The 56958-nt window shown below is 58.3% G+C and carries 51 protein-coding genes and 2 pseudogenes (2 of these 53 only partly in view); 27 read left to right on the top strand and 26 right to left on the bottom strand.

What is annotated here, in order from left to right:
* Positions 1 to 947, top strand: the 3' portion of a protein-coding gene (locus C2H86_RS26595) for a GlxA family transcriptional regulator (protein ID WP_159410621.1). Its footprint begins 88 nt before the window's first position; 947 of the gene's 1035 nt are visible here — the last part of the coding sequence; its start codon lies beyond the left edge, outside the window; it ends in the stop codon at positions 945 to 947.
* A gap of 521 nt (positions 948 to 1468) precedes the next feature.
* On the top strand, positions 1469 to 1840 hold the full coding sequence (locus C2H86_RS26590) for a hypothetical protein (protein WP_159410620.1): 372 nt from the start codon (positions 1469 to 1471) through the stop codon (positions 1838 to 1840).
* Between the two features lie 45 nt (positions 1841 to 1885).
* Here the strand turns inward: C2H86_RS26590 and C2H86_RS26585 are convergent, their stop codons facing one another.
* Both C2H86_RS26585 and C2H86_RS26580 read right to left on the bottom strand, forming a co-directional pair.
* Positions 1886 to 3073, bottom strand: coding sequence for an MFS transporter (locus C2H86_RS26585; protein ID WP_205524576.1), 1188 nt, complete (start codon positions 3071 to 3073; stop codon positions 1886 to 1888).
* A 362-nt stretch (positions 3074 to 3435) separates the two neighbouring features.
* Positions 3436 to 4809 carry an APC family permease gene (locus tag C2H86_RS26580; protein WP_159410619.1) on the bottom strand — a complete coding sequence of 458 codons (1374 nt, stop codon included), beginning with the start codon at positions 4807 to 4809 and terminating at the stop codon, positions 3436 to 3438.
* Between the two features lie 267 nt (positions 4810 to 5076).
* Here C2H86_RS26580 and C2H86_RS26575 point away from each other — a divergent pair, with 267 nt between their 5' ends.
* On the top strand, positions 5077 to 6570 hold the full coding sequence (locus C2H86_RS26575; RefSeq protein WP_159410618.1) for an aldehyde dehydrogenase: 1494 nt from the start codon (positions 5077 to 5079) through the stop codon (positions 6568 to 6570).
* Positions 6571 to 6869: 299 nt separating this feature from the next.
* Here the strand turns inward: C2H86_RS26575 and C2H86_RS26570 are convergent, their stop codons facing one another.
* From C2H86_RS26570 to C2H86_RS26560, 3 genes are read right to left on the bottom strand one after another with little or no spacing between them, the layout of a single operon-like run.
* A complete protein-coding gene (locus tag C2H86_RS26570; RefSeq protein WP_159410617.1) occupies positions 6870 to 8435 on the bottom strand; it encodes a DHA2 family efflux MFS transporter permease subunit in 1566 nt (521 codons plus the stop codon).
* Complete coding sequence (locus tag C2H86_RS26565; protein WP_159410616.1) at positions 8432 to 9568, bottom strand: HlyD family secretion protein; 1137 nt, start codon at positions 9566 to 9568, stop codon at positions 8432 to 8434. The genes C2H86_RS26570 and C2H86_RS26565 overlap by 4 nt, the downstream gene beginning before the upstream one ends.
* Positions 9569 to 9607: 39 nt before the next feature.
* Positions 9608 to 10399, bottom strand: coding sequence for an SDR family NAD(P)-dependent oxidoreductase (locus C2H86_RS26560; RefSeq protein ID WP_159410615.1), 792 nt, complete (start codon positions 10397 to 10399; stop codon positions 9608 to 9610).
* 117 nt (positions 10400 to 10516) lie between these two features.
* Between C2H86_RS26560 and C2H86_RS26555 the strand changes: the two genes are divergently transcribed.
* Together C2H86_RS26555 and C2H86_RS26550 are read left to right on the top strand one after the other, a co-directional pair.
* Positions 10517 to 11458, top strand: coding sequence for a GlxA family transcriptional regulator (locus C2H86_RS26555; protein ID WP_159410614.1), 942 nt, complete (start codon positions 10517 to 10519; stop codon positions 11456 to 11458).
* A 47-nt stretch (positions 11459 to 11505) separates the two neighbouring features.
* The gene (locus C2H86_RS26550) at positions 11506 to 12783 is read left to right on the top strand and encodes a flavohemoglobin expression-modulating QEGLA motif protein (RefSeq protein WP_159410613.1); all 1278 of its coding nucleotides are present in this window, start codon (positions 11506 to 11508) and stop codon (positions 12781 to 12783) included.
* On the opposite strand, the gene C2H86_RS26545 is transcribed toward C2H86_RS26550, so the two are convergent.
* On the bottom strand, positions 12784 to 15324 hold the full coding sequence (locus C2H86_RS26545) for an HWE histidine kinase domain-containing protein (RefSeq protein ID WP_159410612.1): 2541 nt from the start codon (positions 15322 to 15324) through the stop codon (positions 12784 to 12786).
* A 63-nt stretch (positions 15325 to 15387) separates the two neighbouring features.
* The gene (locus C2H86_RS26540) at positions 15388 to 16311 is read right to left on the bottom strand and encodes a LysR family transcriptional regulator (protein WP_159410611.1); all 924 of its coding nucleotides are present in this window, start codon (positions 16309 to 16311) and stop codon (positions 15388 to 15390) included.
* A 104-nt stretch (positions 16312 to 16415) separates the two neighbouring features.
* Between C2H86_RS26540 and C2H86_RS26535 the strand changes: the two genes are divergently transcribed.
* The 6 genes and pseudogenes from C2H86_RS26535 to C2H86_RS28505 form a co-directional block, all read left to right on the top strand.
* Complete coding sequence (locus tag C2H86_RS26535; protein WP_159410610.1) at positions 16416 to 17168, top strand: SDR family NAD(P)-dependent oxidoreductase; 753 nt, start codon at positions 16416 to 16418, stop codon at positions 17166 to 17168.
* Between the two features lie 144 nt (positions 17169 to 17312).
* Entirely contained in the window at positions 17313 to 17936 is a 624-nt protein-coding gene (locus tag C2H86_RS26530; RefSeq protein WP_159410609.1) for a dTMP kinase, read from the top strand.
* A 16-nt stretch (positions 17937 to 17952) separates the two neighbouring features.
* The gene (locus C2H86_RS26525; protein ID WP_159410608.1) at positions 17953 to 19479 is read left to right on the top strand and encodes an FAD-dependent monooxygenase; all 1527 of its coding nucleotides are present in this window, start codon (positions 17953 to 17955) and stop codon (positions 19477 to 19479) included.
* A gap of 497 nt (positions 19480 to 19976) precedes the next feature.
* Entirely contained in the window at positions 19977 to 21602 is a 1626-nt protein-coding gene (locus tag C2H86_RS26520) for a mechanosensitive ion channel family protein (RefSeq protein WP_159410607.1), read from the top strand.
* The gene (locus C2H86_RS26515) at positions 21599 to 21760 is read left to right on the top strand and encodes a hypothetical protein (protein ID WP_159410606.1); all 162 of its coding nucleotides are present in this window, start codon (positions 21599 to 21601) and stop codon (positions 21758 to 21760) included. Before C2H86_RS26520 ends, C2H86_RS26515 begins: the two co-directional genes overlap by 4 nt.
* Positions 21702 to 21943, top strand: a pseudogene (locus C2H86_RS28505) (hypothetical protein); the annotation flags it as partial. The gene C2H86_RS26515 and the pseudogene C2H86_RS28505, both read left to right, overlap by 59 nt.
* A gap of 171 nt (positions 21944 to 22114) precedes the next feature.
* Here the strand turns inward: C2H86_RS28505 and C2H86_RS28850 are convergent.
* The 3 genes from C2H86_RS28850 to C2H86_RS26500 form a co-directional block, all read right to left on the bottom strand.
* Positions 22115 to 22522, bottom strand: a complete 408-nt coding sequence (locus tag C2H86_RS28850; protein ID WP_205524575.1) for a hypothetical protein — start codon at positions 22520 to 22522, stop codon at positions 22115 to 22117.
* Positions 22523 to 22761: 239 nt separating this feature from the next.
* Positions 22762 to 22986 (bottom strand): hypothetical protein, encoded by a 225-nt coding sequence (locus tag C2H86_RS26505; protein ID WP_159410605.1) that lies wholly within the window; start codon positions 22984 to 22986, stop codon positions 22762 to 22764.
* A gap of 932 nt (positions 22987 to 23918) precedes the next feature.
* A protein-coding gene (locus C2H86_RS26500; RefSeq protein ID WP_159410076.1) for an IS5 family transposase occupies positions 23919 to 24775 on the bottom strand; the annotation gives its coding sequence in 2 pieces (ribosomal slippage) (positions 23919 to 24431 and positions 24434 to 24775; 855 coding nt in all).
* A gap of 20 nt (positions 24776 to 24795) precedes the next feature.
* Between C2H86_RS26500 and C2H86_RS26495 the strand changes: the two genes are divergently transcribed.
* The 8 genes and pseudogenes from C2H86_RS26495 (at position 24796) to C2H86_RS26460 (ending at position 31655) form a co-directional block, all read left to right on the top strand.
* The gene (locus C2H86_RS26495; RefSeq protein WP_346266741.1) at positions 24796 to 25827 is read left to right on the top strand and encodes an alpha/beta hydrolase; all 1032 of its coding nucleotides are present in this window, start codon (positions 24796 to 24798) and stop codon (positions 25825 to 25827) included.
* 235 nt (positions 25828 to 26062) lie between these two features.
* Positions 26063 to 26227, top strand: a pseudogene (locus C2H86_RS26490) (IS5/IS1182 family transposase); the annotation flags it as partial.
* Between the two features lie 903 nt (positions 26228 to 27130).
* Positions 27131 to 27496, top strand: coding sequence for a histone-like nucleoid-structuring protein, MvaT/MvaU family (locus tag C2H86_RS26485; RefSeq protein ID WP_159410603.1), 366 nt, complete (start codon positions 27131 to 27133; stop codon positions 27494 to 27496).
* Between the two features lie 281 nt (positions 27497 to 27777).
* Positions 27778 to 28152 carry an IS66-like element accessory protein TnpA gene (gene tnpA / locus C2H86_RS28845; protein WP_159410602.1) on the top strand — a complete coding sequence of 125 codons (375 nt, stop codon included), beginning with the start codon at positions 27778 to 27780 and terminating at the stop codon, positions 28150 to 28152.
* Positions 28149 to 28493 (top strand): IS66 family insertion sequence element accessory protein TnpB, encoded by a 345-nt coding sequence (tnpB, locus tag C2H86_RS26475; protein WP_159410601.1) that lies wholly within the window; start codon positions 28149 to 28151, stop codon positions 28491 to 28493. Before tnpA ends, tnpB begins: the two co-directional genes overlap by 4 nt.
* Before the next feature lie 35 nt (positions 28494 to 28528).
* A complete protein-coding gene (gene tnpC / locus C2H86_RS26470; RefSeq protein ID WP_159410600.1) occupies positions 28529 to 30034 on the top strand; it encodes an IS66 family transposase in 1506 nt (501 codons plus the stop codon).
* 3 nt (positions 30035 to 30037) lie between these two features.
* Positions 30038 to 30616, top strand: coding sequence for a plasmid pRiA4b ORF-3 family protein (locus C2H86_RS26465; RefSeq protein ID WP_159410599.1), 579 nt, complete (start codon positions 30038 to 30040; stop codon positions 30614 to 30616).
* A 241-nt stretch (positions 30617 to 30857) separates the two neighbouring features.
* Positions 30858 to 31655: a hypothetical protein gene (locus tag C2H86_RS26460; RefSeq protein ID WP_159410598.1), complete on the top strand. Its 798-nt coding sequence runs from the start codon at positions 30858 to 30860 to the stop codon at positions 31653 to 31655.
* A gap of 539 nt (positions 31656 to 32194) precedes the next feature.
* On the opposite strand, the gene C2H86_RS26455 is transcribed toward C2H86_RS26460, so the two are convergent.
* The 6 genes from C2H86_RS26455 to C2H86_RS26430 all read right to left on the bottom strand — a co-directional run bounded on the left by C2H86_RS26455 (position 32195) and on the right by C2H86_RS26430 (position 36947).
* The gene (locus C2H86_RS26455; RefSeq protein ID WP_159410597.1) at positions 32195 to 32938 is read right to left on the bottom strand and encodes a hypothetical protein; all 744 of its coding nucleotides are present in this window, start codon (positions 32936 to 32938) and stop codon (positions 32195 to 32197) included.
* A gap of 252 nt (positions 32939 to 33190) precedes the next feature.
* A complete protein-coding gene (locus C2H86_RS26450) occupies positions 33191 to 33352 on the bottom strand; it encodes a hypothetical protein (protein WP_159410596.1) in 162 nt (53 codons plus the stop codon).
* A 300-nt stretch (positions 33353 to 33652) separates the two neighbouring features.
* Positions 33653 to 34660: a zinc-binding alcohol dehydrogenase family protein gene (locus C2H86_RS26445; protein WP_159410595.1), complete on the bottom strand. Its 1008-nt coding sequence runs from the start codon at positions 34658 to 34660 to the stop codon at positions 33653 to 33655.
* A 145-nt stretch (positions 34661 to 34805) separates the two neighbouring features.
* The gene (locus C2H86_RS26440) at positions 34806 to 35324 is read right to left on the bottom strand and encodes a carboxymuconolactone decarboxylase family protein (protein WP_159410594.1); all 519 of its coding nucleotides are present in this window, start codon (positions 35322 to 35324) and stop codon (positions 34806 to 34808) included.
* A 38-nt stretch (positions 35325 to 35362) separates the two neighbouring features.
* Positions 35363 to 36127, bottom strand: coding sequence for an SDR family oxidoreductase (locus C2H86_RS26435; RefSeq protein WP_159410593.1), 765 nt, complete (start codon positions 36125 to 36127; stop codon positions 35363 to 35365).
* 22 nt (positions 36128 to 36149) lie between these two features.
* Complete coding sequence (locus tag C2H86_RS26430; protein WP_159410592.1) at positions 36150 to 36947, bottom strand: SDR family NAD(P)-dependent oxidoreductase; 798 nt, start codon at positions 36945 to 36947, stop codon at positions 36150 to 36152.
* A 106-nt stretch (positions 36948 to 37053) separates the two neighbouring features.
* Between C2H86_RS26430 and C2H86_RS26425 the strand changes: the two genes are divergently transcribed.
* Positions 37054 to 38004: a GlxA family transcriptional regulator gene (locus tag C2H86_RS26425; protein ID WP_159410591.1), complete on the top strand. Its 951-nt coding sequence runs from the start codon at positions 37054 to 37056 to the stop codon at positions 38002 to 38004.
* A gap of 21 nt (positions 38005 to 38025) precedes the next feature.
* On the opposite strand, the gene C2H86_RS28490 is transcribed toward C2H86_RS26425, so the two are convergent.
* The 7 genes from C2H86_RS28490 to C2H86_RS26390 form a co-directional block, all read right to left on the bottom strand.
* The gene (locus C2H86_RS28490; protein WP_346266759.1) at positions 38026 to 38487 is read right to left on the bottom strand and encodes an HAD family hydrolase; all 462 of its coding nucleotides are present in this window, start codon (positions 38485 to 38487) and stop codon (positions 38026 to 38028) included.
* Between the two features lie 310 nt (positions 38488 to 38797).
* On the bottom strand, positions 38798 to 39118 hold the full coding sequence (locus tag C2H86_RS26415; protein WP_240349651.1) for an HNH endonuclease: 321 nt from the start codon (positions 39116 to 39118) through the stop codon (positions 38798 to 38800).
* Complete coding sequence (locus tag C2H86_RS26410) at positions 39045 to 39842, bottom strand: hypothetical protein (protein ID WP_159410590.1); 798 nt, start codon at positions 39840 to 39842, stop codon at positions 39045 to 39047. Before C2H86_RS26410 ends, C2H86_RS26415 begins: the two co-directional genes overlap by 74 nt.
* A 1142-nt stretch (positions 39843 to 40984) precedes the next feature.
* Positions 40985 to 41299, bottom strand: a complete 315-nt coding sequence (locus tag C2H86_RS26405) for a hypothetical protein (RefSeq protein ID WP_159410589.1) — start codon at positions 41297 to 41299, stop codon at positions 40985 to 40987.
* The gene (locus C2H86_RS26400; protein WP_159410588.1) at positions 41296 to 41592 is read right to left on the bottom strand and encodes a hypothetical protein; all 297 of its coding nucleotides are present in this window, start codon (positions 41590 to 41592) and stop codon (positions 41296 to 41298) included. Before C2H86_RS26400 ends, C2H86_RS26405 begins: the two co-directional genes overlap by 4 nt.
* 642 nt (positions 41593 to 42234) lie before the next feature.
* Complete coding sequence (locus C2H86_RS26395; RefSeq protein WP_159410587.1) at positions 42235 to 43323, bottom strand: hypothetical protein; 1089 nt, start codon at positions 43321 to 43323, stop codon at positions 42235 to 42237.
* 457 nt (positions 43324 to 43780) lie between these two features.
* Positions 43781 to 43993 (bottom strand): DUF2513 domain-containing protein, encoded by a 213-nt coding sequence (locus C2H86_RS26390; RefSeq protein ID WP_159410586.1) that lies wholly within the window; start codon positions 43991 to 43993, stop codon positions 43781 to 43783.
* Positions 43994 to 44379: 386 nt separating this feature from the next.
* Between C2H86_RS26390 and C2H86_RS26385 the strand changes: the two genes are divergently transcribed.
* The 6 genes from C2H86_RS26385 to C2H86_RS26360 all read left to right on the top strand — a co-directional run bounded on the left by C2H86_RS26385 (position 44380) and on the right by C2H86_RS26360 (position 53200).
* Positions 44380 to 45159: a Hachiman antiphage defense system protein HamA gene (locus C2H86_RS26385; protein ID WP_159410585.1), complete on the top strand. Its 780-nt coding sequence runs from the start codon at positions 44380 to 44382 to the stop codon at positions 45157 to 45159.
* Complete coding sequence (locus C2H86_RS26380) at positions 45143 to 48661, top strand: DEAD/DEAH box helicase (protein ID WP_159410584.1); 3519 nt, start codon at positions 45143 to 45145, stop codon at positions 48659 to 48661. Before C2H86_RS26385 ends, C2H86_RS26380 begins: the two co-directional genes overlap by 17 nt.
* A 253-nt stretch (positions 48662 to 48914) precedes the next feature.
* Positions 48915 to 50105, top strand: coding sequence for a hypothetical protein (locus C2H86_RS26375; RefSeq protein ID WP_159410583.1), 1191 nt, complete (start codon positions 48915 to 48917; stop codon positions 50103 to 50105).
* Complete coding sequence (locus C2H86_RS26370; RefSeq protein ID WP_159410582.1) at positions 50102 to 50563, top strand: three component ABC system middle component; 462 nt, start codon at positions 50102 to 50104, stop codon at positions 50561 to 50563. Before C2H86_RS26375 ends, C2H86_RS26370 begins: the two co-directional genes overlap by 4 nt.
* Positions 50560 to 52608: a DUF3732 domain-containing protein gene (locus C2H86_RS26365; protein WP_159410581.1), complete on the top strand. Its 2049-nt coding sequence runs from the start codon at positions 50560 to 50562 to the stop codon at positions 52606 to 52608. Before C2H86_RS26370 ends, C2H86_RS26365 begins: the two co-directional genes overlap by 4 nt.
* 223 nt (positions 52609 to 52831) lie before the next feature.
* A complete protein-coding gene (locus tag C2H86_RS26360) occupies positions 52832 to 53200 on the top strand; it encodes a histone-like nucleoid-structuring protein, MvaT/MvaU family (protein WP_159410580.1) in 369 nt (122 codons plus the stop codon).
* A 132-nt stretch (positions 53201 to 53332) separates the two neighbouring features.
* Here C2H86_RS26360 and C2H86_RS26355 read toward each other — a convergent pair whose 3' ends face one another.
* Positions 53333 to 54025, bottom strand: coding sequence for an ImmA/IrrE family metallo-endopeptidase (locus C2H86_RS26355; RefSeq protein ID WP_159410579.1), 693 nt, complete (start codon positions 54023 to 54025; stop codon positions 53333 to 53335).
* 273 nt (positions 54026 to 54298) lie between these two features.
* On the opposite strand from C2H86_RS26355, the gene C2H86_RS26350 reads away from it, so the two are divergent.
* The gene (locus C2H86_RS26350) at positions 54299 to 55249 is read left to right on the top strand and encodes a hypothetical protein (RefSeq protein ID WP_159410578.1); all 951 of its coding nucleotides are present in this window, start codon (positions 54299 to 54301) and stop codon (positions 55247 to 55249) included.
* Positions 55250 to 55377: 128 nt separating this feature from the next.
* On the opposite strand, the gene C2H86_RS26345 is transcribed toward C2H86_RS26350, so the two are convergent.
* Complete coding sequence (locus tag C2H86_RS26345) at positions 55378 to 56487, bottom strand: hypothetical protein (protein ID WP_159410577.1); 1110 nt, start codon at positions 56485 to 56487, stop codon at positions 55378 to 55380.
* Positions 56488 to 56580: 93 nt separating this feature from the next.
* Positions 56581 to 56958: the 3' portion of a UvrD-helicase domain-containing protein gene (locus tag C2H86_RS26340; protein ID WP_159410576.1), read on the bottom strand. Its footprint extends 1611 nt past the window's final position; 378 of the gene's 1989 nt are visible here — the last part of the coding sequence; the start codon falls outside the window, past its right edge — the gene reads right to left on this strand; the stop codon is at positions 56581 to 56583.

The raw sequence follows: 56958 nt of genomic DNA, 5'->3' as shown, positions 1-56958 counted from the left end.
GACGGGTCGGCTTCGTGCTGCTGGAGCAGTTCTCGATGATGACGCTGACCAGCGCCATGGACACCCTGGCTGCCGCCAACCAGGTCAGCGTCAAGCCGCTGTTCGAGTTCGTGATGATCGGTGACAGCGCGCAGGTGCGCAGCGACTCGGGCATCGTCATTGCCGTCGACCAGACCCTCGCCGACCTGGAGGCGCGCAGCCTGGACTTTCTGTTCGTCTGTGGTGGTTTTCGCGTGCCGCTCAAGCGCAACCCGCGCCTGCGCGGCAAGCTGCGCGAAGCCGACAGCCACGGCTGCCTGCTGGGTGGCTTGTGGAATGGTGCCTATTTCATCGCCGAGGCGGGCCTGCTCGACGACCATGACTGCGCCTGCCATGTGGAGGGGCGGGCGCTGATGGGCGAGCTGTTCCCGGGGGTGCGCATCAGCCGTGCCGGCCACGTGCTGGACCGCCGGCGCCTGAGCTGCGCCGGTGCCAGCAGTGCGCTGGAGATGATGCTGGAACTGCTGGCCGGCCGTTATGGCAAGAGCTTGCTCGACGGCGTGGAGCAGATCGTCGCCGCCGACAAGCCCGCACCGGCGCTGCCCAGGGTGGCGCCGCCGTTTCGGGTCGGCTTGCCGCAGAACCTCAACGAAGCCATCGAGCTGATGAGCAGCAACATCGAAGAGCCGATTGCCATCGACGAGATCGCCCGGCATGTGAAACTGTCGCGCCGCCAGCTGGAGCGCTCGTTCCGCCAGCATGTGCAATCGACGCCGCTGACCTTCTACCTGGAGCTGCGCCTGGGGCATGCGCGGCAGTTGCTGCAGCACACCGACAAGCCGATGTCGGAAATTGCCGTTGCCAGCGGCTTCACCAGCTTCTCGTACTTCTATCGGCGCTTTCACAATTTCTTCGCCATGCCGCCGCGCAAGTACCGGGCGATGAGCCGGGACTGGGCGGTACATTGACCAGGCGCCTATCCTGTTGGCAGTGGACGACCATCAGGAGCAGGCATGAATCGAAACGAGCTGCGCAAGGCGCAATGGTAATCGTGAGATCAGGGGCTGGGTAGGGTTGATTCTGGGGGTGTTCGCCTTGGCCTTTCTGGCGCCTAGGAGATCGAGCGCCGCCCGCGCGGCGCATCGCGAGCTGCGCTCGCTCCTACGTTTGTTTCCGGCCAGTTATTCCTGTGGGATTTGCGCGCGAACGCCTTGGCGCATGCCTCGATATTGCGTCGTACCAACAAGGCGGTCGCGCGCGTCTGCCCCAGGCGTTACTGGCCAAAAACAAACGTAGGAGCGAGCGCAGCTCGCGATGCGCCGCGCGGGCGGCGCTCGATTCATGCCACGCTGAAAATCTCAAGGCAGGCCCTAGGCAACCACCACAAACCCCAGGGAAAATTTATTTTCCCGGCAATGCCACTTTTTCGCCATCACGACACTCCCACCCTTACGAGCTATCTCTTTCGGATGGTGGGAGTGCCAGAAAAATGCCGCTGACGTTTACGCCACAACAGCAGTTGAGAACTTGCGCGATGCAGGTGCTGTGCCCGCGGGCGGGCGAATTGTTCGCACGGATGAATGAAGCCCTGTCGGAAAACCCGGCGGCTTGCGAGCGTGAAGCGCTCTCGGAGACGCTGTTGGCGCGCATCGAAGACATGGTGGCCAACAAACCCCAGGCGATGGCTTTCTTTGCCTATCAGTTGCATGCCTGGAGCAACGAGGGCTACCTGCCGCCGCACAGCGTCACGGCGTTATATATGGTGGGCAAGGCATTGCACGGCAGTGCGGGGGAGGAGGTGGAGCTCGCGCCGTCGACCAGGGTTTCGCTGGAGCGCTTGCTGGGCGTTGCCCAGCGCTAGCACCGACCCCGTCGCGGGAAGCCCGCGAAGAGGCCGGTGAGGCAGTCAGTGCCCGCCTTTCATTCGGCGCGCCACCAAGTAGATCAGCAACCCCGCCAGTGCCGTTGCAGCACCGATGTAGCCGGTACTGGTCCAGCCCAGGCCGGCGCTGATGGCCATTCCACCGAACCACGGCCCTAGGGCGTTGGCGAGGTTGAAGGCAGCATGGTTGGACGCAGCCGCCAGGCTTGGCGCCTCGTGGGCGATATCCATCAGGCGGATCTGCAGCGGCGCGGCCAGGGCGATCATGGTGCCGACGAGGCCGATCCCCAACAGCACCGACCACAGCGCATGGGCGGCGAAGCTGAAGAACAGCAACACGGCCGCCGACCACACCAGGACGATGCCCACGGCACGGAACTGCAGGCGGTCGAAAAGCTTGCCACCGGCGATGTTGCCGATGATGCCGCCAGCGCCGAACGCGGCCAGGCCGAAGGGGATCCACTCCGGCGCCACTTGGGTCACCTGCAGCATGGTCGGCGCCAGGTAACTGAACACACAGAACATCCCGGCAAAGCCGATCGCGGCAATGCCAAGCGCCATCCACACCTGGGGCAGGGTAAAGGCTTGCAGTTCCTTGCGCGGGTCGCTGCGCGGCTCGTCATGAGGCTGCGGTACATAACGCCAGACCAGCGCAATGGTGCACAGGGCGATGGCGCCGACCAGGATGAACGCCGAACGCCAGCCAAAGAACTGGCCGAGGAAGGTTGCCACCGGGTTGCCCAGCAGCATCGCCAGGGTCAGGCCCATCATCACCCGCGCCACGGCGCCGGCACGCTGGTTGCTCGGCACCATGCTCGACGCTACAACCGCGGCGATGCCGAAGTAGGCACCATGGGGCAGGCCGCTGATGAAGCGGAAGGCGACCATGCTGGTGAACGACGGGGCAAAGGCGGTGGCCAGGTTGCCGATGGCATACAGCGCCATCAGCAACAGCAGCATGTGCTTGCGCAGCAGCTTGGCACCGAGGATGGCCAGGGTCGGCGCGCCGACCACCACGCCCAGCGCGTAGGCGCTGATGGCATGGCCGACTTGCGGCTCGCTCAATTGCAGGTTGGTGGCGATATCGGGCATCAGGCCCATGATGGCGAACTCGCCGGTGCCGATGGCGAAGCTGCCGAGCGCCATGGCAGCTTCCATCTTGCCGACGCCGCCCTTGGATGCGGCGAGCGGCGGTAATTCCTGAACAGACATTATGGTCCCTTGTGAAACATACTGAAACGTTTAACGAGGGATCATACCAGTTGGGGGATTGGTTGGGTGCGATGGGTAGGACGATAACCTTGTAGCGCCTGTGAGATCGAGCGCCGCCCGCGCGGCGCATCGCGAGCTGCGCTCGCTCCTACGTTTGTTGTTGGCCAGTAACGCCTGTGACAGGCGCGCGCGACCGCCTTGATGGTAAGACGCGGTATATAGACAGGCACCAAGGGATTCGCGCGCAAACCCCACAGGAATAATTGGCCCGAAGCAAACGTAGGAGCGAGCGCAGCTCGCGATGCGCCGCGCGGGCGGCGCTCGATCGCACAGGCGCCAAAAAACTCAAGGCGTGCACCCGATCACTCGGCCATCTGCAGTTCCGGCAACTTCACCCGGAAGGCCTTGGTCAGCCCGAGCAGGCAGAGGAACCCCACGCCCATCCAGCACAGGCCAATGGTGAAGGACATGCTCGACAGGCTGGTCCACAGCCAGATCGTGCTGAGGAACCCGAGTGCCGGAATGGCGCCGTACAGCAGGCAGTTGCGCATCCCTCGCAACTGCTGGTCCACCAGGTAGTGCTTGACCACCGCCAGGTTCACCGCCGAGAAGGCGAACAGGGCGCCGAAGCTGATCATGTTGGCCACGGTATCCAGGGTGATGAACAGCGCCACCAACGACAGCAGGCTGACCAGCATGATCGCCGTCGCCGGCACGCGCTTCTTCGTCACCAGCTGGCCAAACACCCGGGGCAGGGCGCCATCGCGGCCCATGGCGAACAGCACCCGCGACACGCTGGCCTGGGACACCATCGCCGAAGCGAAGCAGCCGGCCACATAGGTGGCGGTGAAGGCTGTCACCAGCATTTCGCCGCCGACCCGGCGCATCACGTCCACCGACGCCGAATCCGGGTCGGCGAAGCTGGCCCAGTCGGGGAAGACCATCTGCGCGCAGTACGACACCACCAGGAACAGCAGGCCACCGATTACCGATACCGCCATGATTGCCTGGGGAATGCGCTTGGTCGGGTTGCTGGTTTCTTCGGCCATGGTCGACACCGCGTCAAAACCGAGGAACGACAGGCACAGCACCGCCGCGCCGGTCATGATCAACGGCACGCTGAAGCCTTCGTGGTGGAACGGCGCCAGCAGCGAGACCGGCGCGGCCTGGCCACTCACATGGCGTACCGACAACGCGACGAACACCACGATGAACACCAGCTGTGCCACCACCAGGATCCAGTTGACCCGGGTGATCGACTCGATGCCGATCAGGTTGAGAAAGGTCACCAGGGCAATCGACCCGGCGACCCACACCCAGGCATGGATGGCCGGGAAATACTCGGACATGTAGATGCCGATCAGCAGGTAGCTGAGCAGCGGCAGGAAGATGTAGTCGAGCAGCAAGGTCCAGCCGGCGATAAAGCCGAAGTGGCTGCCGAAGGCCTTGCGCGTGTAGGTGTAGACCGAACCGGAGTAGGGATGGGCCTGGACCATGCGGCCGTAGCTGTAGGCGGTCAGCAGCATGGCGGCGAGGGTGAGGATGTAGGCGATGGGCAGGTGGCCCTTGGTCATCTGGGTGACCAGCCCGTAGGTGGTGAAGACGGCGAGCGGGACCATGTAGGCAAGGCCGAACAGCACCAGCGCAGTCATGCCCATGGATTTGCGGAATCGGCCGCAGGTGTTGCTGGGCGACACAGGATGCTGGGGTTGGGCTGTATTTGTTGTTGTATGCATTTGCTAACTCCTGAAATGGGATGCAGGAAGCCGCAGCAGGCGAGCGGGCTCGCTACTGGTGAGGAAGTCTGATCAGAGGTGTGGCTCAGGTGGGGCGGCTCGAATGCTCCCACACTCGGGCAGGCCTCGAAATCACCCTTTCGGGGGAGCAGTTTTTTCCTCTGCAAGGGGCAGAAAAAAGCTGGTTTCGCCGGGCCCGCGGCTGCGCCAAGAATGTTGGCCAGACCCATAACAAGCGGACCGCACGGACGGTCGTCAGGAGTGTGTATGTACGATCTCGGATACTGGCAACAGCGCGCGGCAGGCCTGAGCTTGCCAGACAAGGCCCTGATCGGTGGCCGCCAGCTCGGGGCCGCCAGCGGTGCAACGTTCGACGCCATCAATCCGGCAACCAATCAGGTCCTCGCCCGTGTCGCTGCTTGTGACCAGGCCGAAGTCGACCTCGCCGTCAGCACCGCGCGCAAGGCCTTCGAGCAAGGGCCGTGGCCGCGCATGGCACCCGTGGAGCGCAAGAAGGTGCTGCTGCGCCTGGCCGAGCTGATCATGGCCCACCGAGAAGAGCTGGCGCTGCTGGACTCGCTGAACATGGGCAAGCCGGTCATGGACGCCTACAACATCGACGTGCCGGGTTCGGCCCACGTCTTTGCCTGGTATGGCGAGGCGCTCGACAAGCTCTACGATCAAGTGGCGCCGACCGCGGCGAATGCCTTGGCCACCATCACCCGCGAAGCGCTGGGAGTGGTCGCGGCGGTGGTGCCGTGGAACTTCCCGCTCGACATGGCAGCCTGGAAGCTGGCCCCGGCGCTTGCGGCGGGCAACAGCGTGGTCCTCAAGCCCGCCGAGCAATCGCCGTTCTCGGCCCTGCGCCTGGCCGAGCTGGCGCTGGAAGCTGGCTTGCCGGAAGGGGTGCTCAACGTGGTCCCGGGCCTTGGCGAAACGGCGGGCCGTGCCCTGGGCCTGCACCCTGATGTGGACTGCCTGGTGTTCACCGGCTCAACCCAGGTGGGCAAGTACTTCATGCAGTACTCGGCGCAGTCCAACCTCAAGCAGGTGTGGCTGGAATGTGGCGGCAAGAGCCCGAACCTGGTGTTCGCCGACTGCCAGGACCTGGACCTGGCCGCCGAGAAGGCTGCCTTTGGCATCTTCTTCAACCAGGGTGAGGTGTGCTCGGCCAACTCGCGGCTGTATGTGCAGCGCTCGATCCACGATGAGTTCATCGAGCGCCTGCAGGCCAAGGCCCGCCAGTGGCTGCCAGGCAACCCGCTGGACCCGGCCAGCCGTGCCGGCGCCATCGTCGATGCCGAGCAGACCACGCGCATTGCCCGGGCCATCGGCCAGGCCCGCGAGGAGGGCGCACGCCTGGTCTGTGGCGGGCAACGCCTGACCATCGGTGGCTCGGACAATTTCATTGAACCGACCATCTTTGCCGGCGTCGACAACCGCATGAGCCTGGCCCGTGACGAGGTGTTCGGCCCGGTGTTGGCGGTCAGTGCGTTCGATACCGAGGAAGAGGCTATTCGCTTGGCCAATGACAGCATCTACGGCCTGGCGGCGTCGGTGTGGAGCGATGACCTGAACCGGGCGCACCGGGTTGCCCGTGCGCTCAAGGCGGGTACGGTGTCGGTGAACACGGTCGATGCGCTGGATGTGACGGTGCCGTTTGGCGGTGGCAAGCAGTCCGGGTTCGGTCGAGACTTGTCGTTGCATTCGTTTGACAAGTACTCGCAGTTGAAGACTACCTGGTATCAGCTGCGCGGCTGACAGGGGCCTGGCGCAAGATTTTCAGCGCCTGTGAGATCGAGCGCCGCCCGCGCGGCGCATCGCGAGCTTTGCTCGCTCCTACGTTTGTTTTTGGCCAGTTATGCCTGTGACAGGCGCGAGCGACCGCCTGGTTTGTACGACGCGATATCGCGCCATGCGCCAAGACGTTCGCGCGTAAATCCGACAGGATTAATTGGCCCGAAACAAACGTAGGAGCGAGCAAAGCTCGCGATGCGCCGCGCGGGCGGCGCTCGGTCTCATAGGCGCTACACCTTTAAAGACAGGCGCATGTGGCCATCTCAATGGCCATCGGCCGATGGTTGCCGCGGTGGCTGGACCTTGCGCATCAACGGCACCAGCAGCGTGGCGACCACGAAGCACACCATGATCACCAGGAAAGCATCGGCGTAGGTCATCGTCTGCGCTTCGCGCCAGGTCAATGCCCACAGCTGGTGCAGCGCAATCTGGCCAGCGTCCAGACTGTTCTGGCCCAGTGTCTGGGCGCTGTCGCTCCACTGTTCGAGCCTGCTATTCAAGGTTTCGTTGCGCACGTTCAGGTGCTCGGCCAAGCGCAGAAAGTGCAGGTTTGTCCGGTCATTGAGTATCGTGGCGCAGGCCGCGATGCCCAATGCGCCGCCCAGGTTGCGCATCAGGTTGAACAAGCCCGACGCAAGCTTAAGCCGTGCCGGCGACAGCGCACCCAGGGTCAGCGTGACCGTCGGCGGCACGGCCATCTGCTGGGCGAAGCCGCGAATGGCCTGGGGCAGCAGCAGCTCCCTGGCGCCCCAGTCATGGGTAATGGGCGAAAAGTCCCACATCGAGATGCCGAACAGCGCCAGGCCGAACATCAGGATCCAGCGCAAGTCCACCCGGTTGGCGAGAAAGGCGTACACCGGGATGGCCATGAGCTGGAACACGCCGGTGGAAAACACCGCCAGGCCGATATCCAGGGCACCGTAACCGCGCACACGGCCCAGGAACAATGGCGTCAGGTAGATCGTGGCGAATATCCCGATGCCGGTGATGAAGGAAAACAGGCAGCCCAGGGCAAAGTTGCGGTCGCGCAGGGCATGCAGGTCAACGATGGGCTGCGCGGCCTTCAGGCTGCGCCAGACGAACAGTACGCCGCACAGGCCTGCCAGCCAGGCCGTGGTGGCTATGGTGCGGTCGCTGAACCAGTTCCAGCGCGGGCCTTCTTCCAGGGTGTACTCCAGGCAACCCAGAAACACCGCCATCAAGGCCATTCCCAGGTAGTCGGCGCCTTTGAGCAACCCCAGGTCGGGCTGATCGACCTTGACCAGCATCGGTACGGCGAGGGTAACGAAAATGCCAGGCACCAGGTTGATGTAGAACAGCCAGTGCCAGGATGAAACATCGGTGATCCAGCCGCCGACCGCAGGCCCCAAGGTGGGCGCGAGCGAGGCGATGGCCCCGATCACCGAGGCGGCAATTACCCGTTGTGGGCCGCTGAAGTAGATGAACGCGGTGGTGAACACCAGCGGAATCATCGAACCACCCAAAAAGCCTTGCAGTGCGCGGAAAGCGATCATGCTCTGGATGTTCCAGGCCACCGCACACAACAGGCTGGTCAGGGTGAAGCCGGCGGCCGAGGCGGCGAACAACCAGCGCGTGCTCATCACCCGCGACAGCCAGCCGGAGAGCGGGATCACGATGATCTCGGCAATCAGGTAGGCCGTTTGTACCCAGGCAGTGTCATCTGCGCCTGCGGAAAGCCCACCGCCGATGTCCTTGAGCGAGGCCGAGACAATCTGGATATCGATCAAGGCAATGAACATGCCCACGCACATGCAGGCGAAGGCTGCGACCTTCTGGCGTGGGGTTAGGACCGGCAATTCGCTGCTCATTGCCGGTTTGCCGCTGCAAGGTCAGGCTGCGCCGCGCGCGGGGCTTTGGTGTTGATTTCGGCATACACCGAAAGGCCAGGGCGCAGGGCGCCGAAGTCAGCGTCGTCATCCGCCAGACGCACACGCACCGGCACGCGTTGCACGATCTTGGTGAAATTGCCGGTGGCATTCTCGGGCGGCAACACACTGAACTGCGCGCCGGTGGCCGGCGCGATGCTCTCGACGCGGCCGTGAAAGGTACGGCCTGGCAGGATATCGGCGGTGATGCTCACGACCTGGCCCACTTGCATGCGTGCCAGCTGGTCTTCCTTGAAGTTGGCGTCAACCCACAGCCCGTGGGCCGGTACCACCGAAATCAGTTGGCTACCGGCTGCGGCATAGGCGCCGACCTTGGCCCGGCGATTGCCGACATAGCCATCGACAGGTGCGCGCAGTTCGGTGTAGCCGACATTGAGCCGAGCCTGTTCCCGGTCCGCTTCGGCCTGGGCCAGGGCGGCACGGGTCTGCTGGCGCTGGGTGTCGATCACGGCCAGCTGCTGGCGTGCGGCCAGCAGGCCAGCTTGGGCGTGGACGCGGTCGGCCTGTGCGGTTTTCCAGGCGGTGTCGACGCGCTGGGCGCTTTGCACCGACACGGCCTGGCTTTGCACCAGGTTCTGATAGCGCACCCGGTCGTCCATGGCCCGTTGCGCCTCGGCGCTGCGGGCGTCGATCTGTGCTTTGGCCTGGCTGATGAGCGCCTGTTGCAGCAGTTCGACCGCGTCGAGATTGGCCAGCCGCGCATGCTGCGCCGCCACGGCGCCGTCAGCCTTTGCCAGGGCGGCGTTGTAGTCGCGCACGTCGATCCGCGCCAGCAGGTCTCCTGCCTTGACGAACTGGTTGTCGACCACCGCGACCTCGCTGATGTAGCCGGGGACCTTGGCGCTGATCACCGTCACCTCGGCGCCTACATAGGCATCGTCGGTGTCTTCGATGAATCGGCCGCTTGCCCACCAATGGTTCGCGTAAGCCGTGCCGGCGATGATCGCCAGAGCCAGGGCGCCCAGGCGCAGGACGGTGGCGCGGCCAATAGGTTTGCGGGGCGTGGTGTCGCTGTCAAGGCGCGTGCCGGGTTTGATGTCGACCTGAGCGTTCATGACGGTCAGTCCTCTGCTGGGCTTCGGAGAAACAGAGCCTCACGCCCTGTAGCGGGGCGCTGGCATGCGCAACGACAGCTGCGGCAACAGTTTCTGCCGTGCGGCCTCATAGGCGTCCAGGTCGGCGATATCCGGCAGCGCCGGCAGGGTGGCGAACTCGCCAAGGTCGAGGCCGACTAGCGCCGCATCGACCATGTCTTCCGCGGACATCACGATCTCGCCAGGCAGTTGTTCGACAGGTTTGCCAGAGGTGGCCCAGAAGTCGGTGGCCGTTGCCCCGGGCAGCACCACCTGGACCTGAACGCCGAGGTCCTTGAGTTCGCTGCGCAGCGACTGGCTGAAGGCGTAGACATAGGCCTTCGATGCGCCGTAGACGCCGTTGAGGACTTCCGGGGCGATGGCCACGACCGAGGCGATGTTGATCAACGTTCCACCGCCACGTGCCACCAGGCCCGGAATGGCGGCATAGGTCAGGCGGGTGAGCGCCTGCACGTTGAGTGCGAGCAAGTCATCCAGGGTGTCGATGTCGGACTCGAGCAGCGGCTGGATGGCCCCCATGCCCGCGTTGTTGACCAGCATCGTGATGCTGGCATCGGTGCGCAGGATATCTTCGACGCGCGACAGGCCGGCCGGGCTGCCAAGGTCTGCCACCACCACCTCGATGGAGCGCCCGGTGGCGTCGGTGAGGCGTTTGGCCAGTGCGTTGAGCGGGGCTTCGCTGCGGGCGACCAGGATCAGGTCGTAACCGCGATGGCTGAGCCGATCGGCATAGATCGCCCCGATGCCGGAAGATGCGCCCGTGATGAGTGCGGTACCCATTTGTTTGATCATGACTGTCTCCAGGGTTGCCCGTGCACGGCTTGTGCGCCGGTCTGGAGGACATGTTATGACCTTGTGGGCATGCCTCAAATGTCATATAAGACACCTTTTAGGACATGAGGCTCAGCCATGCACACGCTCGGTTTTGTCGTGCTTCCAGGCTTCCAGCTGATGGGGCTGACCGCGATCACGGCCTTCGAGATCGCCAACCTGACCCTGGGCAAGCCCGTGTATGAAGTGACCCTGCTGTCGGAAGACGGGGGGCTGGTGATGTCTTCGGCAGGTTTTCGCATCGAGACCCGCGCATTTGCCAGCGACCAGGTGTTCGATACCGTGATGTTCGGCTCCGGCACGTCGGTGATGCCGGTCACGCCCGGCCTTGCCAGCTTCGTGCGTGCATCGATGACATCTGCTCGCCGCGTTGCTGCGCCATGTGTCGGCGCCTTCGTCCTCGCCGAAAGCGGTGTGCTCGACGGCCGGCGGGCAACCACCCACTGGCTGTTTGCCAAGCGACTGCAGGACCGCTACCCCAAGGTCAAGGTCGAACCGGACCGGATCTACATCATCGACGGCCCGGTGTGGACCTCGGCAGGCATGACGGCAAGCATCGACCTGGCGCTGGCCATGATCGAGAAGGACCACGGGCTGGAAATCGCCCGCATCGTCGCGCGCAAGCTGGTGGTCTACCACCGCCGGGCCGGTGGGCAGTCGCAGTTTTCCGTGTTGCTGGACCTCGAGCCCAAGTCCGATCGCATTCAGAAGGCCCTGGATTACGCCCGGCGCAACTTGACCCGCGCCTTGAGCGTGGAGGAGCTGGCCGAGGTCTCGCACCTGAGCCCCCGGCAGTTCAGCCGCGCCTTCACCGCCGAGACCGGCCAGTCGCCGGCCAAGGCCGTGGAGCATCTGCGGGTGGAGGCGGCGCGGATGCTGCTCGAAGACAGTGCGCACCCCATCGAAGTCGTCGCCAGGGAGGCAGGCTTCGCCGACCGGGAGCGGATGAGGCGGGCGTTCCTGCGGACGATCGGCCAGACGCCGCAGATGATTCGGCGCAGCGGAACGGCAGTGGTGTAAACGGGCTACGCTGTTCAGATGCCGCCGGGTATCTGGAGGAAACTGCCATGGGTACCGCCTCTCTGTCCGAGCTCGATGCTGCGTTACCCGGCCTGACCCGCAAGATCCGCGTGCTCGATGCCCTGGCCTGGCCGGATGGCATCGAACAGGTATTCCTCAGCCAGTGGCATGCCGGCAACGCCCAGTTGCCCAAGGTGCAATTGCAACCGCGCGAGCACGGCGCCGACATCGCCGCGCTGGAGGCTTTTATCGGGCAGTGCGATCAGGGCCATCCGGCCGGGCGCTTCCTGGCGATGACCGCCCGCAGTTACGCCACCGCCGGGCGCATGCTGGGGGTCATCGGCACCTCCGAATTCACCCGCTGTTCCGCAGCGCTGTACCGGCGTCCGGACTTCCTTTACCCGAGGCAGAACCTGACCATGCTCGACGCGGCCGGTTTCTTCCTCAAGACCACCGATGCCCTGTTGGGCAGCGAGCAGATTCCGCCCAGCGAGGCTGACATTCCGGCTGAGGATTTCGCTGCCTGGATGCAGCCGGAAATAGACCGCTTCTTTGGTGCGAGGCGTATCAGGATCGTGCTGGACCCGAACCTCGCTTCCAAGGCCATCGCCGGTACCAGTCGCATTCGCCTGCGTGCCGGGGCCCTGTTCAGCGAGCTGGACAAGCAGCAACTGCTGCAGCACGAGGCCTTCGTGCATGTCGCCACCGCGCAGAACGGTGCCAGCCAGCCAAACCTCAAATGCCTGGGGCTCGGTGCGCCGCGCACCACCCAGACCCAGGAGGGCATTGCCACGCTGGCCGAGTTGTTCACCGGCAGCATGGACATCAACCGCCTGCGCCGTGTTGCCCTGCGCGCGCTGGCGGTCCAGCAGGCACTGGATGGCGCCGACTTCATTCAGGTGTTCGAAGGGTTCGTGAACGCCGGGCAGTCACCGCAAGAGTCGTTCCGCTCGACTCAGCGGATTTTCCGCGGTGCCGACCTGCGCGGCGGCTCGGCCTTCACCAAGGATGCCGCCTACCTGACCGGCCTGCTGGGTGTGCATACCTTGCTGCGCGTGGCGATCCGTGACAACCGCCCGGAACTGGTCGGCCACCTGTTCGCCGGGCGCCTGACCCTGGCCGATACCGTGCGCCTTGCACCGTTGTTCGAGGCCGGCTGGCTGCAGCAGCCGACCTACATCCCGGGCTGGGCCTGCGACATGCGCCGGCTTGCCGCCAACCTGGCGTTCTCCGCTTTCATCGCCCAGATCAGGCTGGATGTGCTCGACCTGCCGATGTTCATGGCCTTTGCCGACGAGCACGAAGCGGATGCCAGCGCCCAGTGATCACGGCTCCAGCAGTTTCTGCAGGCTGGCCAGAATGGCATTGGCATCGTAGGGCTTGCGTATCACCGCCACCTGCTGCAGATGCTGCGGAATGCTGACACCGTCGCCATAACCGGTGGCAAACAGGAACGGGATGCCGCGCCGCACCAGTTCATCGGCCACGCAGATCGACGTGCCGGTGCCCAGGTTGATGTCCAGAATCGCGGCATCCGGTGCCCGGTTGGTGAGTAGCCTCATCGCTTCATCCACGGAGCCAGCGGTGATGACATTGGTGATCCGGGCATCGTTGAGTATCTGCTCCAGGCCCACGGCAATGACCAGTTGGTCCTCCAGAATCAGCACACAGGCGTCCGTGCGCGCAGCCAGCACCGCGCGGGGTTGCGCCACGGGTGTGGCTGGGCGCAGGGCTTCCGGCTCAGCGGCCACCGAGAGGTGCCTGGCCGGGATTCGGAAAAAGCCCCGAAGCCCCTCAGGCAGGTATTCGACGTGGCTGGTACCGCCCAGGTCGAACGGTATGCTGCGGTCGATCAGCACCGTACCGAAACCACTGCGGCTCGGCGGGCGAACCATCGGGCCGTTACTCTCGCGCCAGGTGATGTCGCAGGCATTGCCTGCGTCGAGCGCCCAGCTGATACAGAGCCTGCCGCCAGCCCTGGACAGCGCGCCGTACTTGGCCGCGTTGGTCGCAAGTTCGTGCAGCACCAGGGCCATCACCGAATAGGCGCGGGCATCGAGGATCACATTGGGCCCGCTCAGCTCGATGGCTTCAGCCGACGTGCGATAGGGCGACAGCTCGGCTTCGAGCAACGTGACCAGGCGCCCGCCGCCGTCACCGCGCACGACCTGGTCGTGGGCCAGGGACAGCGCGTGGATGCGGCCTTTGAGCGTGGCCACGTAGTCCTTGAGGGTCTGGCTCTCGGACGTCGGGTGGGCCACCAGCGCGCCGATCAGCGACAGAATGTTCTTGACCCGGTGATTGAGCTCTTCATTGAGGATGCGCTGGCGGACTTCAGCCTTCGAGCGTTCGTTGGCCAGCAGCTCGCTGTTGTGCAAGGCCACTTCGACGATGGCTTTGCGAATGGCCTCGCCAAACTGCCGGTCCTGCTCGCTCCAGGGCAGTGACTGCTGATGCACCGTCTCTTTCCAGATCGCGAAGCTCTTGCGCGGCGTCAAACGGTCGCCCAGCGCGCCACTCTCGTAGGTCTTGTTCGGGTCGCCGGCCCAGTCCAGCGTCTCGACCACCTCCTTGCGGAACAGCATGAGGTAATCCCTTGGCTGCTGCGACATGGGGATGATCAGCACGCCGGAGACTTCGGTGAAGTAGTCCTGGGCCACGGGGTGAGCCATGGATAGCCGGTTGGACGCCCAGGTCTTGCCTTCGCTGACCCCCTGGGCAAGGCCCAGCAGGTCGGCAATGGCGGCCTTGGGGGGTGTCAGGCCGATCGAACTCCAGCGCCCCTGCATCGACATGCCGATGCCGTCGCACGGGATCAGCGACTGGAATTGGCCCAGGCGCGAGTGGAAGAACGCCTCGATGTCGGGCGCATGGTTGGCATCGCGCTGCAGCGAGTCCAGTGCCTTGTGGACGTTGACGGCCGCTTCGAGGTTCTGCCGGGTACGCAGCGTCTCGATGTGCAGCGAGAAGAACTCGCCGAACATTTCCGCCGCCACCCGTTGGCCCATGGCCAGGGTGCGCGGTGCGTAATGGTGGCAGGCGATCAGCCCCCAGAGTGCGCCATTGACGATCACCGAGATCGACATCGAGGCACCCACGCCCATGTTGGTCAGATATTCGCAGTGGATCGGCGAAACGCTGCGCAGGTGCGCGTAGGAGAGGTCAAGGGGCTCGCCGGACAGGTCCAGCACCGGGTCGATGGCGACCGTCTTGAACGTGGCATCGGAGATGATCCGGATCGGGTTGCGCAGATACAGGGCACGGGCCTGCTGGGGGATGTCGGAGGCCGGAAAGTACTGGCCAAGGAAGCTTTCCAGGTCGCCACGTTTGGCTTCCGCCACGACTTTGCCGGCGCCGTCGGTACCCAGCTGGTAGATCATCACGCGGTCATACCCGAGCACTGCCCGCACGAAACGGGCGGCGTCGCGGAACAGCTTGTGGGTCTGGTCGACTTCGCGCAGTTGGGCGATCAGCGTGCGTGCGAGTTCGATGGGCTCGGCAATGCTGGCGCCGGCGGGCTCGAACTCGATGATCGCAGTGCCTTTGAACACATGGGCCGAGACATCGAACGCCTGGCCTGAAGGCAGCTGCACGTTGAAGGTCTGCGATGGCCGCGTGCCTTCGCGGGTGCGGGCAAGCGAGTTGCGCAGGGTGTGGGCCACTTCTTCGCCCAGCACGGCGTGCAATTTCTGACCATTGATTGCGCCCGTCACCCCAAGCATCTGCGGCAAGTTCAGCGAATGACGCAGCACGACCGTCGCTGACGCATCGCAGGCGAGCAAGCAGCCGTGGGGTTGAATGCTGCCTGGAACCTGGATCGGCTCACGATCACAGTTGGTCAGGTTTACTTGAGGGTCAGAGGTCATTGGGCCGGTGCCTGGAAATAAGAGGGAAACACGTGACGTACAGTACAGCAGAAAGCCCCGGCGCTACCCGGGCGGCTGCAATCGCCACTGCGGGCTCGACAACCGTTCCACGAAGAAATCGGCCAGTGCCTGGACCTTGCGCGGCCGAGTACGTGCGGACGGGGTCACGAAGTACAGGCCCCCTTGGGTCATCCGCCATGCGGGCAGCAGCTGCTCGAGGCGGCCGTCGGCGAGGTACTCGGCGGCGATGAATTCCGGTAGTTCGGCAATCGCCATGCCCGCCAGCAAGGGCGCGATCAAGGCATCCGAGTTGGTCACCCGCAGCGGCCCGCGGGGCGTCACGTCGTGCTCGCTGCCGTCGGCGTGGCTGAAGCGCCAGACCTGGCTGCGGGCGCGGTAGGCGTAGCTCATGCAGGCATGGCCAGCCAGCTCGCGCGGGTGCGTGGGGTGGCCATGGCGGGCAAGGTAGGACGGCGCCGCTACCAGGTACTGGCTTACCGCACAGATACGCCGCGCCACCAGTGATGAGTCGGGCAGGGCGGCGATGCGCAAGGCTGCGTCGAAACCCTCGGCGACCAGGTCGACGGTCGAGTCGGACAGATGCAGGTCGAGTTCCAGCCCAGGGTATTGCGCCAGCAACTCGGGCAGCAGCGGCGCGACCCAGCGCAAGCCGAAGGACATCGGCACGGCCAGGCGCACCAGCCCGCGCGGTTGCACCGACAGCTCCTGGGCTTCGCTTTCCATTTCCTCGGCCTGGCGATACAGCGCACTGGCTTGCTCGACCATGCGCTGGCCGAATTCCGTCAGTGAGAGCTGGCGCGAGGTACGGTTGAACAGGCGCGCACCCAGTCGTTCTTCAAGGCGCGCTACCGCACGCGAGACCGTGGGCACTGACACGCCCATGGTCCTTGAGGCTGCGGCGTAAGAGCCTTCTTCGGCCACTTTGGCGAACATCGCCAGGCCTTCGAAATCCGGAATTCTTGGCATTTCATTTCTGTAATGATGGCTTTCGAATGATTCTATTTTGAAAGGACAGGTTAGTCGATACGCTTCTCCTCACAGCAACTCACCACCTCTACGGGAGAAACACCATGAGCAAGAAACTCGAAGGCAAGATCGCACTGGTCACTGGCGGCACCACCGGCATCGGCCTGGCCACGGCAAAACGCTTTGCCGAGGAGGGGGCCCATGTCTACATCACCGGGCGCCGTCAGGCGGAGCTGGACAAGGCCGTGGCGCTGGTTGGCAATGCCACCGGCATTGCGGTCGACTCCACCCGGCTGGAGCAACTGGATGAACTCTATGCCCGCATCGGTCAGGAAAAAGGGCGCCTGGATGTGCTGTTTGCCAACGCTGGCGGCGGTTCCATGCTGCCCCTGGGCGAGATTACCGAGGCCCACTATGACGATACCTTCGACCGCAACGTGAAAGGGGTGCTGTTTACCGTGCAGAAGGCGCTGCCGCTGCTGGCGCAGAACGCATCGATCATTCTGACTGGCTCCACGGCCGGCAGCTCCGGTACGGCGGCATTCAGTGTGTATTCGGCTTCCAAGGCCGCCGTGCGGGCCTTGGCCCGTAGCTGGATCCTGGACCTGAAGGACCGCGCAGTCCGGGTCAATACGCTCAGCCCAGGCGCCACACGTACTCCCGGGCTGGTCGAGCTCGCCGGGCCGGATGCCGGGCAACAGCAGGGCCTGCTGGATTATCTGGCGGCGCAGGTGCCGCTGGGGCGGGTGGGCGAGCCGGTCGAGATCGCCAATGCGGCGGTGTTCCTGGCCAGCGACGATGCCAGCTTCGTCAACGGGGCGGAGCTATTCGTGGACGGTGGCCAGGCACAGATCTGAGCATCAGGATGGCGAAATACAGGCGGAGTACAAATGTACTCCTGCCTGTTTATGGCCATCAGGCAGACAGGCGAGACCGTGGCAACGTTTCGGTGCATCATGTGGTTCTCGGTATCCAGAGCAGCTCGCAAGCAGTATTGAAAAATGAATCGTCCACTATTCATCGCGCTCGATGGCCCAAAGGGCACCGGCAAGACCACCTTGCTGGAGGCTGTTACCCAAGCCCTGAGGGCAGACAACAGGAAGGTGATCCGGCTGTGCGAGAAGAAAAGCGACCCCTTCAGGGGCGAGACCATGGCGCTGGTCAATCACTTGGCAAGAAACCCCTGCCAGGAGCTGGAACTGAAGGTCTGTGCGCGCCTGGCCGACAGCCGCGCGTGGATTTCCCGCAACGTGCTGCCCAGGCAACCGGCCAACAGCATCATCCTGATCGATCGCTGGTACCCCTCCGATGCCGCCTTTCGCCGGGCAGTCCCGTTTGCCGAGATCCTGCAGATGAACCGCGAGCGCAACGTGCAAGTGCCGGACCTGCATGTCGGCGTGGTCACCTCGCCTGACACCTCCTGGGCGAGGGCAGCGGCACGTACGCGGGGGCTGGGCAGTACGGTGATCCGCCGGCTGGATGAGCAGGTCGCCTGTACCGAGGCATTCGAGCGGGCGGTTGCCGACCATGGCTGGGTGCTGTGTCGTAACGAAGGAACGGTCGAAGACGCGACACAGCAGGTGGTCGCCGAGATTCAGGGCGTGCTGGCCTCAAACAACCTTTAGTGTGCGAGATGAGATCATGGCGCAAACCGACGTTCTCATTGCAGGTGCCGGCCCGACCGGGCTGACGCTGGCGCTTTGGCTCACCCGGCAGGGTGTTGCCGTCAGGATCATCGACAAGAGCAGCGGCCCGGGCGAAGCGTCGCGTGCCATGGCCGTTCAAGCCCGCACGCTGGAGCTCTATCGCCAGCTTGACCTCGCCGAGGCGGTGATCGATGCCGGCTACAAGACACCGGCCATGAACCTGTGGGCCCGAGGCCGGCGCAGAGCACGCATCCCCTTGACGGATGCCGGCGCGGCGATTTCTGCCTACCCCTTCGTGTTGATCTATCCCCAGGACCGTCATGAGCGCTTGCTGGAGCAGCAGCTCCATGCGCTGGGCGTGAACGTGGAACGGCAAACCGAACTGCTGTCCTTCGAAGAAGGGGAAAGCCATGTCACCGCCACACTGAAACAGGCTGATGGGCAGGAAGTGGCATGCACTGCGGCGTATTTGGCCGGGTGTGATGGCGCCCATTCGCTCGTTCGTCATGCCCTTGGCAGTGGTTTCGAGGGCGGTACCTACAAGCAGCTTTTTTATGTGGCGGATGTTCGGGTAACGGGTATCGAACCTGCAGGTGAGGCACACATCGCGTTTGATAAGTCCGACTTCGTGCTGCTGCTGTGCTATGGCGAAAAGGACCAATACCGCCTGATTGGCACCGTGCGGGACGAGCGTGCAGAGCATCCTGAGCAGCTGACGTTCGCCGACGTCGGGCATGACGCCATCAATGGCTTGAAGCTGAAGATCACTGAGGTGAACTGGTTTTCCGCCTATCGCGTGCACCATCGTGTCACCGATAATTTCCGCCGTGGCCGAGCGTTTCTGCTTGGCGATGCTGCGCATGTCCACAGCCCGGCAGGCGGGCAGGGCATGAACACCGGCATTCTGGATGCGAACAACCTGGCCTGGAAGCTGGCTGCGGTGATCAAAGGCAAGGCGGCCGATAGGTTGCTCGACAGCTACCCGATCGAGCGCCAGGCCTTTGCCCGCAAACTGGTGGAGACCACGGACAGGCTGTTCGCACTGGTTACCGCACAAGGCGGCTTCGCCGAATTTGTGCGCACACACGTCGCGCCAGCCATCGCCAGCGTTGCGTACAAGCGCGAAAGTGTCCGTGAGTACCTGTTTCGCGTGGTTTCGCAAACCCGCATCGACTATCGCGACAGCCCGCTGAGCCAAGGCAAGGCAGGCGAGGTTCAAGGCGGTGATCGTCTGCCTTGGTTGCCTGGAGCCACGACGGACAACTACGCATCACTGACAGCCATTGCGTGGCACGTGCATGTGTACGGTGATGCCAAGGCAGACCTGGCCCAATGGTGCACGCAGCACGGCATTGCACTGCAGGTTTTCCCTTGGCAGCCTGCGTACGAGCAGGCCGGCATTGCCAGAAATGCCACCTATCTATTGCGGCCTGATACCTATGTCGCGATGGTCGATCCTGAGGGCGACACAGCGGTGTTGAGCCGATATGTTGAGGAACAAGGCATCACGCTGTCCGCTTGAGGTGCCGGGGGCGGCGATTGCCTGAGCGTTGGAACAGGAATTGCTGTAAGCCAGGGAAACTCCAAAAAGTGGGTAATCCGGCCATGCTCCCTGTAGACCACTGCTATCTGCGCGCCAGGCCATGGCACCCATGTTCGGGTTTGCGGCACCCTGTATCGGGTCCTTTGGCAGGGTTGAATATCTGTTCCGGCTGCAACGGCGGAACAGGGGGGACAGGCGGAAAAGCCAGATAGCGTCGTTCAGTGCTCATGGGCGTGGGAGTGAATGCTCAACGCACCCGGCACCTTGGTGCGCTCGAGGCCGCCGTGGTCCAGCCATCCAAGCGTTGTCATGGCGGCGGGCTCTGTGCACACAGGTGTGCATTGAGTGTAGTCGGCAGGGCAACGCTGGACTGTGTACGCCGTTTGCTTGCCACAGGCGGTGTACTACGCTGCTGATACCCACGCTTGCCAGGAGAGCGCCGATGCTGCCCATACCCACTTTCGGAGTGTGCGCTCATGGCTAGGCGGATGCTTGCCGGCCTGGCGGCGTGCCTGGCATTGGCAGCCACGCTGTTGTGCGGCAGTAGTCAAGCATTCGAGGAGGCGGCGTCGGCAAGTGCCGAGCCTGCCGAGCTGAAAATCGCCAACCGTTCGATCGTGGTCTTCCATGCCACATTGCTGGGCGAAGTACCGGCTGCCCGTGTCCGGCGCGCCGAAGCGGTGATCAATGAACAGCTCGACGAGGGCTTTGCTGGCCGGGTCAGTGTGGACCCGATTCAGGACAGTTACATGGTGCTGCTGGGTGATCGCCGGGCATTCATCGTCTCAACTGGGGACCTGATTGGCGCCGACCTGGATGCTCGCCAGGGCGCCGAACAGGCTGCCCAACGCTTGAGCCAGGTCGTGGAAGAAGCCCGGCAGGCACACAGTTTGCGGTTCCTGTTGGTCGCGCTCGGCTTGAGCGGCGCTGCGACCTTGATCTACCTGGCGCTGGTCAAACTCTGCCTGTGGCTGCATGGCAAGGCACTGTCGTGGTTGCCCCAGCGTGTGCGCAAACACACCAGCGCCTTGCGCATCGGGCGTACCCAGCTGGTCGACTCGAGCAACCTGTACCCCTTGTTGCGGCGCCTGCTGGCGTTGTTGCGCTGGACGTTGATCCTGCTGCTGACCTATGAATGGCTTACTTTCGTCCTGCAACGATTCCCCTATACGCGGCCGTGGGGAGAGAGCCTGAACCTGTACCTGCTGGGTTTGTTGCGCCACGTGCTGACCGGTATCGTCGATGCAGTGCCTGGGCTGCTGATCGCCTTGCTGATCTTCTTCATCGCCCGTGGCTTCAGTGCCTTCAGCAAGCGCCTGCTCGAGCGCCTGGCGCGGCCCGGCACGATCAGCTGGCTGACCCAGGAAACCCTGCAGCCGACCACGCGGCTGACGGCCCTGGCCATCTGGCTGTTTGCTGTGGCCATGGCCTACCCCTATCTGCCGGGTGCCGACACCGACGCGTTCAAGGGGCTTTCGGTACTGATCGGCCTGATGATCTCCCTCGGCGCGACCAGTGTGGTCGGCCAGGCTGCTGCCGGGCTGATCCTCACCTACACGCGCACCCTGCGCCCTGGCGAATACGTGCGCATTGGCGAGCACGAAGGCACGGTCACCGAGCTGGGCATGTTCACCACCAGCATTCGCACCGGCCTGGGCGAGGTGCTGACACTGCCCAACTCGATGATCACCGGGGCAGTGACCAAGAACTATTCACGTGTGGTGCAAGGGCAGGGGTATGTGGTCGATACCACGGTCACCATCGGCTATGACACCCCCTGGCGCCAGGTCGAGGCGATGCTGCTGGAGGCGGCGAAGCGCACCGACGGGGTTTTGCATACCCCTCGACCCCAGGTGTTCCAGACTGCCTTGTCGGATTTCTATCCCGAATACCGCCTGGTGGCCCAGGCCGTGCCGAGCGAGCCTCGCCCCCGGGCAGAGCTGCTGACCCTGCTGCATGCCAATATCCAGGACGTGTTCAACGAGTATGGCGTGCAGATCATGTCGCCTCATTATCTGGGTGACCCTGAGCAGGACAAGGTCGTACCCAGGGAGAACTGGTACAGCGCCCCGGCGTCGTCACCCGAGAACAGCCAGCGATGATCGACTTCGTGCTTCAGGCACTGCGCTCGAACCCGGAAATCGCGGTTTTTATGGCCATTGCCTTGGGCATGCTGCTGGGGCGATTGCGCCTGGGCAGCTTCCACCTGGGCCAGCACCGACATGGTGGCGATGGTATCGCAGCGGTTGGTGGCCGGTAATCCTGCGCTGACGGTGGTCAAGGCGCCGCTGAACGTGACGGGTTTGAGATGCTGATGCTGTGGCCGGAACGGGTGCACCGTGATCCGGCGCATCGTTGGTTACGAGAAGTGTTTGTTCGCGGTTTTGGCGTGCCTCCTCAGGCAGTACGCAGAGATGCCAGGCGAGTGGTAGTCGGCTGTTAAAAGGGGTCACTCGTGTGGCCCCGCGAGTAGCCTAAGCCGCGATGAAAGCAGCAATGTGAGCAGCCGCCGCCTCTGGATACTGCATATGGGGGCCGTGGCCAGCGCTAGGAAAGCTTACGAGCGTCCGCGTCGGCAGCTGACTGTTCAGGGCGTACTAGTTTTCGACCGGGATTACGATGTCGTGGCCCGAGCCCAAGTGGAGTAGGGGGATAGTAGTACTCTCCAGTGCATGCAACACCGCTTCGGCTGGAAATACCGGGTTCTTGGGGCCGTCTCCGAGTTGCTGGGCCGCCCACTCGACAGGCACTTGGGGGCTGCGATCCGCCATGCGTGAAGCCAGTCGTGCCCAGGCCCCCTCGGCTGCTGCTCGGCTGGTATCTGAGGTTGGCTCGAAAAAAGGCTTACAAAATCCTCGAAGTCATTCTCTCGACGAGCCAGTTCATAGAACAGGGCTTCACCGGGTTTGGCCAACTGACCGGGTGGCGTCGTACCAATCAGTACGGCATGGCTTACCAGCTGTGGCGCCTGCGCCAGTACCACCTGAGCGGCAATTCCCCCGAGCGACGACCCAACAATCACAACTTTGCCAAGCCCCAGCGCCTGGATGAGCTCAATTGCATCTCAACAAATTGGAGCGGTAATAGCAGTGGCTGAAGCTTGCATGATTTGCACATCCTGGATCTCGACACAAAGGTCCATAAACGTCGTTTAGGGGTGTGATTCAAGACGCGTGATTGCAAACAACCTGTCGCTGACATCCGAACGAAGTGAGCCAGCGGCGAGTGAAAAGCTCAGGACGTGGTAGATGCAGTGCTCATTCAATCGTCGTGCAGCAACCCGGAACTGTACTCGCCAAAGCTGTTGCTCAACGCGTTACCGTGGAAATTCATCTTCTTGCCACTGTTCGTCGGCCCCGGACCAAACCCGGCCGGCACCACGGAGTCGACCGAGTAATCGTTTCGGGTGCTTACACCAGAAGCCGAGCAGGCGCTCAACAACACAGCACCGGCCAGCAGTGAAACTTTGACGAGGTTAGCGATCATTTTTGACTTCCTGTGGAGTTGAGGCGCGGGAACATGACTTTTTGGTGTTTATCCTAGGCCTCGCGGTGGCGGTTGATCATCAAACTTTTCCTGGCTCGAGCCAGTTCTGATTTACCTGCTGGATTTTATAAAGTTTGTGACCTTTGCGAATCGTGGACACTCCCCGCAAGCCGCGAAATTCAAGACCTCCAGCATTCCAATTTGCACTCAGGACACTTTTTGAAGGGAAGTGTCCAGATTATTTGCAAATTTTTCCCAGAAAGTGTCCGATTTAACTGACCGCTTGTGCTGAAAGTGTCCGCATTAACCGCGCAAACTGCGGAAAGTGTCCGTATTAGCTAACGCTTTTTCAGCCGCGATGGCCAAGAACATAGAGTCCAAGGAAAAATTTGCACAAAAAACATCTGTGATTTCGATGCGAACCTCACCGTCGCGGAACGCATATATCGATGTCGCAGATACGTTTTTTGTCAATATATATAATAATACTCCATTTCTCTTCTCATTTGGCAAGTTTTTCATGAGGCCAGCTCAACCCCTCAAAGCCTGACACTATCGGGCCTCCAATATTTTTTAAGCGTTGAAAACAGTAAAATAAAATAGCCTGAATTGTCTGTCAATATATGCCTAATTAAACTTTAATGCTTTCCGGGGTGGGGCTTGACCTTGCCGGTCTAGGAAGTAAAACTAGCTCGGCTTTCGCAGTGCCGCTCTTTAAAAACCAGCAAGTGATAACCACTACCTAAAACCAACGGGCAGATGCCATTACCCAATGGCAATTCGTCAAATGGTAGGCGGAATGACAAATCGCAACAAAACATCTGAAAAAGAGAGTGAGCTATCGAAAGCGCCCTCCCTGGGCGCAGAATCAAAATCGAGCTCAAAGCTAAACCTGGATAGTTCGGATAAGACCATTGCTCGCTTCGATCTTGCTAGGCTCTGTACGAAAAGAGATGTCGCAAACACCGCATGGAACAAGCCAGCGAGACCATGGCGGCATAGCTTTTCGCGAGCTTGTCAAAGCGTGTCACGATCCGACGGTTCTCTTTCAGCCAGCCAAACATGCGCTCGATGATGTTGCGCTGCCGATACTTGGGCCGATCAAACAGTCTGGGTAAGCCAGGCTTGGGCTTGCGCTTCATCGAGCGCATCGGGATGACGGGTTGCATTCGATATTGGTCGCAGTAGCGGCGCAGCGCTTCAGCGTCGTAGCCCTTGTCTGCAAGCAACCACTTGCAGCGTTTACGCGGGCGGCCACGTTGGGCCGATGGAATGCTGACTTCGTCCAGCAGTGGTTGCGCGTAGCTGATGTCACTGGCCTGACCGCCAGAGAGGAGGAAGCGCAACGGTGTCCCGTTGGCGTCGCAGAGCATGTGAATCTTGGTTGTCAGGCCACCGCGACTGCGGCCTAGAGCGTGATCGGCAGGCTCGTCAGGCCCCCTTTTTTCCCGGCGCCGGAAGAGGCTCGGGTTGCGCGTACAGCAGTTGAGTCGATCATCCAGGTTTGCAAATCGATCAAGCCTTGCTCATTCAATCTCAGGTGCAAGCGTTTGAGCATCTGATCGAATGTCCCCTGGTTTCGCCAGCCCCGAAACCGTTGATACACCGTTGACCACGGGCCGAAGCGTTCCGGCATATCTCGCCACGCAGCACCCGAGCAGAGCACCCAGAGCACGCCGTCGAGCATCAGGCGGTCGCTCAGGCGGGGCCGCCCCCGGCCATGGGTTTCGGTGAAGAGATCAGCAACCACAATCCAGGCCTCATCCGAGAGTTCGTAACGCTTCGCCATCACAGAATTCCTTTCCGTAGATGGCGGGGAACGCTACAGAATTTCAGCTTCCGAGGGGCGTCAATTCAGTTTCTCGGGATTTCGTACAGAACCTAGTCGTGGTTCTTAGCCTGCTCGCGCTGGTAGGGGTATCGACCATATTCGGCAGTCAGCTCCATTTCGCGCTCGAATCCGGTGTATCGGTATCTCCGATTATGTGGTCGTTGGAGCCCGTGTCAGCGGGCGCACCCGATCGCTCGGTGGCCTACATGGTCGATGACTACGGGTCAGAACTCCAGATGGACATTTATGAGCCCGGCGAGGCTGCTGAGAGGTCACCGTCGGGCGTCCCAATAATGGTATATGTGCATGGCGGCGGGTGGGTATCGGGCACTCCTGCGGAGACAGCAGCCACGCTTCGGTGGTTCTCAGAACAGGGTTATCTAGTCCTATCACCCGAATACACGCTTGCAACTGCGGATCGCGCAACCTGGGATATCGCAATGCCTCAGGTGACGTGCGCACTGGCATGGGTGGGACAGCAGGCGGGGGAGCTCGGTGGAGATCCCTCACGAATTGCTGTCCTCGGGGGCTCGGCTGGAGCAAATTTGGCACTCACCGCAACATACGCTGCCGCTGACACCCAACAAGCTTTGCCTTGCAAGGGTGACGTGCCAAAAATCTCGGCGGTTGTCGGCTTAGTGCCGGCCGTGGATCCTGAGTCGGTCTTCAATAACACTGACCCAGTTATGAAGGGTTACGATCAGCAACTCGTGCGCGCCTACCTCGGCGGAGAACCCGCAGACCATCCCAATCGAGTGAAGGCGGTTCAGGTCGGAACCTATCTTTCGCCGCTCGCGCCGCCGACCTTGATCGTCGGCCACAAAAATGACCACATCGTACCGATAGCAGGCATTCGCGACTTCGTCGATCGCGCACGAGATGCAGGTATCGACGTAGCGTACAAAGAAGTCATCTGGGCCGATCACACGACCCCTCTCCTGAACTACAACCCCGTGAGCCAAGCACTGCGCTTACAGGTGCTCGACTTTATCCGCGCGCGCGGACTATGACCCCACGCTCTGCGGCAGTGGTTGGAGGCTCGGCCACGCAATGCAAGAGATACACACAATCAGCTTCGGCGCGAGAGCGACATCGCCGTGGAAGCGTCGAACGAAGCGGAAATCGGAGGGGCTCGTGATTGACCGACCCCTGAGCCCCTCGCACGTCCTCGGAACACCCAAGCGAAATATCGTTAGAGAAACTCTAGAGTTGGCGAGATGTCTAACCTTGCAGCCCATACGCTTGATGCTGCACATGCCCTTCGTCGACGCGGAGTACGCCGGCAAGCGCAAATAGACCCGCAAGGAGTGATTGCTAATCGAGATGTATTAGGGAGGGGCCTGGAAGTGGTTGATTGCTCTGTTCAAGCCCCATTATCCGAAAAGAGAAGGTGGTCGTCCGGCCTATCCCGATATTATTCGGCTATTTCAGACCATCCCTAAAGATGTCGAACAGCCTGCTCGTTATCTCTGAAGGAAACTCGTGCTGACTGTCACGTCCCTTATGATAATGGCCAAGAAGCACCTCAAGATCTGATGAGTTGATCGCGCTTCCTGATGCAGACTGAATTCGTCTGGCAATGCACAAACCTGATGTCACACGCTTAAGGGTGGCCAGCAGTCTAGAAATCATCAGTGCTCTTGCATCGGTCGAGAGGCAGGAAGACGCATCTCCTCGCGATTGGTAGTACCGTTAGCGGGAAGGGTACCGACATGATGTCCGAGGATTGGTTACGTAGCTGCTCCAACTGCTTGTCGCGCCTGACGCGCTCGAAAAGTCCGATGCTCCGACAGGTTTCTGTTTGGCCAGCCAGGCGCGGGCCTTGTTAAAGAAAGCCCACTTCTAGGCGGGCAAGGGCTATCACACGTAGGGATAACTTTAGTGTCGCGTAGGGTTGTAAAAATCGTGTGAAAGAAAAATCCCAACTGTTGCTTAGGCGAGGATGGCGACCATCTGGTAGCTTAGGGTTGTACCTTCTTGGCCTGTATTCCTTCGCGTTCCGCAGAGCGCAATCTATGGCAACGTTTAGAGGTTAATTGCGTCGAATGCGATGAGGAGGTTTTCTCGGCATGAGACCTATGCAAGTAAACTGAGCTAGCGGCTGCGACGAGATTGGGTGCTATACGCTTTGCTCGCGTAGGCGCTTAAGGTAAATTGGGTCTGTTTAGTAAAAAGATATACATACCATGGATTCTGTGAGCGGGGTGCTCCATTGGATAACGAACTAACTTGACGTATCGTTATCTAATTAATTAGGCTTACTGCCCTTTTTGAGGTAAGCTGCTAGCAATTTCATTGACCTGAGGATCATTTATGTCCCGTTTGGCGGAATTCCGGAAGCTTGAACAGACCTTGGCCGCCCAGCTCGCTGAGCTGGAAGCGATGAAGGGTAGCTCCGAGTTGAGACAGGAAATTGAGTTCGAAGAAAAACTACGTGACTTGCTCGCCAAGTACGGCTTTAGCTTGCGTGACATCATTAACATTCTGGATCCTCAAGCTGGCCGCCGTAATGCACCGGCAGCAGTAGAGAAGGCTCCTCGCAGAGCTCGCCAAGTCAAGCAATACAGGAACCCGCACACAGGCGAAGTCATTGAGACTAAGGGTGGTAATCACTCAAAGCTGAAATCGTGGAAAGCTGAGTACGGTTCTGATGAAGTAGAAAGCTGGCTCTCGAAGTAAGATGCCATGACTCAAAAACCTCCATTCGTGGAGGTTTTTTGTGGCTGGGTCAGGGGTAGGTCATCTGTTCTGGTGCTTTGCTTACAGTTTCCTGAGCTTATAGGCACATGTCATAAACGACGGCGCCGCTTCTCCCGTCAATCCTCAAGTGGTGATGGGGAATGGCGGTAAAGATTCGTAGGCCGCTAGGAAATGGATCGTAACCGTACGCCCAGCCCCCTCTCCTGACAGCCCTCCAAATTGGCCAAGATAGTGGACACCATTTTTTAGTGGACACTATCTTGGATACAGTTGCCCCAGCCCGTCGGCCCGGTCGTCGTCCAAACTTCCCTTTAGCGTTCAAACGCAAGGTCGTCGAAGCCACGCTTAAGCCAGGCACCTCCGTGTCGTTGATCGCTCGCGAACATGACGTCAATGCCAACTTGGTATTTCGCTGGCGTCAGCAATACCAGGAAGGGCTATTCGGCCCGGTCAGCCAGAGTGCAACGCTGTTGCCTGTCCAGGTGATTGATGTGCCGACAGATCTACCGTTCGCCCAACCGCCATCAGCCTGTCATCACGAGATCGTTGTTGAAGTGGGAAAAGCCAAGCTGTGCATCACCGGCACGCCTGACCCGCAAGCCCTGCAACTCATCTTGCAGCAGTTACTGCGATGATTGCTCCTCCCGCTGGAACCCGCATCTGGATCGCCGCTGGGGTCACCGACATGCGCCGTGGCTTCGACGGCTTGGCGGCCTTGGTGCAAACGCAACTGGAAACCGATCCTTTCTCCGGCCAGATTTTTGCTTTCCGTGGGCGGCGCGGTGACCGGATCAAGCTGCTGTGGTGGGATGGCGACGGCTTGTGCCTGTTTTGCAAACGGTTGGAACAAGGACGCTTCGTCTGGCCGCAAGCGACCAGCGGCAGCGTGTCGCTGACGACCGCGCAGCTGTCGATGCTGTTGGAGGGCATTGATTGGCGAAGACCCATACGCACAGCACCTATCCATGCGGTCTGACTGACCACGCTGAAAAAAACCGGTAGCATCCGATCATGACTCTCGTGACCGACTCGCTGCCGAACGATCTCCAAGCCTTGAAGGCCCTGGTCTCTGCCCAGCGGGCAGAGATCGAGCGCTTGAAGATGATGATCGCCAAGCTGCGGCGCGCACAGTTCGGTCGCAGTTCCGAGCAACTGGAAGCGATGATCGATCAACTCCAACTGAGCCTCGAGGAGTTGGAGGTCAGTCAGACTGAACTGACGCCACCTACCGTATCGCCACCTCGCACCGTCTCTCGGCGCAAGCCATTACCTGAACATCTGCCACGCGAAATTTACGTCCACCAGCCCGAGTCGCAATGCTCGGGTTGCGGTGGGCAACTGCGTCAGTTGGGTGAGGATGTGTCTGAGGTGCTGGAGTACGTCCCGGCACGCTTTAAAGTGATCCGCCATGTTCGCCCCAAGTGGGTTTGCCGCTGCTGCGAGCACATCGCCCAAGTGCCGGCGCCGAGTCGCCCGATAGCCCGAGGCCTTGCCGGCCCGGGGCTGCTGGCCCATGTACTAGTTTCCAAATTTGTCGATCATTTGCCGTTGTATCGGCAGTCCGAGATCTACTCCCGCGAGGGCGTGAATCTGGAGCGCTCGACCTTGGCCGACTGGGTCGGCCAGAGCAGTCAGCTGCTGCGACCATTGATCAATGCTCTTGAGCGTCACGTCATGAACGGTCACAAAGTCCACGCCGATGACACGCCGATTGGCGTACTCGCGCCGGGCAACGGCAAGACCAAAACGGCTCGCCTGTGGACATACGTGCGCGATGACAGACCGGCGGGCGACTCGACGCCGCCTGCGGTCTGGTTCGCTTACTCGCCTGACCGAAAGGGGCTGCATCCTCGTGCTCACCTCAAACACTTCAGCGGTGTTCTACAAGCCGATGGTTATGCCGGATTTGCCCAGTTGTATGACTCGGGGACGATCCAGGAAGCCGCCTGCTGGGCTCATGCCCGACGTAAATTCTACGATGTCTACAAAGATCAGGCCTCGCCGCTGGCAGCCCTGGCATTGCAACGGATTGCAGTGCTCTATGCCATTGAAAGCGAGATCCGTGGGCACCCACCGAATCAGCGAAAAGCCGTTCGACAAAGCCGGGCCAGTCCGCTGCTCGAACAATTACACGCTTGGCTCAACCAGACGCTGGCTCAAGTGTCGAAAAAATCGACATTGGGCGGGGCGATCCTCTATGCCCTCAATCGTTGGCAGGCATTGGCACGCTACTGCGACGATGGCCGGATCGGAATCGACAACAACGCCGCCGAACGCGCGCTGCGCGCCGTCGCGTTGGGTCGCAAAAATTACCTGTTTGCCGGTTCCGATACCGGTGGAGAGCGAGCGGCGGCGATCTACAGCCTGGTGGGTTCGGCCAAGCTCAATGGTCTGAATCCACAATCCTATTTGACATACCTGCTGGAGCGCATCGCCGAGCATCCGATTAATCGGGTCGATGAACTGCTGCCCTGGAACGTTTCTCTCACCCCCATTGAACACTGCGAAGCGGCTTAATCTATGGTCAACCCTGTTCGTTTGCCAAAACCTGAAGCAGATCTGTTGTTGCTGCGCATTGAGTTGAAATACATAGAACCCACGATTTGGCGTCGCGTGGCGGTACCGGAAAATATCACCCTGAGCAGATTGCACTCCGTGATCCAGATCGTAATGGGCTGGGAAGGTGGGCATCTGCATGAGTTTGAAATTGCCGGTGAAAACTATGGCATACCTGACCCCGACGGATGGGGCCCGCCGGTCAAGCCAGAAGCCCGCAAGACCCTGATCAAAGCCTTGTGCGGGAAGAAGACGTTTCGCTATGTGTATGACTTTGGCGACAGCTGGGATCACCGGATCAAAGTCGAAAAAGTGCTGCCTGCCATTGCCTGTCCGCAGGTGCCGTATTGCGTCGACGGCGCTAATGCCTGCCCTCCAGAGGACGTGGGTGGCGAGCCGGGCTATGCCGAGTTTCTTGAGGCGATGGCAGACCCCGACCACCCGGAGCATGAAGCCATGATGGAATGGTATGGGGAAACCTTTGACCCAACGGCTTTTGACTGGGAACAAGCGAATGAGTGGTTAAAGGAAATCAGGGTCTGAGAGGCAAGGCGGTGTAATTCGGACGGTTACGCGAAGTGGGCATTGGGCAAAGCCCGAAAAGAAGCGCCCTAAGACGCCGCCCCCGCCGGACTCCGCCGAATCGATCACGTTTCGAGTACTGGACAAGTCGCTTGTTCCGCCGGCACCGCCCAAAGCGCCTGGCGCCCCGAAGCCTGAGAAGCTAGCAATACCGGCAAAGCTGACTGATCCGCACCCGCTGGTTAGTAGATGGCTGCAGGCGGTGAAAGATGCCAAGGATGTGGAAGGACGGGTGGAGCTGCGTCGCGTGCGTGTGCTGTACACCCGAATTTCACGCGACATGGTCGATCGCGCCGCATTACTACTGGACACCCTGATCAAAGACACCCAAAGGAAAGGATGTAGCTGGACGGTGGATGACCACAATCGCACCACGGTCATGTTCGATGGGGAAACTGTCTACGTTACGCTGCGAGAGCGTGTGACTAAAGTGGTGAAGCCGCCTCCACCCCCTGAGCCCAAACCCAAGCGTCGACCAACGCGGGAGCCGGTGCTCTGGCTGGGGCCCCGCGAAGTTTACGTGTATAGCTCCACCGGCGAACTGACCCTGATAGCCCAAGAAAAGCCGGATGTAGGCTCACAGACGACGTGGACGGACGGAAAAACCGGCCAGCTTGAGGACAGGCTCCACCTGTTCTGCGCAGGTCTTACCAAGCTTATTGGCCGCATGAGAACTTACCGGGCGCACATGGAGGAGTGGCACCGCCAGCGCGAGGAGGAGGAAAGGATCCGGCGCCAGGCAATCATGGCCGCGGAGCACCAGCGGGGGTTGCAGCTGCGGCTGGTGGAGAACATGGAGAAGTGGGAGAAAGCGACTCGGCTGCGAAGCTTTATCGAGGCCGTCGCGGCTGGCGCCGGCAGCGCCGAGGATGATCGGGATAAAGTCGAGGCTTGGCTGGAAAGTCGTTACGCTCGTAGCATGGATTCACCGTCCATGCCGCAGGGAGGATCGAACGTACCATGCCATCCAATAAGCGGGCGTTCGAATGAATCTGCGTAGTACCTAGCTTCGCTGGGAATCTGGACGACTCCTCCCGCATAGCCGATAAGCATCAAAGTATTTGCCCGGCGCTCGCTCGCTTCCTGGAAGAGATTGCTGCTGGGCAGCAGGTCGAGGTTGGAAGGAGTTGACCACAAGGAGCGGTCATCTAGGATTGAACCCTTCAGCAAAGCGGCGAGTTCGTTGAATCCATGCTCTCGAGAGACCTCAACTGCGGACTTGCCATTGGCGGTGAGCTTGGCAGCCGAACCACCTAGGCGAATGAGCTCCCTGCACGCAGGTTCGTGTCCGAAGTAAGCGGCTTGGTGCAAGAATGTCCATCCTGACGATGGGGCCTGATAGCGGCTGCAAAGCCGGGCGAGCATGGGTTCCTCCATCCATTCCGAAATGACACTGTCCCATTTCCCACTTTTGGCCTGCTCGTAGATTTGCTTTATCAAATGATTCAGAGCGCTCATGCGTTTACGACCTGTGGATGGCTGTGCGCTTGATGCAGAATTTGCAGAGTAGAGAAAAAGACGCAGGCAAGGGGAGTCACCCTAAGACTTTGCGAGGCGATTGAACACTTCTTGGTAGATCTCACCATCAGCTAGTGCGAAGAGCAGCATCTCTACCTCATGAATATGCTTTTCATCTCCCCACAGATCATTGCTCACCTTGCGTACGATGGACAGGTACTGAGGATAAGCATCTTGCTCCGACACAAAATGCTTTTTCCTCATGTTTTTCGGATCACTGCTCTCGCCTGGGAGCAGCCGTTCACCCAGCAGCAGAGTGGCGATGTCCAGCATCTTCAGCCGCGTATTACGACCGTCAGGCATCGGGAAAATAGGGTGCTTGGCACCTGTGAGGTAATTGATGGCATTCAGAGAGTACGCGACGCGAGCATCATAGATACATGCCCAATCTGGGCATACAATTGACGCCCATTTTGACCAACTGCTGATGAGCTTGAAGGAGGGCTTGAAACCCGCCGGCACTGCTGTGGAGCCCTTGTAAGATGAGAAGAGCTCCAGCGTCTCGCTAACTTTTGAGAAGCGCGTAATCCCACCCCATACCTTGATGAAATAGGTAGCAACTCGTCCATGCTCAGCCTCACAACTGGTCGAGCTGACTAGCTCTCGAAGGCCTGTTTTCAGCTCAAGGGTGCGATCGAAAGAGGTTTCGCCTGAGAAAGGAATATCAAACTCAGAGCTCGCCAGAACGTGATCAAACGTCCAATCGTAAAGAGACGGTAGATCATCTTTTCTCTCCCGCAGGAAATCCGCTACAACCTTGTCCATTTTCTGCCCGTCGTTGGAAATGATGCAGATGATAGCAAAAGCGCATCACGACTTGCTTCCCGGACTATCGCTTGTGTGTACACTCGCTCAGGCAAGCGGAGCGCGCAGGCGTGAGGATCGTAGCCCGCAGGGCCAAGACGCATGTGAAGCGGGCGGCTTGGTTCACAAGAGCCGACCCAACGGGCACGCCCGGGAAAGCTAGAACCGTCTACCGTGCAAGCTCGAGCCGACTTACCGGCTTACCGCACCGAGTCAGGACAAACCACTCGAGAGGCTGAGGGCAAGCAAGGCATTGCTCAGCCGCTGCTGCTCGACACCCCCACGAACGTCCTGCCACATTGAAGTGATCAGCCTCACAACAGACTCAAGCTCCTCGGCCATAACCTGAATTTCAATGAGCTTGTTGCTGTTCACCGTCGTCTTGAGAGCTACAGCACGCTCCTCGAGCTCCTAGAGATTTTCGCTCAAGCACTCAGCCTGATCAGTCGACGTAGCAGCACCGTCGCTGTAAACCTTGTCTCCGATAACAAAGTCGCGGCCGTGAAGGTTTTTCTCGAGCTGGAGCACTTTGGATCTCATGAGAGAGGTTGCTTCTTCGTTGGCGGGTTGCAGCGGGGCTTTAGCCTACCAATTACCCATGATTACCCGTTTAACCAAGACATGCTGGCGCTCATGCCCTGTAACGATCGAGCGCCAGCTTACCTTGAGCTGCGATCAGAAGCCTTCCAGGACAATCTTGCCCCGTGCCTTTCCGCTTTCGATCAGTGCATGAGCACGCTTGAGGTTTTCGGCGCAAATCGTACCGAAGTGCTCCCCCATCGTCGTCCTGAGAATTCCGTCTTCAACCAGCTTCGAGACCCTATCGAGCAGGTGGTGTTGCTTGATCATGTCCTCGGTCTTGTACAGCGAGCGTGTGAACATGAGCTCCCAGTGCAGGGACAGCGATTTGCGCTTGAGCGGCATGACATCCAGCTGCGCTGGATCATCGATCAGTGCGAGCTTCCCTTGGGGACGAAGCACTTCGACGAGCTGAGCAAGGTAACTGTCGGTGTGCGTCAAACTGATCACATAATCGACCGGATTCAGCTTCAGTTCCTGCAGCTGAAGAGGGATCGAGACTGTGTGGTCGATGACATGGTGGGCTCCCAGCTCCTTGACCCACGCTTGAGTCTCAGGCCTGGAAGCGGTACCGATGACGGTGAGCTGAGTCAGCTTCCTGGCTAGCTGAACTAGGATCGAACCCACACCACCTGCAGCACCGACTACAAGAAGGCTTTGACCCTCGCCACCATTCTCTTCAACGCCCAAACGATCGAACAGCAATTCCCAGGCAGTGATGGACGTGAGTGGCAGGGCTACGGCACTAGCATTATCCAAACTGCGAGGCTTGTGCCCGACGATGCGCTCGTCCACAACGTGAAGCTCGCTGTAGCTGCCAGTACGATCAATGGCGCCAGCGTAGAACACCTCATCACCAGGCTGGAACAGTGTCACATCCGAGCCAATTTCGCGGACGACTCCAACAGCATCCCACCCTAAGACTTGTGGCTGATCACCGCCGCGGCTGGCGCGAATCTTCGTATCGACCGGGTTGACGGCAATGGCCCGGACTTCGACGAGCAGATCACGGGCACCGGGTTTTGGCTCAGGTATTTCTGAGTCATACAGCGACTGCGCGTCTTGAATAGGTAATCCGGGTTGGGTGTAAACGACAGCCTTCATGGTGCTACCTCTATGAGATTCAAAGTGGGCGTAGGCTATTCGCTTCGATTCACTCGAAAAACAGCCTAAATGCAGTAAGACTTTCTCGCTTGAAATGAAAGTAGCGTGAGGTACTGGAGACCAGACTCAGATGCCCCACAGTCCATCACTTGCCGGCAGGTGGGAAGTCGATATCCGTCATCGCCACGTTGTTGAGGTAGTTGGTCAGCGTCAGCAGGGAAACCTGGGCGATCACATCCACGATTTTCGCATCATCCAACCCTGCTTCCCGTGCCGCTACCAACTGAGCATCGCTGACCTGCCCTCGACTGATTGTCACTGCCCTGGCGAATGCAGCAACGCCATCGAGCGTGCCTGCCCGTGCAGCCAGCAGCGCATCGCCATCCAGTCCTGCTTTGGCCCCGAAAAAGCTGTGCGCAGCGATGCAGTAGTCACATCCATTCACTTCAGATGCAGCCAGCGCCGCCACTTCACGCTCGGCGGGGCTGAGGTTGTTCTTGTTCAGCGCTTGGGACAACGCGAGGTATCCGCCCAACGCTGCAGGCGAGTGGGCGAGGGTGGCGAAAGCATTCGGGATGAAGCCCAAGCCTTTTTCTACCCCTTGCAACGCCGTTTGGGCGGCCGCAGGCGCCTGATCCAAAGTGAGAGCATTGATACGCGTCATGAGTCGACTCCTTGAAAAATATTCGTACCGGTGTCAGGTCAGGCAACCGGGATCGGGTTCTCGACCACGGACTGATTGAACAGGTTGATCAGTTCATGCTCGTTAGCCCCTTGGTTCGCACGCAGCGGCAGGACGCGGTCTACCAAAACTTCGGTGGTAGCGGTTTCAAGCTTGGCCAGCGTTTCCTGCATGAAGTCATCCAGCGACATTGCACGGTCGTCACCGCTTTTGTGGATCAGATCGGTATCGACCCAGGGCGGGGCGATCTCCAAGACCTTGACGCTCGTGTCACGCAGGGTGAAGCGCTGCGAAAGGGAGTAGGAGTGGATGGCTGCCTTGGTAGCCGAATACAGTGCGGTGGCTGCCAGTGGCAGGTAGGCCAGTACCGAGCTGTTGTTGATGATGTATGCATCCGGCTGGCGCTTGAGATGCTCAACAAAGGCGGCACTGACACGCACCGGGCCGAGTAAGTTAGTTTCCAGCAGACTTACAGCCTGGGCATCGTCGTAATCACCGGATGCGGGGTTGTCGAACGGCATGATGCCGGCGTTGTTGATGATCACATTCAGCGAAGGGTGGCGTTGGATAACCTTCTGGGCCACCTGTGCAATTTGCTGGGAGTCGTTGATATCCAGTCTTACCGTGTCGATGCCAGGGTTCGCATGAGCGATCTCGTCCAGCAGTGCCTGCCGGCGGCCTGCAACGATCACCTTGTTGCCACGCTGGTGAAAGGCTTCGGCAAGGGCGCGGCCAATGCCTGAGGTACCACCGGTGATAAAAATGGTGTTGGCGGTCAGTTTCATGATTGGTTTCCTTCGCGGATAGTCAGTTGGCGCTGTAACGCGGGGCGAGCTGGCTCTTGGAAAGCTGGCCGAACAGAGCTTGTCGGCTGGCTTCGTAACGCTCGAAAGCCTGCAGGTCATGCAGCGACGGCAGGGAGATCAGTACGTCCTTGTCGAAGTCCTGCAAGGCGCCAGTCACCAGATCCTGGGCCGACATCACAATGCCGGGATCAAGGTTCTTGAGGGGTAGGCCGCCGATCTCCCAGAGGTCGGTTGCAGTGGCGCCAGGCAGTACCGCCTGGATCTTGATGCCCTTGTCCGCAAGTTCTTTGTGCAGGGATTGGGTAAAGGCGGTGACATACGCCTTGCTGGCGCCGTAAACGCCATTGAGCATCTCTGGCGCGAGGCTCACGACGGACGAAATGTTGATGACGGCGCCATGCTGGCGAGCAACGAACCCTGGGATGGCAGCGTAAGTAAGGCGGGTGAGGGCGGTGACGTTGAGATTGATCATCTCAGCCATGCGCTCCACATTACTATCCAGCAAGCTGGTATGAGTACCAACACCTGCGTTGTTGACCAGCATTGTGATGCTGGCGTCTTCCTGCAGCTTGCGCTCCACCTGGCGCAGGCCCTCGGCATTAGCCAAGTCAGCTGCGAACACCTCCACAGCCTGTTGGGTCTCGGTAGTGAGCCGACCAGCTAACGCGTTAAGCCGCTCACGGTTCCGTGCGACCAGCACCAGGTCGTAGCCGCGACGTGCAAGCTGCTCTGCATAGATCGAACCGATCCCGGTGGAAGCGCCTGTGATGAGCGCGGTGCCTTTGAATTCCTGCGTCATGGTCATGCTCCAGCGATTGGGTGTGGAGTCATGATGGCGGAGCGTGCTTTCGTCTAAAACGACGCATATGCTACGTTTTCAGGACATCGCATAATGGAGCTCAACCATGCACCGGGTCGGCTACCTCATCACTGAAGGTTTCCAGGTCATGTCACTGGCGACTCAGGCTGTATTCGAGTTCGCGAACATTGTTGCCGGCGAGACGGCTTACAAGATCCAGAACTTTTCCATTGAGGGCGGCACCGTCCGTTCGTCTCTCGGGATGTACATGGATACGCTTCCCCTGGGTGCGCCAGGCTTGGCCGACACCTGGATGATTACGGGGACATTGACGCCTCTGACACCGCCAAGTGAAGAGGTGCTGGCGAGCGTGCGCAGCTTTGTCGACGGTGCGCGGCGCACGGCAGGCCTATGCACGGGCTGTTTCGTGCTGGCCCAGGCAGGTGTTCTCGATAACAGGAGGGCAACGACCCATTGGGCCTATGCGAACAAGCTTCGCGAGTTGCACCCCAAAATCGAAGTCGAGGAAGACCGGATTTTCATCGTGGATGGGCCGATATGGACGTCTGCAGGTATGACTGCCGCCCTGGACATGGCGCTGGCCATGGTGGAGAAGGATTTGGGCACCGAGATGGCGCGGTCAGTGGCGCGTAAGCTGGTCATGCATCAGCGCCGCTCCGGTGGACAATCACAGCACTCCGAGTTGCTGTCGCTTTCGCCGAAGTCTGATCGTATCCAGATGGCTCTGGATTACGCCCGCAAGCACCTTACTCGTGCACTCAGCGTGGAGGAGCTTGCTGAGGTCGTTCATTTGAGCCCCAGGCAGTTCACCCGCGTATTCACCGCCGAGACGGGGCAATCACCGGCCAAGGCCGTGGAAAGCCTGCGCCTTGAGGCTGCCCGATTGATGATTGAGCAGAGTCGGCACAGCCTAGATGTGGTAGCTCGGGAGACAGGCTTCAGGGATCGCCGACACCTGCGAGAGGTGTTTATCCGCGGATTTGGTGTGCCGCCTCAGGCCGTGCGAAGGGATGCACGGCGGGTCGTATCCGCCTGACTGTGACGTTCCAGCTGCTTTCTAGGCAATCACTCGGCCTAACAACTGAGTCAGCGCACGGTAGTCGGGACAAAGGTAGAAATTCGCATCACCGACAAACCTGGAAAAGTCAGTATCGCCATAGCCCGCCACATGGCAGCCCGCGAGCAGCCCTGCCTCAACACCAGACAAGCTGTCTTCTACCACCAGGCAGTTGTCGGGTGCTAATCCCAAACGCTCCGCCGCATGAAGCACAATTTTAGGGTCGGGCTTCCAGGCTTGCACCTCATATGCGCTGATGATGGCCTTCTCGAAGGCAGGATAAAGGCCAACAGCTTTGAGACAGGTTTCGATCTTGATGCGAGGCCCATTGGAAGCCACACATGCAGGAATATTGAGCGCCTCTACAAACTCGATTGCGCCCGGCATTGGATCCAAGCCCCCTTCAAAGAGAGGGATGCTCCGCGTGCGAAATCCAGCCGTGAGAGCCTCGGAAGAAAGCATAGGGTAGAGGTCACGCAGACCATCTACGAAGCACTGGAATTGGACACCCCGAAACCGGATGAGTACCTCGACAGGTGACATCTAAACATCCCGCTCTCCCAACAACTGACTCAACAGCTGCGCTGCTAGGCGTTCGCTGTCTACCAAGGTGCCGTCACAGTCGAAAATGATGCCCTGAATCTTCATAGGACTCCCATAGCTCCTTTGGCAGTGGGTTAGACGTGCGCCGGCCCGACATGTGCTCCTATCTTAGAAACCACGAATCATCACCAAAGCCACCGCAAGTACCCTGTAGATAGGTTCTTACCTCTTATGTCAATCGCTGGTCATCTGTCTCAAGCGATGTTGCTCTCGCTGTAGCTAGGCATTCCTTGAGTTTTTCTATGCTCATGACCTCGGCACCACGATGAACCACCGCATGGCAATTCGGGCACAGGGGGATGAGGTCGGTTATGGGGTTGAGCTCATATTCGGAACCGATCGAACTCAGCGGAATGATGTGATGAACGTGGATGAGCCCTTTGGCGACCTCACCGTAGACCGAACCGAAGTCAAATTTACACGCCGCTATTGCTTCGAGTGAACTGGGCAAGAGAGCTAGAACTTTGGTTTGTACCGATGACAGTGGCACGCGGGTAATCAGTCCACCGAGCGAAGCTCATCAGCACCCCAATCTCCAGAGCCTTATCGGACTGTAGGCCATCCTCAAGTGCAAATTTTAATAGCCAGTCCATCTGGTGGTTTGTGAAAGTCGGTAGTCCATGATTTTTAGGCAATTTTGGAGGTGTATGCATTCTTCTACTGACGGGATTCGGCCGAGCACTCATTGTCATTGAATGATAAAAATCGAAGAACTCCCTTGCGCAGTTGATTTTGCGATGATGAGACGTGGCTACGATTTTTCCAGCGTCTCCCGTAGCACACGCTGAACGCTTAAATGGGCGCCACTCTTGATTAATTGGCCAATCGTAAAACGGAGTATGAGGTGCCTCAGCATATTTGTGATGTGGTGCAGAGCTCGTCCAGGACTCGGGTGGTTGAGCGCAAAAAATCGAGTATGAGTCCACATGGCGCTCATCCCAGTCCAACAGTGAAATCCTTTGAGAGAAGCTCCAGAGCAGCATTACTTCCAGCGATCGTGTCATAACCGAGTAAATTTGTTCGTCCATATGAACAAATCCACGCCAGGTAAGGTATTCATTGCAGTACCAGGCGCTCATAAACGGTTGCGCACACGGATCGATGGCTTCCATACGAGCATTCACATTCCGGTTTGCAGGAAAGGCCTGTGCGCTGTTAGGAAACCAATGCTTGTAGGGAGGAAAAATCGGAAACAGGATGAATGGGTGTTCCATAGCCGCCACCCTTAGATAAAATCAAGAAGCGGAGAATCACATTGACGTTGTAAGGCTAGTCAGATTGTAAGAGTCGTCAAATCTGCTGAATGCTGCACCAGTAAGTCGGTCATTGGTGAACACCTTGCTGAGACTCCTTGCAGATCCTGGCGCTAACCGATTGATTTGATGACGGTCGGTGATTCGTGAACGGAGAGGTCGGCGAATCGTGAAAGGTTGCAGAGCGGGCGTATCCAACTAATAAATCATTTAACATAATATGCATTATGCGCAGATTCGTATATTCCACACGGGCCACACCTGAAGTACATTTCAAATCCGCTGACGTCGCCCAAGCCATTTCAAATGAGTATGTCGAAGAAACTCTGACCCTAGATCTGGAAGTAATTCGACTCAAGTGCCTTTTAGCTGCCTTGAGCACACCATTTTGCTAGTGAAACCGCCATATCAGTCCCTAGTCGAAGCTGATGACTTCGTCCACTGACGCGAAGTCATCGAAATCGCTTCCTGCGCTGACTTCCTTTCTTTTGAACGTTCTAAACCTGAGCGTCGGTATCGCATCAACTGTTGACGAAGGCTCAAGGGCGACCGTCAAGCGTAACCAGGTTGCGGCGCCCGCAGCATCAGCCCTTGATTATCTACTCTTAAATGAAACCACGATCATGGGTTTCAAGGGGGAAAATCAGACCAGAGGCCCAGCCAGCTGCATGGAAGTAAGACAGAGGTTCCCACATCAATGTAATAATTCCATACCTTGCGTAGCAGCTTTAACTACTTGCCGACAGATCACAGCAACAGCTGGAACTAAAGGTGCTGCTGCGCGCGGTATTGCCAGCGGCCGCTGGCGCAGTTTTGCAGACTCTCGCGTTTTGGCGGAAAGTGCTCACCAATCTCCGAGAAACGATAATCAAATCAATGGCCTCTCAAGGTGGGCGGCGCTCCAAGTCCAATACTTGCAAGGCGTAGCTGTCAGAGCGACAGTTTGATTGCTTGAAACTGCCCAGACTTTGTGGGTGAATGATGTATTTAGATATCGCCAGCTCTAGACATTAGGTTCTAGGATTTACGCATATAGAAGGTGAGTTTGAGGTGGCCAAACTCCCCTTTTTGAGCTCAGTGATCTATATAACTCAACTAAATATTCATTTAGTTGAGTTGGCCGCCCCTTGTTCCAACTGCTGCTCGTCTGCTGTCTCAAAATAGTTCGGCTCTAACATCATGATTATTTCTCGAGGCGAGAAGTCATGACGGGTTGCCAAAGTATCCAGCTCAGCCAGGAACCTTAATGTTTCTACTACTCCTGGAGTCTCGAGCACCGCAGAAGCTGAGTCATATTCGGACTCTATCCTTCTCTCAAGCTTAAGGAGTTGGGCCAAAATCAAGGATTTGGACTCGTTCGGCTTCACTGGCGAAGCGTCAGTGACACCGTTCTTGCTCATGCCTTGCACGTGTTTCATGGCCTTCGCCCCTTGCGTTCGGCTTCTAGCTGTCTGAGGCCTAGGATGTGCTTTAGCTTGTAGGTGGTTTCGCATCCGAACAGTCGTCTATCAAGATCTCCTCGGGTCACAAGTAGATCAATCACCTCCCCTGGCTCGAGCTTGAATTTTTTCATCAGTCTGAAGAGCTTGCCAGTAAACTCCAACTCGCGATCAGACTGCTCTGCTTGCCGCAGGCAGCTTATTTCCTTCTCAAGCTCGCTGATGCGTTCTTGAGCAAGTCGGATGGCTTCTGAGCGATGAGGGGCGTTCATGAGCGAGGCTCCACATACCGTTAAGATCCAATTTTAGCTGAGTGCGCTTGACCGTCTGTCAGGCCAAAAAACGTATCTTGCTAAAAACGCAAAGGTTCCAACGCCTACATGAATCAGATTCAAGTCGCCTGGCATGCGCGTCAGGGGCTACCTCAATATTTAGCATAAATTGACAGTGGTTACCTCCGCCGTTTCTCTCAGGGCTCTCCAGGCGGGTCAATTTATGAGAAAGGTTGCCCGTTAGGCCGGATGCCGCAGCCAGGCCCAGCGATCGCCTCGCCCCTCGATCTTCGCTAGGCTTGCATCCCTACGATTTGACCTCAACCAATGGCATCCAATCAGGCTCAGTCAGTTCCCTGAAAATGCCGATGTGACAGATGGCTCGAGGATGTCGCGTCCTTGAGCCGTTCATTCATCCGCGTCTTAGATGTAGAGCTAGCTATGGGATCTGGTGAGCAGTAGAGAAATACCAGAGCCTTTCTTTGTCGACTTTGCGTAAGTCGCCAATAACAACACCAAGTTCCGGGGTTTAGCCCATTGGGTGGTTGTCCTGAGTGACGCCAGACGAGCTCTGCGCCTTTCATATTTAACAGGCAAAAAAAGGAAGGCGTGTGCCCTCCTCTTTACCAAGGTTGTGAGCCTTCAGCTCTTTTTGAAGAGCTGCTCGATCTCTTCAGTCGACACTATTTCCATATCTGCAATAGGTTCCAGGGCGCGTAGGCTTGTCTGCTTTGTGAGCATTGACTTCGAGATCTTGTGAAAAATAGCTTCCATTCTTCCGCCCATTTGATTAGGGCGATTGGAGCGGTGAATGATCTCAATCCCCCTTCTAGGGCCATTTGCTAGCCGTGCAGACGTAAAGTCGCGATCCACATCAAGCTGGAAGATGTGGTAACCGTTGGTTCCATTTCCTCCATCATTATCACCATGCACAGCAGAATCGAGCGCATCGGTTAAAGCGTCGACCTCTACAGCTTCTGGAGTGTCAGCAAATGAAACGGCGCTTCCAAGGACGGCACCAGAGGTGCTATGAACAACAATAGCTACCCAAGGGCGCCCAACTGAACCGTCATCTCTTCGAACCAGCTGATCCACTTGCATGCTGTCAAGAACCGCAGTGATGTCCTCGACCGGGTTGACTCCCTTCAAGACCAATCCAGAGCGGCCCGCTTTCGCATGAGTGAGCAGTACATTGATTTCCTGAAGCTCAGCATCAGGTGCATTGCTCTGCAATGAGACTTCGGCATGCACCTGCCATGAACGACGCGCTTCCCAGATTGGCTCATGAAATGAAAAACGTTGGTCAGGGCTCAGCTCGTACCTTGAGCTCCAATCTGGCCCAAGGTGAAATCCCTTTTGCGGGTTGTTTGTCAACGCTGCGATTACTGCGTTCATTCCATGACGCTCAAGGTACGCGTCCACGCTTGGGAGAACCTGAGCTGGCAGGCATTCCTCCAGCGTCGCTATGCACTTGAGCAACACCTCGCCAGGAAGCTCGAACAGCTCAGCAGCACGGAATTCGCCAAGCTCCTGGTCGAGAACGATGAACTCCGCATCGGACAGATGATACTCAAGCTCTTGGTCACCCTCTTCATGCTTAAGTGCACGATAGGTGTGGTAGCCAAGGAGCGCAGCCAGGACTTCCTGGAGTTTCGCGTGCCCCACTTCAATGCCTGCAGCGAGGAGTTCCGCTTTAGCATGTCGAGCAACATGGGTGAGTATGTTGGCCATCTCATGATCCTCAATCGCTGTCTTTGCTGCTGGTCGCTTTATCTGTCGCAAGACAGCTGAGTCATAAGATGCTGGAAGGAAGTGATGGGTGAAGAACCTGTTTGAGTCGACCAGAGCTGAGGTGAGGCAACCTCCTCTTAATCTAGGTGAGGCGACAATATCTCATTAGATTGATTCGACGAATGGCGATGCTCGGCCGCCTTCTTTCGAGCTCATTCAGAATGTTCCGCTCCTAGCATGAGCGCCTCCCCGGCGTAAATCTCCACCCTCCAGCTTGAGATTTCAGCCGTTCTCTGCGAGCCCGAAGGCGCGATAGACACGAAATATCCTGCAGCTAGGTAGCATGCTTTGCTCTACTTTCGACTGCTTCCCAAATACCCTATGCTGCCCTTTTGATTTCGCGCATGGGGCTTCTGCGCTCCTGAAAGGAGCAAATATGGGCAAGCAGCTCGCAGCATTAGCCTCGCATGTTGGGTCTCCAGTCGAACCTGCTCATGGAGCTGAGATCCTGACCTACAAGCAGGCCGGCTTCATCAAGCAGCATCACGTGGTATGCGATCACTTCCTCTCCGTGGCCTTCACTAGAAAGGTTTATCCAAGAGCGTGGTGATTTTTCGCTCGCCTCGACTGCTAGCAAAATTTCTCGAACCAATTCTTTGTTCAATCTCATCGCGTTCTCTCTGAGTGCGGTAAGGCCTGCACCCTGGGCCGATGGGAGTAAGCCGTCCCACCAGGAGATTCGGATAGCATGATTCTCACAGGCCAGCGAAAGCCGCAGTAGCATATCCTCAAGCTTTGCACCCCTGTTAAACCCTTCCTGCATGGACTCGCGCACCCACTGACAGATTGGTCGCTCCACTCATGCCAGGCGAGCACATACGCCCAACCGTCCTGTGTGGGGGCGGTAAAGAATCTTGGGAAACCGTCTAGAGGGAATTTGAATAGCGTGGACTTGCCCCGCGCGGATAGACTCATACTCACGTCGGCCCCCTACGCCGTTGCTGGGGGCTTAGACAGCTTCATCAAACGCGGAAAAGTCTTCAAGGAAGAAAATAGATGGTGCAGTTCAACGATTGGTGCGATTCCGCTGATGAGCCTGTTGGAAACCACTTTCGCAGAGTGCTGACGGGTCAGATAGCCAACCGTCAGACCGGGGTTGAAGCGACCGCCTCTGTCATCCCAGGACATTACGCCTCAGAAGAACGCATAGCACGTGCACTTGCGCGGCTTGGTAAGCCGGTTGCAGCAGAGTTAATTGAAGGGAAGCTTCCGACGTCCAAGCAGATTCGATCAGGTGACCTCGGTGAAATCTATGCAACGGAGTGGATTGATACGCAGAGCGGCGGCTTTCGGTCGTTGATCAAGAGACTTCGCTGGAAAGACCACCGGAACATGGCGATGCGAGGTGATGACGTCATTGGCATGCTGGAGGATCCTGCTACACACCGGCTGGTCTTTATCAAGGCAGAAGCAAAGAGCCGCGCCAAGCTCACAAACCAAGTGCTGACCGAGGCTCGCGAAGGTCTTGATAAGGACGGTGGTTTGCCTTCTGCTCACGCGCTCGCGTTCATCGCCGAGCGTTTGCTGGAGTTAGGCAATGAACCGTTGGCGGATGCTATCGATGATGCTCAGCTTATCGACGGTATACAGCCTAAGGACGTTCGGCATCTGCTCTTTACTTTTTCAGGCAATGCGCCTGAGGCGCTTCTGACCGCTGCTTTAAAACGCTATCCGGGAGCTATTAAGCAATGGGCTGTAGGCTTGCATGTGGATGAGCACCCCCTATTCGTTGCGGCTGTCTATGACCGGGTGATCGCCAATGCCAACAACATCTGAAGCAATTGTCGCGACCATTGCCGAAGCGGCAACCCCAGGTTTCCGCGGCCGTCTCATCGCACGAGGCCAAGCAAGAGCAATTATCTGGCGCGACGGTGTGCTCCCCCCTGATGCCCCTGAATTCGCGCCCCAGCTTAGCTATGACCTGCACTCTTACGGCTACTCCCTACTCGGCCTGGGGTTAAGGTTGCGAGATCTTCAGGGCGACTCAGCGCAAGCTCGCACGGCTTTCGAACATGCGGCGACAGCTCTTGAGGCAGTGATCTCCAAGGGCAATCCCGAGGAAATAGATCGAGACTTTCACTTCATCATGACAGCTGCGAGCTACCACCTGGCGCACCTCTCCGCTAGGGCCTACTCGTTGCTCCAGGTTGTAGTAGCCGAGAATAACTTCAGCTTAATAGAGCGTGCACTCGCTTTGCTTATGCGACGCAACCTCCACGAGCTTCGCGCGATGGTCTTCGACTATCGTGCATCTGGGCAGGGTAGCGACGCTGCCATCGCTGCGGAGGTTCAGGGAACCCTCGACAGGTTGGAGGCTGCAGGAGAACCCTCGAAGGACAGCGACGACTTCCTTTTCGAAAGTCTCAACACTGCATTGACCGATACGTTCATGGCGGGAATGGCGCTTTTCATATCCGCGCTTGAACGGGGTGAAGAAGTACTGCTTACGCAAGCGAAGGATCGGCTTGGAACTGGCCTCGCCATTTCCAGTGAAATGAACATGCTTCCCCAGTGGTGGGCGTACCGAATTGCGATTCATTTGATCACAGACCTGTGGTCTAACACTTTCCACGTTAATGTACCGCCTCAACCCACCGGAGGAGAGGCAGCCGACTGGCCACAGCTCCGTGAGCTGTTCATTGCCCTACTGCACCAGCGCCCTCGTGCTGAGCTTGATCTTTGGCCCTCACAAATCGATGCTGCCCACCGAGCATCTGATCAGACTGACGATCTCGTGGTTTCGCTCCCGACCAGCGCGGGGAAAACCCGAATCGCAGAGCTTTGCATCCTTCGGTGCTTGGCTGCTGGAAAGCGTGTCGCGTTTATCACACCATTGCGGGCCCTTTCCGCTCAGACTGAGGTTACTCTGCAGAGAAGCTTTGGGCCTCTTGGTAAAACGATCTCTGCGCTTTACGGCAGCATTGGCGTCAGCGGCATTGATGAGGACTCAATCAGAGGCCGAAACATCATCGTCGCAACACCAGAAAAAATAGACTTTGCCCTGCGCAATGACCCAGACCTCCTGAACGACGTCGGCCTGCTGGTTTTCGATGAAGGCCATATGATAGGTCTCAACGAACGTGAAGTACGCTACGAAGTGCAAATCCAACGCTTGCTGCGTCGTGCAGACGCTGATCAACGCCGAATTGTGTGTCTATCGGCAATCCTTCCAGATGGCGATCAGTTGGAAGACTTCTCTAACTGGCTGCGCAAAGATCACCCAGGCGATCTGATCAAAAACGATTGGCGCCCTACCCGGCTTCGGTTCGGTGAAGTGACTTGGAATGCCACCAACTCCACCGCCCGTCTCAGTCTGCGCGTTGGTGATGAGCGCCCTTGGGTGCAACGTTATCTAGAGGGGAGCGTTCCCCCAGTCTGGGTGCGGCCAAAACGCCGCCGGACGAAGATTTTCCCTAATGATCAACGCGAACTCTGCCTCGCTACAGCCTGGCGCCTTATTGATGATGGGCAAACCGTACTCATCTTCTGCCCACAACGAAGCAGTGTCGAACCTTATGCGGATGTGATTATTGATCTCTACGAGCGCGAAGCGCTCCGATCTCTCCTTGAGGTTGATCCCGCCACGCTGAGGACTGCCATCGCACTTGGCGAAGAATGGCTCGGAGCGGAGAGCTCGATCCTGAAATGCCTGCGCCTGGGTGTTGCGCTGCATCACGGGGCGTTGCCTACGGCGTATCGCAAGGAGGTTGAGCGCTTGCTTCGCGAGGGTGTCCTCAGGGTCACAATATCCTCACCTACCCTGGCGCAAGGCTTAAATTTGTCTGCCACCGCAGTGGTGATGCATTCGTTGCACCGATCGGGCGAGCGAATTGATATTTCAGAATTCAAGAATGTTATTGGTCGGGCAGGACGAGCTTACGTCGATGTCGAAGGTATGGTGCTTTTCCCCATCTTCGACAAGGCAGGACAGCGACGGAAAAATTGGGAAGCATTGATCAGTGACCTAGGCGCCCGCAACATGGAAAGCGGATTAGTCCAGCTTGTTGTCACGCTGCTAGTGCGCATGTCGAGAAAAATTGGGGGCGACATTGACGCGTTAGTCGAGTACGTCGCCAACAATGCGATGGCGTGGAGCTTCCCTGAGCTTAACTCAGAGAAGCCTGAGGAGAGTCAGGTTGCTCGGGCCGACTGGGAACGACATGTGGCCACTCTCGACACGGCCGTCCTGAGTTTGATTGGCGGAAGTGACGTTGACGACAGCAACATTGAGTCTGCACTTGACGATATCCTTCAATCCTCGCTATGGCATCGCCGATTACTTCGTTGTGATGAAAACACTCAGAACGCGTTGAAAGCAGGCCTGAGGTCACGTGCCACTCTGATTTGGAGCCAAACTAGCTCCGTCCAGCGTCGAGGCTACTTTCTGGCAGGTATCGGGCTGGCCACAGGCAAGACTCTTGACGCGTTGGCAGAGGAGCTCAATCTATTGCTGGTGACGGCGAACGCGGGAATAATCCAGGATGATGAAAGCGTTGCAATCGAGGCTCTTACTGCTATTGCTCAACACGTGTTTTCCTTCTATCCCTTCATGCCCGACGCACTACCTGCAAACTGGCAGGACATTCTGAAGCGATGGCTGCAAGGTCGAGCAATAACCAGCCATTCTGCTGATGAAGCCTCAGAAACCCTGAGATTTATAGAGAACGGCCTTGTCTATCGCCTGCCTTGGGCAATGGAAGCAATCCGAGTCCGGGCAGAAGCTAACGATGATACGGTCGTTGAACTATCCCTCGATAATTTTGAGCTTGGCTTGGCCGTCGCAGCGGTTGAAACTGGAACGCTGAACCGGGCAGCGGCACTATTAATTCAAGCGGGCTTCAGCTCAAGGATGGCTGCCATCAAGGCCGTCACTGATACCGGAGCCACATTCGATACAAGTGATGGGCTCCGGCGCTGGCTTCTTTCAGAAGAGGTGACACAGCTAAACGTTTCGCCCAATTGGCCGACCGCCGAAACGAGGAACATCTGGCTCGATTTCATGGGCAGTTTCGAGCCGCGTGAGAGTCACATGTGGGCCAAACGTTCTTATTGGGGAAAGGTCAACTGGCTGGACGCCTCACCACCTCCAAGTACCCCGCTTCAGCTGTACGAACATGCAGGAAAAGCGCAAGTGTTAGCGGTTGACGGCGCACTCCTAGGAACTCTGCAGAATTCGATGAATCCCGCCCGGAAGGGATTGCTGCGCGTCAACGTTGGCCAAGACACGAGCACGATCGACATCATTTATCTGGGCCCACAGGACTTGACTGGCGTATAGGTAGTTTGGGATTTGCCCCATAGCTCGCTGCGCATGACCTGCCGCTCCTGTCCAAGAATGCCGAGTGCGCAGTGCTAACTTGGCATACTCCAAATGGGCGAACTGGCAGCTCAATCAGGATCCAAAATGGCCATCTGCCACTGGTCACGGTAATATGCATGAGCCGCCGCGCAGTAGCCTCGGATTCACCATCCCCCGAACGTCCTCATGGCAACAATAATGAGGTGTGCTTCGGGCACCCGCTAGGTTAGCCATGCAGTCAACAATCGATTTTGAAGCCCGAAAGCTCTTCGAAGCCATCAAGTACCAGATCCACGTCGCCATCGAGTACTGTCACAAGCTCGAAGATGATCAATCCCTCTGGATCGAAGTATTTGGCGATGTTGCCGTCGATCGGGAGGGCGCTGTAGAGGTCAAGATGTGGGAAGACGACCTCTCCGACGGGCATACCAATTTCTGGAATACTCTGCATAACTGGCTCAAGCCGGCGTTCGATCATGAGCGGTTTGAGGAGCTAGTCCTACTTACGACGCAAAGCTTCGGCAGTCGATCAACGCTTAGTCGATGGAACGAGAGCGACCCTTCCCAACGCCTAGGTCTGCTCACCTCCATCAATGCGGCGATAGGCAAGCGCAAGCCACGTAAGCAGGAGTCGGAGCTGCCCTCTGATGGTACTAGTCCCAAGCAAGGTAAGCTCACTTCGCAACGCAAAGCTGTCTTAAGCACGGAGATGCGGGAGTCACTCCTCGCCGTTATCCCCAAGATTCGGATTCTGCCAGAGCAGCAAAACCTGGCCGCCCTTATCGCCGCGTACAAAAAAGAGAAACTGGGTGGCATCAACCCGAACCGGAAAGATGATTACGTCAATGACCTGTTCGGCTTCATGATGGACGCCAGCCGTATCGCCCAGGGCTGGGAAATCAAGGGGCGCGAGTTCAACGCCAAGCTCCAAGAGCTTACCAAGCGGCACATGGTGGGCCCGGTGACCTTCCCCGCTATCAACACCGAGCTAATTAGCCGTCAGGCCGCTGAGCCTCACATGCGAAGCCGGCGGTTTGCCCGCAAGCTGATCGAGATCGGAGCGGAGAAACATTTATCACGCGCCACCCTGAACTTGCTTGAGGCGCACGAGCACGTCTCAGGGATGATCCGGGACTGCTCTGTTAGCCCAGAAGATATTTCACGTTACCAAGATAATCATCACGAGGCCGCTTTTTGGGCGAGAGATTCGGCCATGGAAAAACTTGACACACATTCAGACAGGTCGACCAAGCTGGCGGCTTCTCGCCTTTTCTTCTCGGAGAGCTGCGCCGCCCCAGTTACTCCCCTGTGTAGTTTCCAGGACACTCCTCAAACCTTCCGAAACGGCATCTATCACTTGCTGGCGGATGAGGAGCCTGGCACCCGAAATGAAGAATTTCATTGGAGGCTATGGGACGAATGAATGCACGCCCATTCGACCATCTTTACACGCTGCAGCGATCGCCCCTCGCGCTGGCGCCCGCAATCTACCAGTTTTACAAACACAGAGAGACCACGGAACAGGATGTGCTGCTGAGCTACCTCGTTCTCCCGCTGGTGCTGTATCCACCTACTCAAGATTTTCTCCACAAGGCCAAGAGCACCAGCTCGCTGCGAACCATGTGCGAAAAGCGCGAGAGGTTGGCCGGGCTGGTCGAGAGAGTCCAGCAAATGAAGTCACTGACTAACGACTGCCTACTGATCCTGTCCGCCGAGGGATGCATCGGCTTCGACCAGCGGTTGGGAGTGACCTTACATGATGAGAACAGAGCAGAGAATGCCAATCCAAGGATCATGAAGGCGGCTGAACGCCTGGCTACCATCTTTGGGACAGAGCATATCGTTACCATTTACAGGATGTTAGGGCTCAAATCACTATGAATTGTTTTCTGCGTTACATCGGCGTGGTGGATACTGACAACCAGCTGCATCACGTTCCGTTTGAGCGTGGGCTGAACATCATCACTGGCGCATCCTCCACGGGTAAAAGCGCGATCTTGGAAATTTTCGATTTTTGCCTTGGTGCGAGCGAAAACACCATACCCGTGGGACGCATCACCGAACGGGCGAAGATCTACCTCATCGCGCTTGAGTTCCCGAGCCATCTACTGGTGGCGGCCCGAACCAGTTCGGATGGTGGCTGCTACCTCACGGAATGGCCAGGTACTCATCAAGCTTTGCTCGAAGCGTTACAGGAAGCCCCAGAACGGTTCACCGAGGAGCGCCATCAGTATCCTGAGGCACGCTTCAAGAAAGAGCTCGGCCGATATTTCAACATTACCCTCAAGAACGTGGATGAGGAGGCCTGGAGGCTGAATGTTCCCGGGGCGAAATCGCCCACGCCTTCAATTCGCACATTTGCAAGCTTCATGCTCCAACACCAAAATTTGGTGGCCAACAAGCATGCCGTCTTTTATCGGTTCGATGAGAAGGAAAAGCGTGAGCAAGCCATCGCGCATTTCAAAATCCTGATGGGGCTCGTGCATGAAGACTATTTTGACAAAGTCAAAGAGCTGAATATCGCCGAGGATGCGCTCAAGAAAATCCAGAATCAGATTCCTCGTGAAGCGAAGAAAAAGACAGAGGTTGTCGAACATTACCAGCACCTCCTTGATACCTACGAAGCCCTGGCCGGTCATCCGCTCACCAACGCCACAGCAGATGAGCTCTACGCCAAACCCCAGAAGTATCTAGAAGAAATTTCCCAGCGCGCGGTGCGAATCAATTTCCAGTCGGACTCGATTGAGGCAAAACGCCAGGCGCACGAGGATGCCGCTGCCGTGATCTTGCCGAAGAAAAGGGCAGCTACTCGACAACTTGCTCAGGTGCGTGAATCGATAATATCTGCGAAGAGTTTGACCAAGGCTATGCGGGCGGACGGGACGCCGAAATCGATTCAGATCTCACATACCCACTGCCCGATGTGTGACTCTCACACCGATCTACCCGCTGTAGCGGCAGGTAAGCTCTTTGACGCCATTACCTGGCTTAATGGCGAGCTAAACCTCTCAAGCTATGCCGTAGAGAGCTACGCCGACGAAGAGCGCGCCCTCATCAAAGAGATCGGTAAATTCAACGACCAGCTCGCTAAAATCCAGGCCGCCATCGACCCCCTCGACGCCGAACTTGAAAAGCTCACGACGACCAAGAACCCCAATGAACAGGCGATCTCGGTCAAGGTGGAGCTGGAGATCGGACTGAGGAATCAAAAGCTGAAATCGGGCATTTCGCTCAGCGAGCAAGAGCTCAAGCTCAGGGCAGACGTGAAAGAGCTCAAACGGTTGATCAAGGCCTACGACGTAGAGACCAAGGTAGCCGCCCTTTCTGAGAAAATTGATGCAGCGCTTGCTCGATACGGTGACAGGTTCAATTTCGAAGAAACCTACACACCCTGCAAGCTTAAATTTGACCTCACCACATTTGAGCTTTGGTACCAGCAAAGCGATGAGAAGCGGGTTTACCTGCGCTCCATGGGCAGTGGCGCGAATTGGCTTTACTCCCATCTGGCGCTCTTCATGGCGTTGCACTATCAATTTGCGCGACACGACGACCAAGACTGCCGGATCCCGCCAATTCTTTTCCTCGACCAACCTACCCAGGTGTACTTCCCGGCGCTGGATAAGCACAAAGCATTCGAGGCTACGAAAGCCTCCGAGGCAGCAAACAGATCCGACAAAAAAGATGCAGATCTGGTGGCAGTGAACAACATGTTCAGTCAGCTGGCGGCGTTCTGTGTGGAAACAGAGAAAGAAACAGGCTTGATGCCCCAGGTCATCGTCTCAGACCACGCAGATAATTTGGATCTCGAAGATCCCTACGACTTCAACTCATTTGTTCGTCGTCGTTGGCGAGATCGTGGATTCATCGCTGATCAGGCTTCCCCGCCAGTGGGAGACTCCGAAGGCGAGGTAAGCCAGGATACATAATGAGGTCGACCTTAACCAGCGTGACGAACGGTCGTCGTGATATGGCATGATGACCACACAGTGAGTGTCTCATTCAAGCTGCAGACATTTGAAACAAGCGCTGAAATGTTCTCAGTAGCTTGGATGCGCTGGCGCTTACGGCCTCAGGCATCGGTTTGAACCTGCGCATTGATGGCCTGTAGCCCCACCCCTGTACTCGACGCACCATAGACAGGAGCATCAAATGTCCAGACTCGCCGAATTCCGTGCGTTGGAGCAACAACTGGCTGCTCAGCTGGCCGAGCTTGAGACTCTCAAAAACGATGATGGCCTTAAGCGCGAAATCGAATTTGAAAAAAAGCTCCGTAGCTTGCTCTCGGAGTACGGCTACAGCCTGCGCAATATCATAGCCATTCTTGACCCTGAATCTGCCAGTCGACGTGCACCAGCTGCTGTGGCTGAAAAGTCCAGCCGCAAGCCTCGTCAGCTCAAGGTCTACAAGAACCCTCACACAGGCGAGCGCGTCGAGACCAAGGGTGGTAACCACAAGACCTTGAAAGAGTGGAAAAGCCAGCATGGTGCCGACGAAGTCGAGAGCTGGTTAGCTAAGTAACCCTTCAGAAGCAAGGATAAGGGGCCTCGTGAAGGCCCCTTTTTATTTACCCAGAACAGTGTGCCTCTCTAGGCGATCCAACAACTCCCGCCGACTGCGCGCTCCAGGTATAGCCAGAACGCCCTGCCCGCTCTAAGGCCAGCGCACCAACTCCAGCTCCTTGAGCCGGATGGCCATCGCCGAGTCTGAGACACCGAACTGCTGGGCCAGTGACACCAGGTGCTGGTTGTTAAATCGGGTGCAACGCGCCAGCGCCAGCTCACGTTCCCCCGACTCTTTCGGGGAGTAGAGAAGCCGATCCGGATTGTTGGGATCGAGGTGATACGCAATCACGTCGCTGAAGCGCAATTGGCCCTTGCAGCAGAACATGAACTCGAACCGTTTCCTCACCAGTTTTTGAGGCATGAGGAAGCAGGCGGCGAAGCGATCGGCTTGTCTCTCTGCAGGTGCACGTGGTGCTTGCAGAGGACTGCCGTCAAAAGCGCGGTCGCGGTGCATGACAGTGTCTTCGTGGAGCACAAGATGGCCGATCTCATGCGCGCCGGTGAAGAGCTGGACTTTGTCACCGAACTCAGTCGCGACGGCGATCTTGTTCGATTGACGGTCAATCAGGCCTGCGATGCGAGTACCGGTGTTATGCCTGTTGAACGGGGTGTCTCCCAGGGTGGGATGCTCATGGTAGTCGTAGCCGCAGACCATGGCAGCGATCCGGGGGCTGCGCATCATCATCGGCGGAATATCTTGATCTGGCCACAGGTACCGGCGATCACGGTAAATCTGCATGAGCAGGTCAGTCGCTGCTTTCTCGATATGGGTTTCGTTCATGGCAAAACACCAGATGTAGGCTCTCAAGCACCATCTAGCCCAATATGTAGTGCTTTCGATATGTGACCAACCCAATATATAGGTTTTGCCGATGAACGGTAGAATGAGCCTGCTATGTCGAAATCCTGCTGATCGCATTTTGCCACCGCTACAGATCGCCGAGCGTCACGTAGTGTGCGAGGATTCGTTCGCGGCGATTGCCGTTGGGGGGGGGCTGAGCGGTTGGATGCCCCGTAGTGGCGGTGGACGGATTACAGGAGGTTTACTGGAAACATGGCTTTGGATGTTGCGTTTAGCGTTGAGGCTGGGGATTTCGTCGATCCTGATCGAGCCTATGACCTGTTCTGGGCAGGTGTCATCACCAATAAACGAGCTTTCGTTTGCCCTGGAGCTGACTGCTCAGCCCAGGTGACCTGTGCGAATCTGGATAAGGACGTTCAGAGCATGCGGGTGGTGCCACACTTCAAGGTCTACGGAGACCATAGTGAGGCATGCGGGATCGTGAACGGCAAGGGAATCGACTTGGAGGTGGAGCCGAACGGCCCTGACGGGCAGGAGCGCAGAACAGTCGATCAGTCCATTGTGGACGTATTCAAGCTTGAGCGTCCTGACTCGTACTATGACGAACCTACCCAAGATCCCGCGGCCGATGTGCATGTAGCGAAAAAACGCGCTAAGAGCACCAGGCCTTACACTGCCAAGCTGGGTGAAACAGGGCTGGTTGGCCCCATCTATTCCGTCCGCTCGGTGGTCAGTCGGTACATTCGCTATCGATCCGACAACACCTTGGAGTTTCGCCGCATCAACATTGCCGGGCAGGATGTGGCGTACGACAGTATTTTCAAATGCATTTGGGAGCAGGATCTGAATGACCTCCCCGACCACCCTGTCATCTACTATGGCTGGGCCTACATTGACCGCACCAGAAAAAACGATGCATACCGGATCAAGTTCAAGAAATGCTTGATGCGCGGAGCCGAAAGCCTGACGACCTCAAGCTTCGTTTCGGACAAGCTCGTGGAGCGCTACAAGCTCAAGAACCTCATGGCGACCAGGCTTTCAAAGATCTCCCAGGAGTCCAAGCCGACCGCGTTCGTGTTTGTGTACGGGCAGCCCAAAGTCCGTACGTCAAATGGAACAAGCTATGCCAATTTCGAGTTGCAGAACTTGGACATGATTGACGTCAATTACGACTGCCCATTGCCCTCCAAGTATGACAAGTAGCGAGAGCGTTAGACCGCTCCCGAGGACTCGATTGAAAGTGTTCGGGGCTGTGCTGCTAAGCCAGCCCCGACGCGCTCAAGCCCCCCGGTAAGCGTTACCTGTAAGGCGCACCAGTCGTAGTGTTCAGGCTAGCCGCCCTTCCCCGTCAGCTTGGTGATCCAGTCATATGCAGCAACCGCCTTACCCACGACATCTCCCGAAGTGTTCACAAATTCCAGGACTGACTTCAGCCGGGTCAGCTGGCTGCGGTTGATCCGGGTAGTGGCGACCTGCTTCGCTGGTAGAAGGCCTTGAAGCTCTTCGAACAACTTGTCACGGCTTTCAACCCAATGCTGGGCCAGCTCCGCCACCGATGGGATAAAGAGCCCACCCCGTTTCAGCTCAATCAGTGGTGCTCGACGGCTATCCAGTTCATCCGCCAGCTTCAACAAGCGCGTGATCTGTTCGTCCCTGAGGAATTTCTCAGAATCCTTGAACGAGAATCGCGCGAGGACGCTTTCAAGAATCTCACGTCCTTGACAGCCTTGACCTACATACGACGCCACCATTTGACGATCGTCATCGTTCCCATTATGCCGACGAAGCACTTGATCCAAGATTTTGGATGCCTGAGCTACCTTTGCACTGATGCTGTTGACGAGATCTTGGATTCGCTCCAAGGATTGGGGTAGCAAGCCTGCCATACCCGAAATTTCTTTTTTGAAATTCGGGGCGTCATCCACAATCTTGCGGATTTTTTGCAGAAGCGCTTTTAGGTCGTCGACAGTCCAGTCCTTTCCTAGGGAGAGGACAATGGATTCGTCCACCCCCTGAACGACCAATGATAGGCAAGGCAGGTCTTGGGGGTTTACCCCAAAAATCTCCATGAACTCCGGGACGAACCTTGCCATCCCGCGTGCTGATGTCTGCGCCACATGTTCTCTATGGTGTGCCCAGTCATCTGTCAGATCTCGAAAACCCGTGGTGTCGCGCAGCGGAAAAGCGGTGCCTGAAAACGCCCCTACCTCCCCCATGCCACGGTTGAGCCCCACAGCTGAATCTCCGTTGGGATCAAGCAAGATGAAAGCTACTTCGCTGCCGAGCCAAGCGTCTGCCGCTGCAAAGCGGAGAGTCAACTCCTTCAGCTTCTGCTGGTCTTCCAATTCCGGCGCCAGCATGACGCACATGATCCGCTGGTCTTCTTGCCTGGTGTGGAACCAGTCTACGAGCTCTTGGGGCGTTGCGGAGGTGATCAGCATTAGTCATCCTTTCTAGTGCACAGTCAGATCTGTAAGTATTTGTTCCATGGTATTCGCGCTACAAAGCGCGTAACCGCGGTGCGGTGGTTTGCCTCAGGTCTCAAGTTCCAGAATCGACCATCCTGCGGCCTCTAGCGCAGCCCTTCGTTTTTCTCCCGTTGTCCCCTCGCCCATGCTGCTTTTGCGGGCAGCCAGGCACAGCATTTGAGATGGTCGAGTCATCCCCACATACATCAGCATCATGTCCTTCTTGGCGCTGTCCGGTGGTCGCTTGGCCGCTGCCTTTTGACATTCGAGCCATGGCATGAGCTTCTGAATAAAGTGGGTCTTCCGGAAGGTCTCCAGGATCAGCGTAGCCGCGTGAGTTTTGCCCTTTTCCGAATGGATGGATGACATACGAATGTCGACGCCATCGGTACCATCCTGGTACCGGTAAGTGTTGATCAGTGAGCCACCACTTTCGCTGGCCTC

Origin of the sequence: Pseudomonas putida (assembly GCF_009883635.2) — a bacterium.
GTDB lineage: Bacteria > Pseudomonadota > Gammaproteobacteria > Pseudomonadales > Pseudomonadaceae > Aquipseudomonas > Aquipseudomonas putida_W.
The sequence above is the reverse complement of the archived record's forward strand: the minus strand, read 5'-3'. Positions and strand labels throughout refer to the sequence as shown.

Bases quoted from the DNA above. Each gene is read 5' to 3' on its own strand.
- C2H86_RS26390 (WP_159410586.1), bottom strand. From the start codon at position 43,993: ATGAGATTGAACAAAGAATTGGTTCGAGAAATTTTGCTAGCAGTCGAG.
- C2H86_RS26520 (WP_159410607.1), top strand. From the start codon at position 19,977: ATGGCTAGGCGGATGCTTGCCGGCCTGGCGGCGTGCCTGGCATTGGCA.
- C2H86_RS26590 (WP_159410620.1), top strand. From the start codon at position 1,469: ATGCCGCTGACGTTTACGCCACAACAGCAGTTGAGAACTTGCGCGATG.
- C2H86_RS26345 (WP_159410577.1), bottom strand. From the start codon at position 56,487: ATGCTGATCACCTCCGCAACGCCCCAAGAGCTCGTAGACTGGTTCCAC.
- C2H86_RS28490 (WP_346266759.1), bottom strand. From the start codon at position 38,487: ATGCTTTCTTCCGAGGCTCTCACGGCTGGATTTCGCACGCGGAGCATC.
- C2H86_RS26375 (WP_159410583.1), top strand. From the start codon at position 48,915: ATGCAGTCAACAATCGATTTTGAAGCCCGAAAGCTCTTCGAAGCCATC.
- C2H86_RS26465 (WP_159410599.1), top strand. From the start codon at position 30,038: ATGGTCAACCCTGTTCGTTTGCCAAAACCTGAAGCAGATCTGTTGTTG.
- C2H86_RS26555 (WP_159410614.1), top strand. From the start codon at position 10,517: ATGCACACGCTCGGTTTTGTCGTGCTTCCAGGCTTCCAGCTGATGGGG.
- tnpB (WP_159410601.1), top strand. From the start codon at position 28,149: ATGATTGCTCCTCCCGCTGGAACCCGCATCTGGATCGCCGCTGGGGTC.
- C2H86_RS26380 (WP_159410584.1), top strand. From the start codon at position 45,143: ATGCCAACAACATCTGAAGCAATTGTCGCGACCATTGCCGAAGCGGCA.
- tnpC (WP_159410600.1), top strand. From the start codon at position 28,529: ATGACTCTCGTGACCGACTCGCTGCCGAACGATCTCCAAGCCTTGAAG.
- C2H86_RS26545 (WP_159410612.1), bottom strand. From the start codon at position 15,324: ATGACCTCTGACCCTCAAGTAAACCTGACCAACTGTGATCGTGAGCCG.
- C2H86_RS26435 (WP_159410593.1), bottom strand. From the start codon at position 36,127: ATGAAACTGACCGCCAACACCATTTTTATCACCGGTGGTACCTCAGGC.
- C2H86_RS26405 (WP_159410589.1), bottom strand. From the start codon at position 41,299: ATGAAACACGTGCAAGGCATGAGCAAGAACGGTGTCACTGACGCTTCG.
- C2H86_RS26440 (WP_159410594.1), bottom strand. From the start codon at position 35,324: ATGACGCGTATCAATGCTCTCACTTTGGATCAGGCGCCTGCGGCCGCC.
- C2H86_RS26370 (WP_159410582.1), top strand. From the start codon at position 50,102: ATGAATGCACGCCCATTCGACCATCTTTACACGCTGCAGCGATCGCCC.
- C2H86_RS26445 (WP_159410595.1), bottom strand. From the start codon at position 34,660: ATGAAGGCTGTCGTTTACACCCAACCCGGATTACCTATTCAAGACGCG.
- C2H86_RS26495 (WP_346266741.1), top strand. From the start codon at position 24,796: ATGGCGGGGAACGCTACAGAATTTCAGCTTCCGAGGGGCGTCAATTCA.
- C2H86_RS26585 (WP_205524576.1), bottom strand. From the start codon at position 3,073: ATGTCTGTTCAGGAATTACCGCCGCTCGCCGCATCCAAGGGCGGCGTC.
- C2H86_RS26365 (WP_159410581.1), top strand. From the start codon at position 50,560: ATGAATTGTTTTCTGCGTTACATCGGCGTGGTGGATACTGACAACCAG.
- C2H86_RS26550 (WP_159410613.1), top strand. From the start codon at position 11,506: ATGGGTACCGCCTCTCTGTCCGAGCTCGATGCTGCGTTACCCGGCCTG.
- C2H86_RS26505 (WP_159410605.1), bottom strand. From the start codon at position 22,986: ATGATCGCTAACCTCGTCAAAGTTTCACTGCTGGCCGGTGCTGTGTTG.
- C2H86_RS26360 (WP_159410580.1), top strand. From the start codon at position 52,832: ATGTCCAGACTCGCCGAATTCCGTGCGTTGGAGCAACAACTGGCTGCT.
- C2H86_RS26525 (WP_159410608.1), top strand. From the start codon at position 17,953: ATGGCGCAAACCGACGTTCTCATTGCAGGTGCCGGCCCGACCGGGCTG.
- C2H86_RS26565 (WP_159410616.1), bottom strand. From the start codon at position 9,568: ATGAACGCTCAGGTCGACATCAAACCCGGCACGCGCCTTGACAGCGAC.
- C2H86_RS26455 (WP_159410597.1), bottom strand. From the start codon at position 32,938: ATGGACAAGGTTGTAGCGGATTTCCTGCGGGAGAGAAAAGATGATCTA.
- C2H86_RS26385 (WP_159410585.1), top strand. From the start codon at position 44,380: ATGGTGCAGTTCAACGATTGGTGCGATTCCGCTGATGAGCCTGTTGGA.
- C2H86_RS26575 (WP_159410618.1), top strand. From the start codon at position 5,077: ATGTACGATCTCGGATACTGGCAACAGCGCGCGGCAGGCCTGAGCTTG.
- C2H86_RS26540 (WP_159410611.1), bottom strand. From the start codon at position 16,311: ATGCCAAGAATTCCGGATTTCGAAGGCCTGGCGATGTTCGCCAAAGTG.
- C2H86_RS26350 (WP_159410578.1), top strand. From the start codon at position 54,299: ATGGCTTTGGATGTTGCGTTTAGCGTTGAGGCTGGGGATTTCGTCGAT.
- C2H86_RS26485 (WP_159410603.1), top strand. From the start codon at position 27,131: ATGTCCCGTTTGGCGGAATTCCGGAAGCTTGAACAGACCTTGGCCGCC.
- C2H86_RS26530 (WP_159410609.1), top strand. From the start codon at position 17,313: ATGAATCGTCCACTATTCATCGCGCTCGATGGCCCAAAGGGCACCGGC.
- C2H86_RS26410 (WP_159410590.1), bottom strand. From the start codon at position 39,842: ATGGAACACCCATTCATCCTGTTTCCGATTTTTCCTCCCTACAAGCAT.
- C2H86_RS26425 (WP_159410591.1), top strand. From the start codon at position 37,054: ATGCACCGGGTCGGCTACCTCATCACTGAAGGTTTCCAGGTCATGTCA.
- C2H86_RS26580 (WP_159410619.1), bottom strand. From the start codon at position 4,809: ATGCATACAACAACAAATACAGCCCAACCCCAGCATCCTGTGTCGCCC.
- C2H86_RS26430 (WP_159410592.1), bottom strand. From the start codon at position 36,947: ATGACGCAGGAATTCAAAGGCACCGCGCTCATCACAGGCGCTTCCACC.
- C2H86_RS26355 (WP_159410579.1), bottom strand. From the start codon at position 54,025: ATGAACGAAACCCATATCGAGAAAGCAGCGACTGACCTGCTCATGCAG.
- C2H86_RS26400 (WP_159410588.1), bottom strand. From the start codon at position 41,592: ATGAACGCCCCTCATCGCTCAGAAGCCATCCGACTTGCTCAAGAACGC.
- C2H86_RS26560 (WP_159410615.1), bottom strand. From the start codon at position 10,399: ATGATCAAACAAATGGGTACCGCACTCATCACGGGCGCATCTTCCGGC.
- C2H86_RS26570 (WP_159410617.1), bottom strand. From the start codon at position 8,435: ATGAGCAGCGAATTGCCGGTCCTAACCCCACGCCAGAAGGTCGCAGCC.
- C2H86_RS26515 (WP_159410606.1), top strand. From the start codon at position 21,599: ATGATCGACTTCGTGCTTCAGGCACTGCGCTCGAACCCGGAAATCGCG.
- C2H86_RS26395 (WP_159410587.1), bottom strand. From the start codon at position 43,323: ATGGCCAACATACTCACCCATGTTGCTCGACATGCTAAAGCGGAACTC.
- C2H86_RS26535 (WP_159410610.1), top strand. From the start codon at position 16,416: ATGAGCAAGAAACTCGAAGGCAAGATCGCACTGGTCACTGGCGGCACC.